General features: G+C 74.6%; 47 protein-coding genes (2 of these 47 only partly in view). 27 read left to right on the top strand and 20 right to left on the bottom strand.

Annotated features, from left to right (window positions below; translation table 11 throughout):
* From allB to AC07B0_RS13615, 12 genes are all read left to right on the top strand, one after another.
* Window positions 1–359, top strand: partial view of an allantoinase AllB gene (gene allB, locus AC07B0_RS13670; RefSeq protein WP_469379493.1) — the final stretch only. 979 nt of this gene lie to the left of the window's left edge; 359 of the gene's 1,338 nt are visible here — the last part of the coding sequence; its start codon lies off the left edge, out of view; it ends in the stop codon at window positions 357–359.
* A 66-nt stretch (window positions 360–425) separates the two neighbouring features.
* On the top strand, window positions 426–1,181 hold the full coding sequence (locus tag AC07B0_RS13665; protein ID WP_469379495.1) for an aspartate/glutamate racemase family protein: 756 nt from the start codon (window positions 426–428) through the stop codon (window positions 1,179–1,181).
* Between the two features lie 141 nt (window positions 1,182–1,322).
* Complete coding sequence (locus AC07B0_RS13660) at window positions 1,323–3,137, top strand: ABC transporter ATP-binding protein (protein WP_478898144.1); 1,815 nt, start codon at window positions 1,323–1,325, stop codon at window positions 3,135–3,137.
* Window positions 3,138–3,581: 444 nt separating this feature from the next.
* Complete coding sequence (locus AC07B0_RS13655) at window positions 3,582–4,835, top strand: ROK family protein (protein ID WP_469379497.1); 1,254 nt, start codon at window positions 3,582–3,584, stop codon at window positions 4,833–4,835.
* A gap of 437 nt (window positions 4,836–5,272) precedes the next feature.
* Complete coding sequence (locus tag AC07B0_RS13650; RefSeq protein ID WP_356881158.1) at window positions 5,273–5,782, top strand: flavin reductase family protein; 510 nt, start codon at window positions 5,273–5,275, stop codon at window positions 5,780–5,782.
* Window positions 5,783–5,826: 44 nt separating this feature from the next.
* Complete coding sequence (locus AC07B0_RS13645) at window positions 5,827–6,891, top strand: ABC transporter substrate-binding protein (protein WP_478898142.1); 1,065 nt, start codon at window positions 5,827–5,829, stop codon at window positions 6,889–6,891.
* Window positions 6,888–7,823 carry an ABC transporter permease gene (locus tag AC07B0_RS13640; protein WP_478898140.1) on the top strand — a complete coding sequence of 312 codons (936 nt, stop codon included), beginning with the start codon at window positions 6,888–6,890 and terminating at the stop codon, window positions 7,821–7,823. Before AC07B0_RS13645 ends, AC07B0_RS13640 begins: the two co-directional genes overlap by 4 nt.
* Window positions 7,799–8,611 (top strand): ABC transporter ATP-binding protein, encoded by an 813-nt coding sequence (locus tag AC07B0_RS13635; RefSeq protein WP_356881164.1) that lies wholly within the window; start codon window positions 7,799–7,801, stop codon window positions 8,609–8,611. Before AC07B0_RS13640 ends, AC07B0_RS13635 begins: the two co-directional genes overlap by 25 nt.
* The gene (locus AC07B0_RS13630) at window positions 8,595–9,965 is read left to right on the top strand and encodes an LLM class flavin-dependent oxidoreductase (protein WP_356881166.1); all 1,371 of its coding nucleotides are present in this window, start codon (window positions 8,595–8,597) and stop codon (window positions 9,963–9,965) included. Before AC07B0_RS13635 ends, AC07B0_RS13630 begins: the two co-directional genes overlap by 17 nt.
* Entirely contained in the window at window positions 9,962–13,837 is a 3,876-nt protein-coding gene (locus AC07B0_RS13625) for an ABC transporter ATP-binding protein (protein ID WP_478898137.1), read from the top strand. Before AC07B0_RS13630 ends, AC07B0_RS13625 begins: the two co-directional genes overlap by 4 nt.
* On the top strand, window positions 13,834–14,871 hold the full coding sequence (locus AC07B0_RS13620; protein ID WP_478898136.1) for an aldo/keto reductase: 1,038 nt from the start codon (window positions 13,834–13,836) through the stop codon (window positions 14,869–14,871). The genes AC07B0_RS13625 and AC07B0_RS13620 overlap by 4 nt, the downstream gene beginning before the upstream one ends.
* A 199-nt stretch (window positions 14,872–15,070) precedes the next feature.
* Window positions 15,071–16,417 (top strand): flavin-containing monooxygenase, encoded by a 1,347-nt coding sequence (locus AC07B0_RS13615; protein ID WP_478898134.1) that lies wholly within the window; start codon window positions 15,071–15,073, stop codon window positions 16,415–16,417.
* A gap of 75 nt (window positions 16,418–16,492) precedes the next feature.
* Here the strand turns inward: AC07B0_RS13615 and AC07B0_RS13610 are convergent, their stop codons facing one another.
* The 6 genes from AC07B0_RS13610 to AC07B0_RS13585 form a co-directional block, all read right to left on the bottom strand.
* A complete protein-coding gene (locus tag AC07B0_RS13610) occupies window positions 16,493–17,563 on the bottom strand; it encodes a tryptophan dimethylallyltransferase family protein (RefSeq protein WP_478898132.1) in 1,071 nt (356 codons plus the stop codon).
* Between the two features lie 290 nt (window positions 17,564–17,853).
* Window positions 17,854–19,215 (bottom strand): cytochrome P450, encoded by a 1,362-nt coding sequence (locus tag AC07B0_RS13605; protein WP_478898130.1) that lies wholly within the window; start codon window positions 19,213–19,215, stop codon window positions 17,854–17,856.
* Window positions 19,216–19,223: 8 nt separating this feature from the next.
* Window positions 19,224–19,817, bottom strand: a complete 594-nt coding sequence (locus tag AC07B0_RS13600; protein ID WP_356881178.1) for a GTP-binding protein — start codon at window positions 19,815–19,817, stop codon at window positions 19,224–19,226.
* On the bottom strand, window positions 19,792–20,166 hold the full coding sequence (locus AC07B0_RS13595) for a DUF742 domain-containing protein (protein WP_356881180.1): 375 nt from the start codon (window positions 20,164–20,166) through the stop codon (window positions 19,792–19,794). Before AC07B0_RS13595 ends, AC07B0_RS13600 begins: the two co-directional genes overlap by 26 nt.
* Window positions 20,163–20,564: a roadblock/LC7 domain-containing protein gene (locus tag AC07B0_RS13590; RefSeq protein WP_356881182.1), complete on the bottom strand. Its 402-nt coding sequence runs from the start codon at window positions 20,562–20,564 to the stop codon at window positions 20,163–20,165. The genes AC07B0_RS13595 and AC07B0_RS13590 overlap by 4 nt, the downstream gene beginning before the upstream one ends.
* A complete protein-coding gene (locus AC07B0_RS13585; RefSeq protein WP_356881184.1) occupies window positions 20,561–21,727 on the bottom strand; it encodes an ATP-binding protein in 1,167 nt (388 codons plus the stop codon). The genes AC07B0_RS13590 and AC07B0_RS13585 overlap by 4 nt, the downstream gene beginning before the upstream one ends.
* A gap of 570 nt (window positions 21,728–22,297) precedes the next feature.
* Here AC07B0_RS13585 and AC07B0_RS13580 point away from each other — a divergent pair.
* Together AC07B0_RS13580 and AC07B0_RS13575 are read left to right on the top strand one after the other, a co-directional pair.
* Window positions 22,298–24,133 (top strand): hypothetical protein, encoded by a 1,836-nt coding sequence (locus tag AC07B0_RS13580; protein WP_478898128.1) that lies wholly within the window; start codon window positions 22,298–22,300, stop codon window positions 24,131–24,133.
* Between the two features lie 12 nt (window positions 24,134–24,145).
* A complete protein-coding gene (locus tag AC07B0_RS13575; RefSeq protein ID WP_478898127.1) occupies window positions 24,146–24,655 on the top strand; it encodes a 2'-5' RNA ligase family protein in 510 nt (169 codons plus the stop codon).
* Window positions 24,656–24,736: 81 nt separating this feature from the next.
* Here AC07B0_RS13575 and AC07B0_RS13570 read toward each other — a convergent pair whose 3' ends face one another.
* The 5 genes from AC07B0_RS13570 to AC07B0_RS13550 form a co-directional block, all read right to left on the bottom strand.
* A complete protein-coding gene (locus tag AC07B0_RS13570; protein WP_478898125.1) occupies window positions 24,737–25,339 on the bottom strand; it encodes a TetR/AcrR family transcriptional regulator in 603 nt (200 codons plus the stop codon).
* On the bottom strand, window positions 25,336–26,457 hold the full coding sequence (locus AC07B0_RS13565; RefSeq protein WP_478898123.1) for a saccharopine dehydrogenase family protein: 1,122 nt from the start codon (window positions 26,455–26,457) through the stop codon (window positions 25,336–25,338). Before AC07B0_RS13565 ends, AC07B0_RS13570 begins: the two co-directional genes overlap by 4 nt.
* A 24-nt stretch (window positions 26,458–26,481) precedes the next feature.
* A complete protein-coding gene (locus AC07B0_RS13560; protein ID WP_478898121.1) occupies window positions 26,482–28,095 on the bottom strand; it encodes a carboxylesterase/lipase family protein in 1,614 nt (537 codons plus the stop codon).
* Window positions 28,096–28,162: 67 nt separating this feature from the next.
* Window positions 28,163–29,068 carry a 5'/3'-nucleotidase SurE gene (gene surE, locus AC07B0_RS13555; protein WP_478898119.1) on the bottom strand — a complete coding sequence of 302 codons (906 nt, stop codon included), beginning with the start codon at window positions 29,066–29,068 and terminating at the stop codon, window positions 28,163–28,165.
* Window positions 29,069–29,216: 148 nt separating this feature from the next.
* Complete coding sequence (locus AC07B0_RS13550; protein WP_478898117.1) at window positions 29,217–30,470, bottom strand: MFS transporter; 1,254 nt, start codon at window positions 30,468–30,470, stop codon at window positions 29,217–29,219.
* A gap of 675 nt (window positions 30,471–31,145) precedes the next feature.
* Here AC07B0_RS13550 and AC07B0_RS13545 point away from each other — a divergent pair.
* The 3 genes from AC07B0_RS13545 (at window position 31,146) to AC07B0_RS13535 (ending at window position 34,683) form a co-directional block, all read left to right on the top strand.
* Window positions 31,146–31,871, top strand: a complete 726-nt coding sequence (locus AC07B0_RS13545; RefSeq protein WP_478898115.1) for a phosphatase PAP2 family protein — start codon at window positions 31,146–31,148, stop codon at window positions 31,869–31,871.
* Between the two features lie 120 nt (window positions 31,872–31,991).
* A complete protein-coding gene (locus AC07B0_RS13540) occupies window positions 31,992–33,617 on the top strand; it encodes a carboxylesterase/lipase family protein (protein ID WP_478898113.1) in 1,626 nt (541 codons plus the stop codon).
* 58 nt (window positions 33,618–33,675) lie between these two features.
* Entirely contained in the window at window positions 33,676–34,683 is a 1,008-nt protein-coding gene (locus tag AC07B0_RS13535; RefSeq protein WP_356883294.1) for a LacI family DNA-binding transcriptional regulator, read from the top strand.
* 58 nt (window positions 34,684–34,741) lie between these two features.
* Here the strand turns inward: AC07B0_RS13535 and AC07B0_RS13530 are convergent, their stop codons facing one another.
* Both AC07B0_RS13530 and AC07B0_RS13525 read right to left on the bottom strand, forming a co-directional pair.
* On the bottom strand, window positions 34,742–35,476 hold the full coding sequence (locus AC07B0_RS13530) for a phosphatase PAP2 family protein (protein WP_478898111.1): 735 nt from the start codon (window positions 35,474–35,476) through the stop codon (window positions 34,742–34,744).
* A 137-nt stretch (window positions 35,477–35,613) separates the two neighbouring features.
* On the bottom strand, window positions 35,614–36,567 hold the full coding sequence (locus AC07B0_RS13525) for an alpha/beta hydrolase fold domain-containing protein (protein ID WP_478898109.1): 954 nt from the start codon (window positions 36,565–36,567) through the stop codon (window positions 35,614–35,616).
* Window positions 36,568–36,814: 247 nt separating this feature from the next.
* Between AC07B0_RS13525 and AC07B0_RS13520 the strand changes: the two genes are divergently transcribed.
* Complete coding sequence (locus tag AC07B0_RS13520; RefSeq protein ID WP_478898107.1) at window positions 36,815–37,300, top strand: ATP-binding protein; 486 nt, start codon at window positions 36,815–36,817, stop codon at window positions 37,298–37,300.
* Window positions 37,301–37,482: 182 nt separating this feature from the next.
* Here AC07B0_RS13520 and AC07B0_RS13515 read toward each other — a convergent pair whose 3' ends face one another.
* From AC07B0_RS13515 to AC07B0_RS13500, 4 genes are all read right to left on the bottom strand, one after another.
* Complete coding sequence (locus AC07B0_RS13515; protein WP_469379536.1) at window positions 37,483–38,589, bottom strand: hypothetical protein; 1,107 nt, start codon at window positions 38,587–38,589, stop codon at window positions 37,483–37,485.
* A 72-nt stretch (window positions 38,590–38,661) separates the two neighbouring features.
* On the bottom strand, window positions 38,662–39,333 hold the full coding sequence (locus tag AC07B0_RS13510; protein ID WP_356883284.1) for an RES family NAD+ phosphorylase: 672 nt from the start codon (window positions 39,331–39,333) through the stop codon (window positions 38,662–38,664).
* Window positions 39,333–40,058 carry a hypothetical protein gene (locus AC07B0_RS13505; RefSeq protein ID WP_469379538.1) on the bottom strand — a complete coding sequence of 242 codons (726 nt, stop codon included), beginning with the start codon at window positions 40,056–40,058 and terminating at the stop codon, window positions 39,333–39,335. Before AC07B0_RS13505 ends, AC07B0_RS13510 begins: the two co-directional genes overlap by 1 nt.
* Window positions 40,059–40,119: 61 nt before the next feature.
* A complete protein-coding gene (locus AC07B0_RS13500; RefSeq protein ID WP_469379540.1) occupies window positions 40,120–40,713 on the bottom strand; it encodes a hypothetical protein in 594 nt (197 codons plus the stop codon).
* Window positions 40,714–40,942: 229 nt separating this feature from the next.
* Between AC07B0_RS13500 and AC07B0_RS13495 the strand changes: the two genes are divergently transcribed.
* Entirely contained in the window at window positions 40,943–44,713 is a 3,771-nt protein-coding gene (locus AC07B0_RS13495; protein WP_478898105.1) for a CHAT domain-containing protein, read from the top strand.
* A 4-nt stretch (window positions 44,714–44,717) separates the two neighbouring features.
* Here AC07B0_RS13495 and AC07B0_RS13490 read toward each other — a convergent pair whose 3' ends face one another.
* On the bottom strand, window positions 44,718–46,097 hold the full coding sequence (locus AC07B0_RS13490) for a DUF2252 domain-containing protein (RefSeq protein ID WP_478898103.1): 1,380 nt from the start codon (window positions 46,095–46,097) through the stop codon (window positions 44,718–44,720).
* A gap of 153 nt (window positions 46,098–46,250) precedes the next feature.
* Between AC07B0_RS13490 and AC07B0_RS13485 the strand changes: the two genes are divergently transcribed.
* The gene (locus AC07B0_RS13485; RefSeq protein WP_356883274.1) at window positions 46,251–46,574 is read left to right on the top strand and encodes an SH3 domain-containing protein; all 324 of its coding nucleotides are present in this window, start codon (window positions 46,251–46,253) and stop codon (window positions 46,572–46,574) included.
* Between the two features lie 29 nt (window positions 46,575–46,603).
* Here the strand turns inward: AC07B0_RS13485 and AC07B0_RS13480 are convergent, their stop codons facing one another.
* Both AC07B0_RS13480 and AC07B0_RS13475 read right to left on the bottom strand, forming a co-directional pair.
* Window positions 46,604–47,347 carry an LmeA family phospholipid-binding protein gene (locus tag AC07B0_RS13480; RefSeq protein ID WP_478864213.1) on the bottom strand — a complete coding sequence of 248 codons (744 nt, stop codon included), beginning with the start codon at window positions 47,345–47,347 and terminating at the stop codon, window positions 46,604–46,606.
* Window positions 47,344–47,976: a TetR/AcrR family transcriptional regulator gene (locus AC07B0_RS13475; protein ID WP_478898101.1), complete on the bottom strand. Its 633-nt coding sequence runs from the start codon at window positions 47,974–47,976 to the stop codon at window positions 47,344–47,346. Before AC07B0_RS13475 ends, AC07B0_RS13480 begins: the two co-directional genes overlap by 4 nt.
* Before the next feature lie 96 nt (window positions 47,977–48,072).
* Between AC07B0_RS13475 and AC07B0_RS13470 the strand changes: the two genes are divergently transcribed.
* The 7 genes from AC07B0_RS13470 to AC07B0_RS13440 all read left to right on the top strand — a co-directional run.
* A complete protein-coding gene (locus AC07B0_RS13470; protein ID WP_478898099.1) occupies window positions 48,073–50,256 on the top strand; it encodes an MMPL family transporter in 2,184 nt (727 codons plus the stop codon).
* Window positions 50,257–50,608: 352 nt separating this feature from the next.
* The gene (locus AC07B0_RS13465; protein WP_356883266.1) at window positions 50,609–50,800 is read left to right on the top strand and encodes a thiazolylpeptide-type bacteriocin; all 192 of its coding nucleotides are present in this window, start codon (window positions 50,609–50,611) and stop codon (window positions 50,798–50,800) included.
* A gap of 67 nt (window positions 50,801–50,867) precedes the next feature.
* Window positions 50,868–51,053 (top strand): thiazolylpeptide-type bacteriocin, encoded by a 186-nt coding sequence (locus tag AC07B0_RS13460; protein ID WP_356883264.1) that lies wholly within the window; start codon window positions 50,868–50,870, stop codon window positions 51,051–51,053.
* Window positions 51,054–51,152: 99 nt separating this feature from the next.
* Entirely contained in the window at window positions 51,153–53,870 is a 2,718-nt protein-coding gene (locus AC07B0_RS13455) for a lantibiotic dehydratase (protein WP_478898098.1), read from the top strand.
* A gap of 29 nt (window positions 53,871–53,899) precedes the next feature.
* Window positions 53,900–55,048: a lantibiotic dehydratase C-terminal domain-containing protein gene (locus AC07B0_RS13450; RefSeq protein ID WP_469379554.1), complete on the top strand. Its 1,149-nt coding sequence runs from the start codon at window positions 53,900–53,902 to the stop codon at window positions 55,046–55,048.
* A complete protein-coding gene (locus tag AC07B0_RS13445) occupies window positions 55,045–56,850 on the top strand; it encodes a hypothetical protein (RefSeq protein WP_469379556.1) in 1,806 nt (601 codons plus the stop codon). The genes AC07B0_RS13450 and AC07B0_RS13445 overlap by 4 nt, the downstream gene beginning before the upstream one ends.
* On the top strand, window positions 56,847–57,671 hold the 5' portion of the coding sequence (locus AC07B0_RS13440; protein ID WP_469379558.1) for a TOMM precursor leader peptide-binding protein. 1,188 nt of this gene lie beyond the right edge of the window; 825 of the gene's 2,013 nt are visible here — the first part of the coding sequence; it begins with the start codon at window positions 56,847–56,849; the stop codon falls past the right edge of the window. The genes AC07B0_RS13445 and AC07B0_RS13440 overlap by 4 nt, the downstream gene beginning before the upstream one ends.

The following is a 57,671-nucleotide window of genomic DNA, read 5'->3' as shown; positions in this document are numbered from 1 at the left end:
GCGGCGACTTCGCCCGTGCTCCGGCGGGCATCGGCTCCCTCCAGGTCAGCCTGCCGGCCGTCTGGACGGAGGCACGCCGACGGCACGTCCCGCTGTCCGAGGTCGCGCTCTGGATGTCGACCCGGCCCGCGGAGCTCGCCGGCCTCACGGCCAAGGGGCTGATCGCGCCCGGCCGCGACGCCGACTTCTGCGTACTGGCCCCGGACGAGACGTTCACCGTCGATCCGGCCCGCCTCGCACACCTGCGGCCCCTGACGCCCTACGCGGGCAGGACCCTTCACGGGGTCGTCCGCCAGACCTGGCTGCGCGGCCGGCCCGTCGACCCCGCACGCCCCCGCGGCACCCTCCTGACCCGCTGAAACGCCCACCCCGGGGAACCCGGACCGGCTGCCGACCGGGCAGCGCACGACACAAGGAGAACGACGTTGAAGATCCTCGTGGTCAACCCCAACACGTCGAAGTCCATGACCGAGGCCATCGACCGGGCCGCCCGCCACCAGGCCTCACCCGGCACCGAGATCGTCACCCTCCACGCGAAGTACGGCGCCGAGGGCATCGACAGCACCTTCGCCGGCCTCCTGTCGGCCGTGGCCGTGATGGACCTCGTCTCGACGTACCCCGATCCCTACGACGCCGTCGTGACGGCCGGCTTCGGCGAACCGGGCCGGGAAGGCGTCCAGGAGATCGCCCACGCCCCCGTGTTCGACATCGCGGAATGCGCCGCCCACGTCGCCCAGCTCATCGGCCGCCGCTACTCGGTGGTGACCACCCTGAGCCGGTCGACCGCCGCGATCGAGGACCGCCTCGCGGTGGCCGGGCTGGCGGCGCGGTGCGCCTCCGTCCGCGCGGCGGGCCTCGACACCGTCGAGGTCGACCAGGACCCCGTACGGGCCCGCCGGGAGATCCTGGCCCAGGCGCGGGCCGCCGTCGCCCAGGACCGGGCCGAGGTCGTCTGCCTGGGCTGCTCCGGTATGACCGGCCTCGCCGACGAGATCGCCGCGGAGCTCGGCGTGCCCGTCGTGGACGGGATCGCGGCCGGCGTCGCCCTGGCCGAAGCCGTCGTCCGCATGGGCCTGAGCACCAGCAGGATCTGCACCTACGCGGCGCCCGGCGAAACGGCGGTCAAGGGCTGGCCCCTGTCGGACCTGGTGCAGTTCCTCGGGATCCGCCACCCCTGCTGACACCCCCGCCGACACCGGGCGAACACCCGGTTCGGGCGGGTGTGCGACGGGTTAGCCCACACGGAAAACGCTTGGACGGCGCGGGCGCGCACGCGGGACACTGCGGTTTCCCCGTTCGCCGCCGACCTCACAGGGTTGCCCATGGGATCGTCCGCATCACGAGGGGTTCCGCCAGGCAAGGGCGCGGTTCTCCTCGCAGTCCGCTACTACGGACGGGAGTTGGCGAAGCTGCGCCGGCTGACCGTGCCCGCCATGCTGCTGCCGGCCGTCGGCAACATCGGCATCAGCTACATCGCCCCGCTCGTCGTCGCGAAGCTCGTCGGCCGCATCGCCGAAGGCGCCGCTCCCGGCTTCGGCGAGATGCTCCCGTACGTCCTCGGCTTCGCCGGCGTCCTGCTGTTCTCGGAAGCGCTGTGGCGCGTCGGCCTGCACTGCCTGAACCGGCTCGACGCCCGCGGCATCGAGAACCTGTACGTGATCGGCATGGACGAACTGTTCGCGAAGGACGCCGCGTTCTTCCACGACAACTTCGCCGGCTCCCTGACCAAACGGGTCCTCAGCTTCGCGTCCCGCTTCGAGGAGCTCGTCGACACGCTCACCTTCTCCGTCGTGGGCCGGTTCGTGCCGCTGCTGTTCGGATCGGTGGTCCTCTGGCACTACGAACCGCTGCTCGTCGTGGCGCTCCTGGCGATGATCGTGGTGACGGCGGTGTGCGTGCTGCCCCTCATCCGCCGCCGCCAGGAACTCGTCGACCGGCGCGAGGCCGCCATCGCCCGGGTGTCGGGACACGTCTCCGACAGCCTCATGAACATGGACACGGTCCGCGCGTTCGCCGCCGAGGAACGCGAGGCCGCCGAGCACCGGTCCCGCGTCGCCGAGTCGCGCGGGCTCACCCTGCGGTCGTGGGACTACGGCAACCTGCGCATCGACACCGTCGTCGCGCCGATGTCCGTACTGACCAACGCGCTCGGCCTGCTGCTCGCCGTCGCGATCGCCGGCGGCGGCAACGGCGTCGAGGCGGTCGTGGTCGCCTTCACGTACTACTCCAACGCGACCCGGATCATGTTCGAGTTCAACCAGATCTACCGCCGCCTGGAAAGCTCCATGACGGAGGCCGCGCAGTTCACCGAACTGCTGCTGAAGCCACCCACCGTCGTCGACCCCGAGACGCCGGAGCCGCCGCCGACCCGGGCCGCCGACATCCGCTTCGAGCGGGTGACCTTCGCCCACGCCGGCGCCGAACCCCTCTTCGAAGGACTCGACCTGGACGTGGCCGGCGGGGCGAAGATCGGCCTCGTGGGCCGGTCCGGCGGCGGCAAGACCACCCTCACCCGGCTCCTGCTGCGGATGACCGACATCGACGACGGCCGGATCCTGATCGGCGGCCGGGACATCAGCAGGCTCCGCCAGCGCGACCTGCGCGCCCTGATGGCCTACGTGCCGCAGGACCCGGCGATGTTCCACCGCACGCTCCGGGAGAACATCGCGTTCGCCCGGCCGGACGCCACCGACGCCGAGATCCGCCGCGCCGCCGGGGCGGCCCACGTCACCGAGTTCGCGGACGCCCTGCCGGACGGCCTCGACACCATGGTCGGCGAGCGCGGTGTCAAACTCTCCGGCGGCCAGCGCCAGCGCGTCGCCCTCGCCCGGGCGATCCTGCGCGACGCTCCGATCCTGCTGCTCGACGAGGCCACCAGCGCCCTGGACTCCGAGAGCGAGATCCTCGTCCAGGAGGCGCTGTGGCGCCTGATGGAGGGCCGGACCGCACTCGTGGTGGCGCACCGGCTCAGCACGGTCGCGCACATGGACCGGCTCGTCGTCCTCGACCACGGCCGCATCGTCGAGCAGGGAACCCACCAGGAACTGCTCGCCACCGACGGCGCCTACGCGAAACTGTGGCAGCCCCAGTCGGGCGGCTTCCTCGACGACACCCCCGCCCCGTCCGACCTGCACTGAACTCGGGCCGTGCACCCCGTGGCGATCACGACGGGGCGCACGGCCCGGGCACGGGGGCGGACGGGACGAGGAGTCCCCTCCCGTAACCCGGTGTTGTCCACGGGGCGGGCGGCCGTTTGACCGGCTCGCGCCGCCCCGGCTATGTTGCGCGCCATGTACCGATCCGCGCTGCTGACGACACGAGGTCATGTCGACCTGAAGCGTGTCTGCTCCGCGGCGTGTCGGTGGTCCTGACCGTACGGCGACCGCGCGGAACCGCCGGCCCCCGTCCCGCCCGGTGGCGGACCCGGTGCCCCAACTCCCGCAGTGTCCCCGTGCCCTGGTGAACAGCGCTCCCTCCCGCGGAGCTCCCCGCGCACGCCCCCGCCCGGCCCGGCCGCCCCCGCGCCGGCCCCGGGAGGCCCGGGTGTGCCGCGCCACCGCCCAGGACCTGGAAGGCCCCCCGTGCACACACCGAAGACCGCCGCCGGCCACCGTGCCCCGCTGCGCCGCTCCGACATCCCGCCGGCCACCGCGAACCCGCTGCGCAGGGCGTCCGGTACCGGAGCGGTGCTGGGCGCCGTCCTCGACCACGGGCCCGTCGCGCGCAGCACCATCGCACGGCTCACCGGCCTCTCGCCCGCTTCGGTCAGCGGCCACTGCGCGGCCCTCCTGGAGCGGGGCCTGGTCAGGGAGGGCCCCGAGACGGCCGGCCCCCGCGGGCTGGGCCGCCCGCACATCCCCGTGGAGATCGACACCAGCCGCTTCCTCGTCGCCGGGGCCCACATCGCCGTCCCCCACACGACGCTGTCGCTGATGGACCTGAGCGGGCGGATCGTCGCCGAGGAACGCCGCCCGCACGACGGCACCGCACCCGGACGGATCCTCGCCCGGGTGGCCGACGGACTGCCCCGGCTGCTGGCCGCCCACGGGGCGGGGCGCACCGCCCTCGCCCTCGGCGTCGCCACCGGGCACTGGGTCGACCCCGAGGCCGGAGCCGTCGTCCACCACCCCCAACTCGGCTGGCGGGACGTCCCCGTACGGGACGAACTCGCCCGGGCCACCGGCGTCCCCGTACACCTCGACAGTCATGCGCGGGCCCTCGCGCGGGCCGAGCAGCTCTTCGGGGAGGCCGCCACGCGCGCCAGCGCCGTCGTGCTGTTCGTCGGCAACGTCGTCGACGCGGCGTTCGTCACCGGGGGCGCCGTGCACCAGGGGCCGCGCTTCGGCGCGGGCAACGTGGCGCACCTCCCGGTGGGCGCGGGCTCCGCCGGCGCCTCCTGCGCTTGCGGTACGGCCGGCTGCCTCCAGTCCGAGGTGTCGGAACCGGCGATGGTGCGCCGGGCCGCCGAACGGGGCCTGCCCGTCGCTGCGTTCGCCGAACTGCTGGACCTGGCCGTCGGGGGAGACCCGACGGCGGCCGGACTGTTCCGCCAGCGGGCCAGACTCACGGGCCGGGCCGCCGCCGTACTGCTGGACATGTTCGACCCCGAGGTGCTGGTCGTGGTCGAACCCGGCACGGGCCGACTGCCGTCGTGCATGGACGAGTTGCGGGCGGAGGTACGGGCGCGGTCCCAGGTGTGCGACGACGCCGACCGGTCCGTCGTACCGAGCAGCTTCACCGGGTCCGTACTCGCCACCGCGGGCGGGGCCGTCGCCCTGGGCGCCCTGTACGACGACCCGCTGGGCCCGTGGCCCGCGCTGCCCGCCGTTTCCTGACCCGCTCCCTCCGAAAACCGACTTAATTCAGAAAGTTGCATTGTTGACCGGTCCGGAGCCGGAAAGGGAGGATGGATCCATGAGCAGCCCGCGGAGGAATCGACGGTACGCGCACCGGATCGCGCGACACTGCCGTCCGTTCCGGCCGGCCGTCTCCGGTGCCGCCCGCTCCTGTTGTTGTTGACGGGCGAGCCGCAGCACTTCCGGTAGGGCACCTGCGTTTCCGGTAGGGCTCCTGCGTTTCCGGTGCGGACCCGCACGTCCGGTGCGGGCCTGACGCGCCACCCTTTTCTTCGCCCGTGTTTCCACATGGCCCTTTCGAGCGCGAGCGGCGCCCCGGCGCGCCGTTCCGTGTTCTGCCATGCCCATTCGGCCGTGATCCGCCTTTCCGCCGCCGCATTTCCGCGGCGCACGGCACCATTCACCCTGGGGGAACCGTGTCCATTTCCTTGTCCGCGCATCCGGCGGCGGCGAGCCTCGTCGAACCGGACCGTTTCAAGCAGATCTTCCGCGCCTACCCGGGCGGCGTCGTGGTCGTCACGGCCGACTCCGGCGCGGGTCCGGTCGGTTTCACCGCCACCTCGCTGTCCTCGGTGTCGCTCGACCCGCCCCTCGTCTCCTTCGGCATCGCGAACGGCTCCTCCTCGTGGCCCCACCTGGAGCGGGCCGGGACGGTGGTCGTCAACTTCCTCGGCTCCGCGCAGGAGGACCTGGCCAGGCGGTTCGCCACCAGCGGCATCGACCGGTTCGCCGCCCCGACCCGATGGCACCGGCTGCCGCAGGGCGAGCCCGCGCTCGACGGGGTCACGGGCCGGCTGCGGCTCGCCGTCGAACAGCTCGTCCCCGCGGGCGACGCGCACATCGTCGTGGCCCGCGTCCTCGAGGCCTGGCAGTCCGACGACGGCCGGCCCCTGCTCTTCCACAACGGTTCCTACCGCTCCCTCTGAACCGCGGCGACCGGCGAAACCCCGTCATGAGAACAGGAACGTCCATGCCCTCCCGCTCCCCCTCTCCCCGCATGGGTCGCAGAGGATTCCTCTCCCTCACCGGCGGCGCCCTCCTGGCCGCCGCCGGATGCGCCCCCCAGACCACCGGCGCCGCCCGTTCCGGTCCGGTGGGCGCACTGCCCACCGGACCACCGCCCGCCGGAACCTCGCTGGCCGTGGCGGTACGGACCTCGCAGATCCAGCTGGCCACGTCGGGACTCGACAAGAACCTCCCCTTCAAGGTCTCCTCCTGGATCAACCTCAACGCGGGACCCGACATCATCCAGGGATTCCGCGCACGCTCCATCGACATCGCGAGCAATGCGGGAATTCCGCCGATCCAGGCCGAAGCCATCGGCGTGAAGGCCCGGATCGTGGCCGTACAGGAACGCCACCATCCCACCTACGTGTTCGCCACGGCGCCCGGCTCGGCCATCAGGACCGCCGAGGACTTCAAGGGAAAGCGGATCGCGTTCTCCCAGGGCCAGGCCCAGGGCGTGGTCGTCCTGCGCGCCCTGAAGAAGGCCGGCCTCGCCAACTCCGACGTCGAACTCGTGGCACTGCCGAGCACGCAGTTCCTCACCGCGCTCCAGTCGAAGCAGGTCGACGTCGCCCCGCTCGGCGAGCCGACCCTGACCAAGTACCTGACGCAGTACGGCAAGGACGGCGCCCGCGGCGTCCCCACCGAGGTCGTGGACCTCCTCACCGTCCTGTGGGCGCCCGTGGAGGTCCTGAACGACCCGGCGAAGGCGGCCGCCGTACGGAGCTACGTCACGCTCTGGGCGCAGGGCGTGGTCTGGGCGTGGGAGAACGCCGACCAGTGGATCGACGCCTACTACGTCAAGGACCAGGGCGTCAGCGCCGCCGACGGCCGCCGCATCGTCGACTCCCTCGCGAAGCCGCGGTTCCCGGCGAGCTGGGACAAGGCCATCGCCTGGGAGCAGGAGACCGCGGACCTGATGGCCGAAGGCGGCTTCGTACCGAAACTCGACGTCGCGGCGCTGTTCGACCGGCGCTTCGAGGGCCTCACGGCCGCCGCCGTGCCGGCCGGATACCGGGAGGGCGCATGACCGAGGCACTGACGGGCCCGCGCGTACGGGCGCCGGAGGCGGACACCGTGACGGCGGACCGTCCCGCCGGAACACTTCCCGGCGGCCCCGCGAAACCCGCCGGCTCGGCGCGGCCACCCGGCCCCGCCGCCGGACGGCGACCGACGGCCCGCAAGGCCCGCCGTCTGGGACCCGGCCGCGGCGTCCCCTTCGGCCGGCTCCTGGGGCCCGCCCTGCTCGTCGCCGTCTGGTGGGCGGCGTCCGCCGGGGGCTTCCTCGACCCGCGCATCCTGTCCGGACCCGACGCCGTGATCGCCACCGCCGGTGAACTCGTGGCGGACGGCAGGCTCCAGGGCAACGTACTCGTCTCCCTCCAACGGGCAGGCCTCGGACTGCTGTTCGGCGTCGTCACCGGGGTCGCCGCCGCCGTCCTCGCCGGACTCAGCCGCACCGGCGAGTACCTCGTCGACGGGCCGCTCCAGATCAAACGCGCCATCCCGTCGCTCGCCATGCTGCCCCTGCTCATCCTCTGGCTCGGCATCGGCGAGCAGATGAAGGTCACGGTCATCGCCCTCGGCGTCGCGGTGAACATGTACATCAACACGTACGCGTCGCTGACCAGCATCGACAGCCGCCACGTCGAACTCGCCGAGGTGCTCGGCCTGAGCCGGTGGCGCTTCCTGCGCAAGGTGGTCCTGCCCGGCTCCCTGCCCGGATTCTTCGTCGGGCTGCGACTCGGCGTGACCTCGGCCTGGCTGGGGCTGATCGTCGTCGAACAGATCAACGCCACCAGCGGAATCGGCTACATGATGTTCCAGGCCCAGCAGTACGCCCAGTCCGACGTGATCATCGTAGGCCTGGTCGCCTACGGGATCTTCGGCTTCTCCTCCGACGCACTGGTCCGCGCGATCGAAAGGAGGGCCCTGTCATGGCGACGTACCCTGGCGGGCTGACCGACACCCCGACCGCACCGGCGGGGACGCGCACCCCGGCCGCCGTGCGCACCAGCCGCCTGGTCCGCCGCTTCGGCGACCGGACCATCCTCAAGGAACTCGACCTCACCCTCGGGGCCGGCGAGTTCACCGCCCTCCTGGGCCGCAGCGGCTCCGGCAAATCCACCCTGCTGCGCGCCGTCGCCGGCCTCGACCACGACGTCGAGGGCTCGGGCGAGCTGACCGTACCCGAGCGGGTCTCCCTCTCCTTCCAGGACTCCCGCCTGCTGCCCTGGCTGCGCGTCCTCGACAACGTCACCCTCGGACTGCGCGGACCCGGCGTCCGCGAACGCGGCGTACGCGCCCTCTCCGAAGTCGGGCTGGAAGGCCGCGAGCGCGCCTGGTCCCACGAACTGTCCGGCGGCGAGCAGCAGCGCGCGGCCCTGGCCCGCGCCCTGGTCAGCGATCCCGAACTGCTCCTCGCCGACGAGCCGTTCGGCGCCCTCGACGCCCTCACCCGCATCCGCATGCACGGACTCCTGCGCGAACTCTACGAACGCCACCGCCCCGCGGTCCTCCTCGTCACCCACGACGTGGACGAGGCCGTCGAACTGGCCGACCGCGTGCTCGTCCTCGACCAGGGCCGCATTTCGGTCGACCTCGCCGTCGACCTGCCCACCCCCCGGAGCCGCCGCCACCCGCGCTTCCAGGAGTACCGGGACACCCTGCTCGCCGCCCTCGGCGTGTCCGAGCACCCCGCCCCCGCCGACCACCACCAGAAGGACGACCCCGATGTCACGAACGCCTGAGCGCAAGCGCCTCCACCTCAACGCCTTCCTGATGTCGGTCGGCCACCACGAGGCTTCCTGGCGGCTCCCCGAAAGCCCCGCCGACGGCGGCACCGGCATCGCGCACTACCAGAACCTCGCCCGCATCGCCGAACGGGGCCTGCTCGACTCGGTGTTCCTCGCCGACAGCCCCGTACTCCAGGGCGACCCCGGCCGACGGCCCTCCAGCAAACTGGAGCCGACCGTCCTGCTGACCGCGCTCGCCGCGGTCACCAGCCGCATCGGACTCATCGCCACCGCCTCCACCAGCTACAACGAACCCTTCAACCTCGCCCGCCGGTTCGCGTCCCTCGACCACGTCTCGAACGGCCGCGCCGGATGGAACATCGTCACCACCGCCGGCGCCGAGGCCGCACGCAACTTCGGCCTCGACGACACCCCCCTGCACCACGACCGCTACCGGCGCGCCGCCGAGTTCGTCGACGTCGCGACGAAGCTGTGGGACAGCTGGGCCGACGACGCCGTAGTGGCGGACAAGGAGGCCGGCGTCCACACCCTCGCCGACCGGGTCCGGCCCGTCGGCCACCACGGCGAGTTCTTCCGCGTCGACGGCCCCCTCAACGTGGAACGCTCCCCGCAGGGGCACCCGCTCCTCGTCCAGGCGGGCTCCAGCGAGGACGGCAAGGACTTCGCGGCCCGCTACGCCGAAGCGGTGTTCACGGCGCAGCAGACCCTCGACGAGGGGACCGCCTTCTACAAGGACGTCAAACGGCGCGCCCTCGCCCTCGGCCGCGACCCGGACGGCATCAAGATCCTGCCCGGGATCGTCCCCGTCATCGGCGATACCGAGGCCGAGGCCCGGGAACTCGACGCCGAACTGGACCGTCTCATCGTCCCCGAGTACGCGAAGCGGCAGCTCGCCCAGCGGCTAGGCATCGCCCCCGACGCCCTGGACCTCGACTCCGAACTCCCCGACGACATCCCCACCGAGGACGAGATCGAAGGCGCCAAGAGCCGCTACACCCTCGTCGTCGAACTGGCCCGCCGCGAACGGCTGACGGTACGGCAGCTGATCGGCCGGCTCGGCGGAGGCCGCGGCCACCGCACCTTCGCCGGCACCGCCTCCCAGGTCGCCGACACCATCGAGCACTGGTACGACAGCGGGGCCGCCGACGGCTTCAACATCATGCCCGCGGTACTGCCCTCGGGACTGGAGCGCTTCGTGGACCAGGTGGTCCCGATCCTCCAGGAACGCGGCCTGTTCCGCACCGAGTACACCGGCACCACCCTGCGCGAGCACTACGGCCTCCCGCGCCCCGCCGGCCGCCCCTTCGACGGCCCCGCCCCCCGCGCCGGCCTGGTGGAGGCACGGTGACGGGCTGTCCCACCGCCACGAAGGAGCCGGCCCCCGCGCACGACGCGGGGGCCGGCCCCGCCGCCCGGCCACCGGCCGACGGCTGGGCACGCCGGCTCGCCGGCTACTGCCTGCGCCACCGCACCGATCTCGTCCTCGCCTTCGGCGCCGCCGCCGTGGCCGCGGTCGCCACCGCCACCCTGCCCCTGGTCCTGCGCCACGTCGTCGACGACGTCGCCGCCGCGGACGGCGCCGCCCTCACCCCGTGGATCCTGCTCCTGGCCGCCGTCGGAGCGGTCCGCTTCGGAGCCTCCTTCGTCCGCCGCCACCGCTCGGGCCGGCTTTCCCTCGGCGTTCAGTACGACCTGCGCAACGACGCCTTCGCCGCTCTCCTGCGCTACGGCGGACCCCAGCAGGACAGCCTGCGCACCGGAGAGGTCGTCAGCAGGTCCATCTCCGACATCACCCTCATCCAGACCCTGCTCCAGTTCCTGCCCAACCTGACGGGCAACGCGCTGATGTTCTGCGTGTCCCTCGTCTTCATGGCATGGCTCTCCCCGCTCCTCACGGTCATCGCCCTCGTCGTCGGACCCGCCCTGTGGATGATCGCCCTGCACAGCCGGCGCACCCTCTTCCCCGCCAACTGGCACGCCCAGCAGGAAGCGGCCGAGGTGGCCTCCGCCGTCGAGGCCACCGTCACCGGCGTCCGCGTGGTGAAGGGCTTCGGCCAGGAGCGCCGCGAACTGCGCGGGCTGGAGGAACGCGTCCGCGCGCTCTTCGCCTCCCGGCTCCGCGTGGTCGCCTTCACCAGCCGCTACAACCCCGCCCTGCAAGCCGTACCGGCCCTCGGGCAGGTGGCCGTACTCGCCCTCGGCGGCTGGCTCGCCATGGGCGGCCGCCTGTCCCTGGGCACGTTCCTCGCCTTCACCGCCTACCTCGGCGCCCTCGTCACCCCGGTACGCCAGGTCGCGACCCTCCTCACCGTCTGGCAGCAGGCCCGGGCGGGCGCCGAACGCGTCCTGGAGGTCATCGACGAGACACCCGTGATCGCCGACGCGCCCGGCGCCCGCCGCCTCGGCCCGGCCGCCCCGGCCCTGTCCTGGCACGAGGTGACCTTCGGCTACGGCGAGGCCGCGCCCCTGCTCGCCGGGTTCACCCTGGACGTGCGGCCGGGGGAGACGCTCGCCCTCGTCGGCCCCGCCGGCTGCGGCAAGTCGACCGTCGCCGCGCTCCTGCCCCGGTTCTACGACACCCGGTCGGGCACCGTGTCCGTCGGCGGCCACGACGTCCGGACCCTGACCCTGGACTCCCTGCGGTCCCGCATCGGCTTCGTCTTCGAGGAGAGCCTGCTCCTGGCGGACACCGTCCGCGCCAACATCGCGTACGGGATCCCCGACGCGACCGACGCCCAGGTCCGCGAGGCGGCCCGGCTCGCCCGGGCGGACGAGTTCATCGACCGGCTCCCCGACGGATACGACACGGTCGTCGGCGAACAGGGCCTTACCCTCTCCGGCGGCCAGCGCCAGCGGGTGGCGCTCGCCCGGGCCCTGCTCACCGACCCCGCCGTACTCGTCCTGGACGACGCCACCTCCGCCCTCGACGCCCGCGTCGAAGCGGAGATCCACGCCGGCCTGGGGGAGGCCGGCCACCGCCGCACCACCCTCATCGTCGCCCACCGGGAGTCGACCCTGGAGCTCGCCGACCGCGTCGCCCTGATGGACGGCGGCCGGATCGCCGACATCGGCACCCCCGGCGAACTGCGCGCCCGCTCCGCCCTGTTCCGGTCCCTGCTGTCCACCCTGGGCGACCCCGAAGCAGCCGCGGGCCCCGCCGCCGCACGCACCCCCGGCGTTCCGGCCGGCGGCGTCACCGAGGAACTGTGGCGACGGCCCGACGGGGAAGGCCCCGGCCGCCACGAGGCCACCGCCGCCCGCGCCGCCAACGCCCTCGCCCAAGCGGCCGCCTCCGGCCCCGGCCGGGGCGGACCCGGCAGCGGGGTGCTCGGCTCCGCCCCGCCCGCCCCCGACCTGCTGGCCGCCCTCGCCCGGATCCCGCTGCCCGCCGCCGAGCCCGCCGTCCCGCTCGCCCAGGCCGTCGCCGGAGACCCCGCCTTCCGCCTCGGCTCCCTGCTGCGGCCCTTCCGGATCCCGCTGCTCGGCGGACTCCTGCTGGTGGCCGCCGACGCGCTCGCGCAGATCGCCGTACCCGTACTCGTCCGGCACGGAGTCGACAGCGGGGTCACCGGCCAGGCGCGGGGGGTCCTGTTCGCGGCCGCCGCCGCGGCGGCCGCGGTCGTCGCCGTGAACTGGCTCCTCGGCATCGCCCAGGTCCGCACCACCGGGCGCACCGGCGAGCGGCTCCTCTACACCCTCCGGGTCAAGACGTACGCCCAGCTACAGCGGCTCGGCCTCGACTTCTACGAACGGGAACTCGCGGGCCGGATCATGACCCGGATGACCACCGACGTGGACGCCGTGTCGAACTTCCTCCAGACCGGCCTCATCACGGCCGTCGTCAGCCTGCTGACGGTCCTCGGAGTCCTGGTGTCCCTGCTGGTCATCGACGCACAGCTGGCGCTGGTCCTGCTGGCCGCCCTGCCCCCGCTGATCGCGGCGACCGCCCTGTTCCGGCACTACTCGGTCCCCGCCTACCTGGAGGCCCGCGAGCTGATCAGCGCGGTCAACGCCTGCCTCCAGGAGAACGTCGGAGCCCTCCGGGTCACCCAGGCGTTCCGCCGCGAGGAGCGCAACGCCGAGGACTTCGCGGCCCTCGCCCGGGCGTTCGGCGAGTCCCGGCTGCGCGCGCAGCGGTACATGGGCACCTTCTTCCCCTTCGTCGAGTTCCTCGGCACCCTCTCCACGGCCGCCGTCCTCGCCGTCGGAGCCGGTCAGGTGGCCTCCGGCGGACTGACGGCGGGCACCCTGATCGCGTTCCTGATCTGCGTCGAACTGTTCTTCGCACCGATCCAGCAGCTCTCCCCGGTCTTCGACGGGTACCAACAGGCGGTCGTCGGCATGAACCGCCTGCGCACCCTGATGCGCACCCCCGCCGGCACCCCGCCGGCCGGCGAGCCGAGACCCGTGGGGGCCCTGCGCGGGGAGATCGAGTTCGACGACGTGTCGTTCCACTACGCGGGCGGGGCCGGCCGGGACGTGCTGCACGGCATCCGGCTGCGCATCGCCGCCGGCGAGACCGTCGCCCTCGTCGGCACCACCGGCGCGGGCAAGTCCACCGTGGTCAAACTCCTCGCCCGGTTCTACGACCCGGCCACCGGAGCCGTCCGCGTCGACGGCCACGACCTGCGCGACCTCGACCTGACCGGCTACCGGCGCCGGCTGGGCATCGTCCCGCAGGAGCCGCACCTGTTCGGCCACACCGTCCGCGACGCCATCGCCTACGGACGCCCGGACGCCACCGACGCGGAGGTGGAAGCGGCCGCCCGGGCCGTCGGCGCCCACGAGACGGTGGCCGGACTCGCCCACGGCTACCTCACCCGGATCGGGGAACGCGGCCGGGGCCTGTCCGCCGGCCAACGCCAGCTGCTGGCCCTCGCCCGGGCCGAACTCGTCGACCCCGACGTCCTGTTGCTCGACGAGGCGACCGCCTCGCTCGACCTCGCCACGGAACGGCGGGTCACCGCCGCCGTCGAGGCCCTCACCCGGCGGCGCACCACCGTCGTCGTCGCCCACCGCCTCACCACGGCCGCCCGCGCCGACCGGGTCGTGGTCCTCGACGCCGGGACCGTCGTCGAAACGGGCACCCACACCGAACTGCTCGCCGCACAGGGGCCGTACCGGCGCCTGTGGGACGCCTACCGGCAGGGCGGAACCGACACCGGTTCCCTCCGGGCCGGCACCCTCACCGATCAACTCGTCAACGGGAGTGCACGATGACCGACCACCGCCTGCTCGGACGCACCGGCGTCAAGGTGAGCCCGCTCTGTCTGGGCACCATGATGTTCGGGGCCCGCGGCAACACCGACCACGCCGACAGCGTCCGCATCATCCACCGGGCCCTCGACTCCGGCATCAACTTCGTCGACACCGCCGACGTGTACTCGGCGGGGGAGTCGGAGACCATCGTCGGAAAGGCGCTCGCCGGAGGCCGCCGCGACCGGGTGGTGCTGGCCACCAAGTTCCACGGCAGCCTCGGCGAGGACCCCAACGAACGCGGCAACAGCCGCCGTTGGATCATCCGCGAGGTCGAGAACAGCCTCCGCCGCCTCGGCACCGACTGGATCGACCTCTACCAGGTGCACCGGCCCGAGCCGGAGACCGACTTCGACGAGACGCTCGGCGCCCTCAGCGACCTCGTCCACCAGGGCAAGATCCGCTACATCGGCACCTCCACCTTCGAACCGTCCGCGATCGTCGAGGGCCAGTGGATCTCCGAACGCCGCGGCCGCGAACGCGTGGTGACCGAGCAGCCCCCGTACTCGCTGCTCGCGCGCGGCATCGAACGCGAGGTCCTTCCCGTCGCCCAGCGGTACGGGCTCGGCGTGCTCAGCTGGAGCCCCCTCGCCGGCGGCTGGCTGTCCGGCCGCTACCGCAAGGGCGCCGCACAGCCCGCGTCCAGCAGGACCGACCGGCAGGCCGAGCGCTTCGACATCGCGGACCCCGGGAACGCCGCCAAACTCGACGCCGCCGAAGCCCTGGCCCAGCTCGCGGAAGAAGCCGGACTGACCCTGGTCCAACTCGCCCTGGCCTTCGTGCTGGAACACCCCGCCGTCACCTCGGCCATCATCGGGCCGCGCACCTTCGAGCAGCTGGAGAGCCAACTGGGCGCCGACCGGGTGCGGCTGAGCGACGACGTGCTCGACCGCATCGACAAGATCGTCCCGCCGGGCACCAACCTGTCCGCCCGGGACGGCGGTTACCTGCCGCCGGCGCTGTCCGACCCGCGGGCGCGCCGCCGCCCCCGCGGCTGACCGTACTGCCACACCTCGGAATACCGACCTCCGGACCGCTCGCTATCGTGATCCGTCCGGGCTCCCGCGCGGGGACCGCCACGACGACCCGTCGCGGCGGTCCCCGCGCCGCCGTGTCCCCGTGTGCCCGAGTCCGGCGAGGACCGGCAGGGAAGCCGACGCCCGGTACGAAGACGGATGGTGTTCTGTGGAGGGGTCCTTGAACAGGTCAGGTACGGGCGGTGCTCCCACCGCCGCGACCGTGTGCGTCATCGGTGCGGGTCTGTCGGGTCTGGCGGCCGCACACGCGCTCTCGGCCGCGGGAATCGACTTCGTCTGCCTGGAGAAGGCACCCGACGTCGGGGGGATATGGCGCCGGCCGGGAGCCGGCGAGCCGGGCCCCGGATACGAGTCGCTGCACCTGAACACCGCCAAACAGCTCACCGGGTACTCCGGCTTCCCGATGCCGCCCGAACTGCCCCTGTACCCCCGGCACAGCGATGTCGCCGCCTACCTGCGGTCCTTCGCCGAATGGGCCGGGCTGCCGCCCCGCATCGAGCTGCGCACCGAGGTGCTCTCCGTACGCCAAGGAGACGACAAAGACGACAACGTCTGGACCGTCACCAGCCGGGACGCCGGGGGAGGGGTCACGGAGCGGCGCTTCGGGCACGTGGTCGTGGCCTCGGGCCACAACACCGAGCCGTCGCTGCCGGACCCCCTGCCGCCGGGCGCCGGATCCTTCACCGGCAGGATCCTCCATTCCATGGACTACCGGGACGGCGGCGACTTCGCGGGGCAGCGGGTCGTCGTCGTCGGACTGGGGGCGTCGGCCGTCGACATCGCCGCGGACCTGTCCCGGCACGCCGCACGGACCCTGCTGTCCGTCCGCCGGGGACTGCACATCGTGCCCAAGCAGCTCTTCGGCACCTCCGTGGACCTCATCGCCGACGCCCCGTGGTGGAGCGAGATGTCCTTCCCGGAGCAGCGCCGCTTCGTCGAGCAGTCACTGCTCGTGGCGCGCGGGAAGCTGTCGGACTACGGACTGCCGGAGCCCGACCACCCGGTCTTCTCCTCGGCGGTGACCATCTCCGACGAGATCCTCAGCCGGATACGGCACGGAGGGGTGGTCCCGAGGCCCGCGATCGCCTCCCTCGACGGCGGCAAGGTGTCCTTCACCGACGGAACCACCGAGGAGGCGGACGCGATCGTCTACTGCACGGGCTTCCGCATGGCCTTCCCGTTCCTGCCCGCCGGATGTCCCGCGGGCCCGCGGCAGGGTCCCGTCGAGCTGTACGAGCGGGTCGTCGCACCCGACCGGGCCGGCCTGTACTTCGTCGGCCTGATCCGCCCCCACGGCTCCGTCACGCGGCTCGTCGAGGCCCAGTCGCGGTGGGTGGCCCGGATCGTCGCCGGGGAGGTGACCCTGCCCACCCCGGAGGCCATGCGGGAGGAGGTGGACGCGTACCTGAGCGGGATCGAGGCGCGCTACGGGATGACCGAGGGGGCCTGCATCCAGGTCGACGTCGGCCCGTACCTGCGTGAACTGCGCGAGCTGGAAGGGGCGTAGGCCGCACGGCGGCGGACGGCAGTGGAGCGGCCCGGCGGGTTGGCCACCGGGCGGCTCCACCGCCGCCGAGAAGCGTCAGTGGCCGGCTCGCGCCCGCCGCAAGGACGGGCCGGCCGGCGGCCTGACCGCGTACGCCTCCGAGGAGATGTACGCGTTCACCCGCGGCGGCCGGCCCTGCTGGTGCGCCAGCCCCAGGTAGGCGATCAGCCCGACACCGTCCGTCAGCCGCCGGGAGGTCACCGCCGCCAGCGAGCGGACGAGGGGGGCCGCGTCGATGCCGTGGTGGCCGAGCACGGCCACCGCACGGTCGAGGGCCTCCCCGTCGTGCCGGGCGTAGTCGCGGACCGGTACGTGCAGGGTGAACCCGCCGGGCAGGGCGGTCTCCGTGTCGGTGAAGGCGTGGCAGGTCAGGCCCGGCCGCCGGTCGAGCGGTTCGTCCGCTCCGCCGGGGCCGCCGGTTCCGCGTCCGGAAGCGGTGCGGAAGAAGCGCTCGATCTCCAGGCGTTCGGGGGCGGCGCCCGTGCGGGACAGGCCGGGGGCCTCCGCGGCCGAGAGGCCGTCGTGCGCGAGGTAGACCTTCACCCGCGGCTCGTCCCAGTCACCCAGGTCCAGGGCGAAGAAGAGGTGGCGGTCGCCCGGGGGGAGGGCCTCGAACGCCTCCCGGTGGCCGAGCCGGCGCAGCGCCTCGCGCACCGTCGCGGCGGAACGTTCCTGCCCCGATGCCGCGGGGTTCAGGTACACCTTGACCTTGGGCACGCCGCCGGGGAGCAACTCCAGCGCGCACCACAGCGCCAGCGGGCCCTGGGGGTCCGCGGGGAAGAAGAGGTCCTCCAGGACGTCCAGCCGCATGGTGTCGAATCCCCAGCGCCGCGCCGCCCCGCGCACGGCCCGCAGGCCGGCGCGGCCGTTCTCCGCCAGGCTGCCGGCCCCGTACCCCGGCTCCAGCAGCACGCGCAGGACCGGCTCCGCGCCGGGTGCGAAGGAGAGCGAGTACTCCACCGGCGTGTGGTCGTCCGAGAGGAAGGTGTCGGCGGGCGGCAGGCCGAGGGGCCGTCCGGCGGCGGAGCCCAGCAGGGCGAGCAGGGTCCGTGCGTACTCCGCGGAGTCGGCCCCGCCCAGCCCCACGGCCTCGCACAACCGCAGCACCTGTCTCGCCGCATGACCGCCGAGTGATTCTCCATCAGACGTATGCGGAACCGAGAGCGGAGATGTGGACTCCGCCGCTCCCGTCATGGACGGGAGCGGCCGCGCCGGAGACCGCCGGGCGGGGCGTGCGCTGAACGGGCCCACCCCGGTGCGCTGTTGCATGACAGTGGCGGCGGCGGACATGTGATCCACGGCACTCCTTCACCTCGCGTAGCAGAAACAAAGCTGCTGACTACCCGCGAAGCGGAACCATCATGCGGTGGTGATCGGTCACTCGGAGTTTGGCTGGATCACTTGGTCAGCCAGTTCAGGAACTGGCTCCACATGCCGCCGCGTTCCCGTCCGCGGCCCGAGCCCGCCGTCCCGCCCGACTCGGCCGAGGGGGTACCCGGGTGCTCGTGCGGAGCCGCCCGGCCCGCCGTCCTGACGGGGGTGAACCGGGTGGGCAGCGTGACGAGACCCCGGTTGAAGGGGCCGGGCCGCCAGACGAGACTGTCCTCGGGCACGGCGAGTTCGATGTCGGGGAGCTGGTTGAGGAGGTTCTCCACGGCGGTCACGGTGATCTGCCGGGCGGGCTCCTTCGACGGGCAGGCGTGCGGTCCCGCGCTCCACGACAGGTGGGCCCGGTTGCTGCCGGCCTGACGTGCGGCCGTCAGCGCCGGCCCGGTGTTGGCGGCCGCGAAACTCACCAGCACCAGATCGCCCGCGCGCAGCTTCTCCCCGGCGAACTCCATGTCGGACGCCGGGTAGTGCGGCGCGTAGTTCGACATCGGCGGGTTGTCCCACAGCGTGTCGTCGAGGGCCTCGTCGATCAGCCCGCCCCCGTCGGCGTACCGGTCGTCGGTGAGCAGCCGGTGCAGGAGGTTGCCGATGAGATTGCGCAGCGGCTCCGCGCCCGCGCCCAGCAACAGGGCGAGCTGATGGACCATCTCCTCATCGGTGAGGGCGGCCTGATGTTCCATCAGCCACGACGTGACGTCGTCGCCGGGACGGGTCCGCTTGAGCGCGACCAGTTCGCCGACGGCCTGGAACAGCACCTCGGTGGCCCGCTCGGCGTTGACCCCGTCGAACATCCCGGATATGCCGAACAGGACCCGGTCGCCGATCTCCGCGGGGCAGCCGAAGAGTTCGTTGAACACGAACAGCGGCAGCTGCTTGGCGTAGTCGCCGAGCAGGTCGGCCGAACCGCGGTCACCGAACTGGGAGATGAGGTACTCCGAGATCTTCCCGGTGCTCCGGCTCAGTGTGCGCGGGTCGACCCGCGCCATGCTGTCGGTGACGGCCTGGCGCAGCCGCAAGTGCTCGGCGCCGTCCGTGAACATGCAGTTGGGGCGGTACGCGAGCAGCGGGGTGACCGGGCTGTCCGCCGGCACCCGGCCCTCGCCGAGGTCCCGCCAGCGCCGCGCGTCCTTGCGGAAGGACCCGGAGTCCTGAAGGAGTTGCAGCGCCGCCGAGTAGTCGGTGACGAGGGTGGCCTCCACCCCCGGAGCGAGCTCCACGGGCGCGGCCGGGCCGTAGTGCCGCAGGTAGGCGTAGTACGCCTGCGGGTCGGCCGCGAACCCCGGTCCGTGCAACGGCACCCGGCCGCCGGTCATGTGGGCGGGGCACCCGGGCGGGGGCACGGGTGCGGTGGGGGTGGGTCGAGCGTTCATTCCTGCTCCTAGTGAGCGCGGTCCAGCAAGTAGCGGACGAGTGTGATCAGTGCGGCGGCGGACGATTTCTCGTCGCGCGCGTCACAGGTGACGACCGGAGTGTCGGGGAGCAGGTCCAGCGCCTCGCGCAGCGCCCGCTCCTCGTGGCCCGGCGTGCCGTCGAAGCGGTTGATGGCGATCGCGTAGTCGAGCCCGTAGTGCTCGATCAGGTCGATGACGGCGAAGGAGTCCGCGAGCCGTTCGGGATCCACGAGGACCAGGGCCCCGAGGGCGCCGCGCGCCATGTCCTCCCACATCTGCACGAAGCGCTGCTGGCCGGGTGTCCCGAACAGGTACAGCACCACGCGTTCGCTGATGGTCAGGCGGCCGAAGTCCATGGCCACCGTCGTGGTGGTCTTGCTCCGGACCCCCTTGAGGTCGTCGAACGACTCGCCGGCGCGCGTCATCGTCTCCTCGGTGGACAGCGGGGGGATCTCCGATATCGCACCGATGAAGGTGGTCTTGCCCACGGCGAAGTGACCGACCACGAGGATCTTCACGGCGGTCTGCGTCGCTCCGGCGCGAACGTACGCCTGCTCAGCCAAACTTGGTGCGGAGCCCATTCAGCACCTCCTCCAGGATGTGCCGGTCCGTGAGCGGGGCGCGCTGCACGGGAGGTCGGGTGATGAGGTAGCCGCCCTCGGTGAGGGCGGAGAGGAGGATCTTCACCACGCCCATGGGCAGCCGTGTGTGCCCCGCGATCTCGGCGACCGAGAGGTAGCCGGCGGTGCACAGGTCCAGCAGGCCCTGCTCCTCGGGGGACAGCTGGGTCGGACGCTGCTGCTGGTCGCCCGCCGCGGTGACCAGGGTGATCAGGGACAGCTTCGCCTCGTCGGGCAGGCCGCGTCCCTTGGTGATGACATAGGGACGTACTAAATCCGCCTCGGGCTCCAGTCCGTCGAACCCGGTCATGACCGGGCGCCGAGGTTCTCGCGCGGCGGTGTCGTCAGCGCCTTGCCGAGCTGGCCGACGAGCTGCTGCATCCGGAAGGTGATGTCCTGCATGTCCACGTCCGGCGAGGCCGAGACGCCGAGGTACGCGCCCTCCCCGGCGGAGATCAGGAAGACCCAGCCGCCGTCGAACTCGACCAGCGTCTGCCGCCACCGCATGTGGCCCGCCTCGATGAAGAACCCGAGCGAGCGGCTGAGCGACTGCACGCCGCTCATCGCGGCGGCGACCGTGTCCGCGCCGTCCTTGTCGAAGTCCCTGGTCCTGGCCATCAGCAGCCCGTCGGCGGAGACCAGGACCGCGTGCAGCGCCCCGGGTATCTCCAAGGCGCTGTCAAGCATCCATGACAGATCGTTGTTCACGAGAACTCATGCCCTTCGCTGCTCGCATCACGTGTGCTGCTCGATTGACCCGCCGCGTCCGCGGGCGTCGTCCTGCCGGACAGCGTGCCCCGCTGGAAGGCCCCCATGATCGCCGCGGCCTCCGCGTCGGAACGGCCCGCCGACGGCGTGCCCGACGCGGTTCCGGGCACGATCGCCATCGGCCGCTTGCGGCTGCGCCGCGGCAGGCCGTCGACCGTCGAGGACGTGCTCACCGCCGCTTCGGGACCGCCGGAGAGCGTGGCGGAGCCGGAGACCGGCGGGGCCGGCGACCTGCGCTCCGGCATGCCGGTGAGCAGCTCGTGCGGCAGGAGGAGGACCGCGCGGACGCCTCCGTACGGTGAGCTGGAGTCCACGGACACTTCGAAGCCGAAGCGCTCGGAGAGCACGCCGATCACCGCGAAGCCGAACTGCGGGGGGCTGCCCAGTCCGGAGACCCCGGAGACCCGCTCGGTCGACAGGAGCTTCGTGGCCCGGGACCTCTCCTCGTCGTTCATGCCGACACCGGCGTCGTCGACGACGATGCAGATTCCCTTGGGGACGGTCCGGATGTTGATTTCGACCACGGTGTCCGGGCTGGAATAGCTGGTGGCGTTGTCGAGCAGCTCGGCGAGAGCCAGTGCCACGGGTTCGACGGCCCGGTTCGTGATGCCGAAGTCGACCTGCGAAAGGATTTCGACCCGCCGGAAGTGCCGGATCCTGCCCTGCGCACTGCGGACCACGTCATAAACCGAGGCGACCTCGCGCTGCCGGCCCAGCCAGCCGTCGCACAGCACGGCGATGGACTGCGCGCGCCGACCGAACTGAGAGTTCGTGTGGTCGATCTCCAGGAGGTCCTGGAGAATGAGGGACTCGCCGTACTTGTTCTGCAGCCCGGAGAGGACCGACTGCTGTTCGGCGGCCAGGCCCTGGAGTGTCCGCATCGCGGACTTCAGGACCGATTTGGTCGCGTCCTGGGCCTGTTCCTTCTCGGCCTGGACGGATGCCGAGAAGCTGTTCTCCAATGCTGCGTAGTGCGTTCTCATCTCGGCGATCTCGTGCCGCAGGTCCCGGGCCGCCCGGCGTTGGCGAACAATGACGGCGACCGCGCCGACGACGGCGGCGAGAAGGGCCCAGAGCACTGGGTTCTGTATGTAATACGTCATAAGACTCTCTTCAGGCGACTGACGGCCAGTTGCTGAATTCCGTCAATGCGGGTGGACCGGCGGACCGTCCGTACCGGGGGCACCGACCGGAAGGTCGCCGTGGTCGGAGATGTCGTTTTGCGCCCATCCGCCGCTCCGCAAGCGCGATGATCGTATCACTGGGTGTCAGTAGGTGACCGACCGTCACCATGGGGCTTGCTGAGGCCCATTGGCCCGATCCGGCAGGCTCCGCCGGATGTCAATGCAGTACGGGACGAACTTCTCTCAACCGAAGTTCCGCCCGGCCCGGCGCGGTGTCCGATAAAGGTCATCTACGGCTTTCGGTGCTCGGTGGCGGCCCGGCGATCCGCACGGTGCGAGTTCGTCGGCATTCGTGGATGGCCGGGAATTGCCGTCGTGTATCCCTGCGTACCGACCGGATGGTGGGACGAACGCGGTGCGACTTCGCGCAGCGTCGAGCGAAAGGCGGGCCGTCGTCACCGGATCGCCGCCGCGCCCCGATGGGCGGCGCCCCCGGAAGGCGAGAGCCCGCCGGGAAATTCCGAGCCCGCCGTCCCCCGCGGTGACAGGATGCCGCGCAGGCGGGAGGTGCCCGCCGAGGGGCGGGCGGTGGGCATGCTGGACGGGCTGGACGCAGTGGACTGGAAGGCACTGGAGACGGTGCAGCCCGACCGGCCGGCGACCGAGGTACCGAAGGCGCTCCGCCGCCTCGGCCGGGAGGACGCCGCCACCCGGCCGAAGGCGGTGGAGCGGGCCTGCGTCGATCTGCAGGACCTCCTCCTGGGCTGGAAGCAGATCACCAGCGCGGCCACGGCGGCGCTGCCCTTCCTCGTGGACCTCGTCCTCGCCCCGGACGGGGCCGCCCGCCCGGACCTGGTCGACCTCCTCGTGTACCTGGCCGAGAACGCCGGGAGCGCCGAGAACGCCGAGAACGCCGAGGACGCCGAGAACGCCGGGGCCGCCGACACCGGGGCCGGTGACCCGGCGTCGGTGGACCCGGGCTGGGGCGCCGCCTGGCGCACGCAGGGGCCCCGCCTGCACGGGCTGCTCCGGGACGCGGATCCCGCGATCCGGCGGTCCGCGCTCCAGCTGTTCGCCGGCCGGACCGGTCTCCTCCTCGACCGGTGGCGCGAGGAGACGGACCCCGCCGTCCGCGTGGCCGTACTGCTGAGCCTGGGCGAGGCCGCGGCCGCCGAGGACCCCGCGCACGCCGTCGTCACCGAGGTGCGGGCCCTGCTGGACCGCGTCTTCCGGGCCGAGGACCGGGTGATGCGGGTCGCGGCCGTCGTCGCGACGGCGCACCTGGACGCCCGGTCGCCACAGCGCGCCTACCCCGTCCTCCTCGACGCCCTCACCGACCCCGCGCTCGCCCCGGCCTTCGAGGCGGTCTGGTACCTCCGGGACTGCGAGTACCCGTACCACCGGGACGACGTCGCAGCCCGGGTGGACCACCTGCTGGAGCCCGACACGCCCGCACGGGCCCGGTTCGTGACCGACCTCGCGGCGGCCGGGAACCGGACGGGCGACGCGGGGCTGCGCCGGTGCGCGCTGGACCTCGGGTGGCGGCTGCTGGTGGACCGGCCGTCAGCCGCCGACGCCCTGCTGCCGGTGGCGGCCGCGCTGCTGGACGACCCGGACGACGGCGTGCGCTACAGGGCGGCGCACCTGATGGCGGTGCTCGGCCGCCGCGCGGCCCCGCACGCCGACCGGCTCGCCGGCCTCCTCGACGACCCCGGGGAGGCGGAGTACTTCGACGGCACCGTCGGCGGCCACGCCCGGTGGGCGCTGACCAGGATCGGGGACCCGCGCGCCCTGCCGGACCTCGTCGAGCGGCTCGTCGCCCCGTACCGCGACCTGCCGGGCAGGGGCTACGCCCCGGCCGACCCGCGGCAGCCGGACGTCGCCGACGTGCTCCGGCCCCTGCGCGAACACGCCGCGCTGCTGCTGCCCGCGGTGCGCGAGGCCCTGCGCGACGAGATCGCGCGCGGCGGATGGCTGGTCACGGACCTGCGGGAGGTGCTCCTGGCGTGGGGGGAGGACCCGCTGCTCCCCGGGGAGACGATCCCGTACCCGCAGTGGGCCCCGCCGCCGATGGAGCGGGAGCGGGCGGAGGCGACGGTACTGGCGTTCGCCGTGGGCGGGGAACCGCTCGACTGGACGTTCGCCCACGCCCTGGCCGCGCTCGACCGGCACGACCCCCTCGCCCCGCCGGTCCGCGCGGCGCTGGAGGCGCTGACCGCCGGGGACCGCAGGGTGTCGCGGTACGGCGACTACCGGGCCATCCTGGAGGACGAGGAACTGCGCGCCCGTATCGGGGCGACGCTCACGGGCGGCACCGCGGCCATGCGGCCAGGCGCTACCGCGGACCGGCGGCACCGCGGACCGGGCCCCGCGGACCGCGGATGAAATGATGGCGCCGTGCCAGCCATCGGAACGACCGCCATCGTGATCGAACTCCCCACCGCGAACGTGCTGTTGGAAGCGGCCCGGCAGGTGAACCCGGCCCTGGTCCGGCCGGGCCTGCCCGCTCACGTGACCCTCCTCTACCCGTTCGTGCCCGCCGCGGAACTCGGCGACGACACGGACGGGGCGGTCCACCGGCTGGCCGGCCCGCTCCCGCCGACGGACGTCGTGCTGCGCCGGACGGTGACGGCTCCGGGTTTCGTCGCGGTCGACGCCGCCGAACTCGGCCCGGCCGTCCGGACGTTCCACGACGCCTGGCCGCACCTGCGCCCCTACGGCGGCCGGTTCGGGGAATCCCCGTTGGCCCACGTCACCGTGGCACTGGGCGGGGACGACGTGGAAGCCCGGCAGGTGAGCGACCGGCTCGGCCGCCTCCTTCCCCTCCGGGCCCGGGCGGAGGCGGCCCACGTCGTCGTCCTGACCGACCGGGGCTGGCGGCGCAGGCTCTCCGCGCCGTTCTCCTGACCGCCCCGGCCGGTCCGCCGGACGCGTCGACCGCCTGCCGGGGCGCGGTACCGCGGGGGCGGGCGCGCGGCCCGCTCCCGATCAGGGGCGGGTGGCACCCAGGAGCAGGGCGAGCGCGGTCTCCCGCAGACGGGCGTCGGCCCCGGCCGTACGGCGGCCGGTGATCCCGGAGCGGAACAGGGACGACCCCTCCATCAGCATGACGAACACCTCCGCCCGGTCGTGGGCCTCGGCCGCGCTCAGGTCCGGCGCGTGCTCCCGGACGAACGCCGCCACGTGCGCGGCGTACTGGCCGTAGAACGCACGGACCGCCGCGGCCGCCTCCTCGTCGTGCGCGGCCAGCGCCCACACCTCGGTGAACAGCCGTACCAGGCGCGGATCGTCGTGGTCGGACAGGACGCCGTCGAGGAGGGCCCCGTGGCCGGCGCCGTCCGCGCTCGCGAGGGCGAGGCCCGTGACCCGCTCAAGGGAGGAGGCGAGGACCCGGTCGAGGAGCGCCGACAGGAGGGCGGAACGGGCCGGGAAGTAGTACTGGAGGTGACCCAGCCGGACACCGGCCTCCTCGGCGACGGCCCGCAGGGTGAGTTCGGCCCCTCCGGAAGAGGTGAGGACGCGCTCGGCCGCGTCGAGGAGGGCCGTACGCCGCTCCCGGCCCTTGGGCGTCGGCCCCGCCGCGGCGCTCATGCGGCGGCCCCGGCCCGGCCGCGGTCCGGACCGAAGGCGTCGCCCTCCGCGTCGAAGGCGAGGCCGACACCGTGCGCGGCGAGCAGCTCGACCGCGCGGGCCGGATCCGGATGCTGCTCCGGGAAGACCACGCCCCGGGGAGCGGGGGAACCGTCGGTGCCCAGGACGCGGCGCAGGCCCAGCACGGCCCCGACGGCCGTCAGGTGGTGCTGCCCGAGCGGGTCGGTGACGGTCGCGGTGCGCGTGCGCCCGCGGTGGGTGACGTCGACGCGCAGCCGGGCCGTTCCGCCGTCGCCCGGCGAGTGCAGCAAGGCCCGGCGCGCCGGCGCCCAGCGCTCCCCGCCGGCCCAGCGGAAGAATCCCGTACCCCGCAGCGCGAGGAGCGCCCTGGTCGCGGCCGGGGAGCTGAACCCGATGCGGGTGGCCGCGGTGGTGGTGCCGAGGGTCAGCGGCAGGGTGAACTGCTCCGGGGTGTCGATGCGCGCGACCCGTACGGGCGCTCCGCCGATGCGGACCGTACGGGCCTCCGTCATCGGGGAGGCGAGCCGGCGCCTCCCGCCGTCCACCACCTCGAACGCCACGCCCAGCCGGTCCATGAACTCGACGGAATCCGCCCCGGCCCGGTCGGCCATGTCCCAGCGCACCGCGATCTCGACCCGTTCGGCGCCGCCCAGGTCCCCGGCCAGCGCGGCGGCCACCAGGCTGCTGACCCCGCCCATCCAGGCGGAGGACAGCAGCACCGGCGCGGCCGGCCGCAGCAGCGCGGCGACGGTGACGGCCCGCTGCATCCGGCCCGTCCACCGGGTGATGTCGACGTAGGGCACGCCACCGGCCGCGGCGGCGTGCAGCACCCGGTCGTCGGGGTCGTTGACCGAGCCGACGACGGCCCGGACGGCCGCCCGGAAGGGAGCGGGGTCCGCCAGGTCCCAGGCGCGCACCTCGCCCCCGACCTCGGCGGCCAGTGCCCTGCCGCGGTCGGGGTTGCGGCCGGTGAGCAGGGTCGGGGTGTCCACGGCCAGGATGCGGGCGATCTCGGCGCCCACGGTGCCGTAGCCGCCGGTGATCAGGACGGGGCCGGAGGGGTCCGGGCGCAGCTCGTCGATCGGTTCGGTGATCATGAGCCACACTCTAGGTCAGATGACCTAAAAATGCGATTCCGGCTGGGCCCGCCAGAAGGCGCACTGGTGGTCCGTCTCGAACGACGTACCCGTACGCGTCGCCCCCGGGGCGAGGGTCAGGACGCTCACGGCACCCGCCCCCGCCGCCGGCGGCCACGCCGCCTGACCCGGTACGACCGGGCTGCCGAAGCGGGCGAAGGCCCCCCAGTAGCGCTTCATCGCGGTCGCGAGGGCGACCTGAACCGGCGTCAGCGGCCGTTCCCCCATGGTGAAGTCGTGCAGGTAGGCGAGCTCCGCGCTGTGCGCGTTCGACTGGTCCAGCCCCGGTACCCGCGCCCCCGCGAGCGTGGGCGAGTCCGGGTCGTCGAACTCGTACGCGTACGTCGGCACCTGACCCGCGAACAGCCGAGCCGTCCACGCCGTGTGGCAGGCGAACGTGGAGTCGGTCATCACCGCCGACAGCGCCAGGTAGGGCGAGCCGTGCTCCGACACCGGATAGCGGGCCAGGACCTCCGGCCCCGCCGCCCCGTACCGGGCGAGCACCTGCGCCGCGTACTGCTCCGCCGTCAGGTACGGCTGCGTCAGCGCGACGAAGAACCGGGCCTCCGAACGGGTGCTCCCGATCAGCACCGGCACCTTGTTCCAGGCCCCGCTCCCGATGGCCCGGGCCGGCGCGACCGGCAGCAGCCCGTCACCGGAGGCCGGGCCCGACGTGGGCACCGTACGCGCCGCCTCGACCAGAGCCGGACCCGCGGCGGAGCGCAGGCACGCGGGGACCCCGGCCGGACCGGCGCAGCCCGCCCGCGCGGCGAAGGTCCGCGCCTCCGCCTCCGCCCGCGCGGTGTCCGGCGTACCCAGCAGCGTGCACGGCCCGCTCTGCAACACGGCCCGGTGGAACAGTCCCGCGGCCGACGGCGCCGCCAGCAGGGCGCAGACGGAACCGCTGCCCGCCGACTGCCCGGAGACGGTGACGCTCCCAGGATTCCCGCCGAACGCGCCGATGTTCTCCCGCGTCCAGCGCAGCGCCGCGATCTGGTCCATCAGCCCGAAGGAACCGGAACGGCGCCCGTTCTCGGCGGCCAGCTCGGGCAGGCCCAGATAACCGAGCTGTCCCAGCCGGTAGTTGACGCTGACCACGACGCTCTGCGTGAGCTCGGCCATCGTCCGGCCGCCGAACTGGGTCCCCGTGCCCTGGCTGTACGCACCCCCGTGCATCCAGACCACCACCGGAAGCCGCGCTCCGGGACGGGCGCCACGGGGCCGGTACACGTCCAGGTACAGGCAGTCCTCGCTGACGGCCGCGGGGTCCCGCAGCCCGAACGGTGAGAACTGCAGGCAGGCGGGGGCCTGCCGGACCGCCTCCCGCACCCCCTTCCACCGGGCCGGCGGCTGCGGCGCCCGCAGCCGCGCCGCCCCGACCGGGGGAGCGGCGTACGGGACGCCGAGGAACTCCTGCGCCCCTTCCCGCTCCTGCCCGCGCAGGCCGCCCTGCGCGACGGCCACCACCGGGCGGGAGGATCCGCCCGGCAAGGCGGTGGCCGGGGCCGCCGGGACGAGCAGCGCCGCCAGCGCGAGGGCCGTACCGAACAGGGGTCGTACCGCAGCCGGCCGGAGCAGCCGCTGCCAGGTCCACTTCATGCGTCCGTCCTCCAGGAAGGGCGAAGCGGCCGGGGCGGGGCGCGCCCCGCCCCGGCCGGCGGGTGGGTTACGGGCGGAGCCCGGCGAGCAGGACGGAGGCCACGGCCCGGTCGGCCGGTCCGGCGTTCCAGTCGGGGTTCACGGGACTCACGGCGATCTTGCCCGCGCTCAGGGCCTCCAGGTCACCGCCCTTGGCGGCGGGCCGCAGGGCCACCTTGACCGACACCTTCCACGTGCCGTCGCCGGCATCGGTGTAGTCCGGCTCCAGCACGGTCTGCGGGTCCTGGAAGGTGGTGGCGACCCCGGCGGCCGTGCCCTTGCCCTCCGCTCCGACGACGGGATGGTTGACGTTCAGGCCCACGCCCTCGGGCAGCAGCGGACCGGACCGCGCGCGGGCGCGCAGCCGGTCGATCAGCTTCACGGCGAACTCCATCGTGGGACCCATCGCGTTGACGGTCGTGACCGGGTCGGGCACGGACAGGCCGCCGGTGCTCAGCGCGATGGCCGGAACCCCGGACTCCAGCGCGGTGACGGCGCCGCCGACGGTGCCGGAGTGCGTGGCGAGCCCGGCGACGTTCGGACCGAAGTTCGTACCGGAGACCACCAGGTCCGGGGCGCGGTCCGCGAAGACCTCCGCCAGCCCGAAGGCCACCGAGTCGCCGGGGGAGCCGTCCACGGCCCACACCTTCGGCTCCGGGTGCTTCACCGTGACGGTGGGTGCGTTCGCCATCTTGGTGCCGGCGCCGCTCTGGTTGGTCAGCGGGGCGACGATCGTGACGTCGTGTCCGGCCGCGGTCAGGCGCTCGTACGCCTTGCGGATGCCCGGGGCGTTGTAGCCGTCGTCGTTCGTCAGCAGGATCCGCAGCGGCCCGGCGGGCGCGGCCTGCGGTGAGGCGTTGGCGGGAGCCGTGCCCGCCAGGGCGGGCGCGCACAGCACCAGGGCGGCCAGCGGCAGAACTCGCTTGCGTCTCACGGAGTGCTCCTCAGGAGAAGGGATTGGAGATGCGGGAGGGAACGGCGAGGGCGGGGTGGAGCCGGGCGGTGACCGGCGGGCGGGCGACCCTCGGCGCCCGCCCGCCGGAGCGCGGACCGGCCCGGTCACGTGACCGGGCCGGGGGAGGTCAGCGCACGCTGCGGATCGGGAGGATCGCCAGGGCGCCGATCAGGGACAGGGCCCCGCCGACGAGGAACAGCGGGGTGTAGCCGCCCAGGGCCGTGACCACGGCCGAGGCGACGAAGGGGGCGATGATCTGCGGCCCCGCGTTCGCGATGTTGAGGACGCCCATGTCGCGGGCGGCGTCCTCGGCGCGCGGCAGGACCAGGGTCACGAGGGCGGTGTCGACGGCCATGAAGCAGCCGAACGCGAGCCCGTTGAGGGCGCTGAAGACGAGCATGCCCGTCCACGTCGGGCTGACGACCGGGATCGCCATCACGACGCCCGCCAGCGCCGCGGACACCCCGACGAACACCTTGCGGCGGTTCCACCGGTCGGACAGCAGACCGCCGACGACGGTGGACACGGCCATCGCGACCATCGACACCGGGGTGAGGACGGCCATCGCGGCGGGCGGCGTCAGCCCGGCGGGCAGCGCGATGTGGTCGTCGAGGATGTACAGCTGGTAGCCGACGACGGAGAAGTACCCGAGGACCATCAGGGCCCGGCCGATGAAGGCCCACCGGAAGTCGTGGTGGGCGAGGGCGGAGAGGAAGGCGGCCCACTGGGCCCCCTTCGGCGCGGCCGGCGCGGGGTCCTGCGGCCCGGTGCGCGGGACGTCCCGGCAGAACGTCGTGAGCAGCACGGCGGCCAGGGCGACGATCGCGCCGAAGACGAGGTATCCGGTGCGCAGGTGCTCGGCGGTCCCGGACGCGACGAGGACGCCGACCGTGCCGCCGATCGGCAGCCCGAGCCCCACCAGCGCGGACGCGGTGCCGCGTCGGACCGCGGGGACCCGGTCGGGCACGATGGCGGTGACGGCGGCCTGGTAGACGTTCATGGTGGCCTGGACCAGGCACCAGCCGATGCCCACGAGCAGGGCCGTCGTCACGCTCCCCAGGAAGGCGAGGCCTGCGAGGGAGCCGAGGGCGCCGCCCAGCACCCACGGACCGCGGCGCCCGCTGCGGTCGGAGAGCGCGCCCGCGATCGGGTTGAAGGCGGTCGCGAAGATGGCGCTGATCCCGCCGATCAGGCCCAGGACGGCGACCTTGTCGTCGGGGGCGATCGCGGCGATCTGGGTGGGCAGGAGTACGGAACCCACTCCCATGTAGACCGCCATCATCGCGGAGTTGGCGACCAGCAGCAGGGGCAGCAGCGCGCGCTGGCGAGGTGGTTCCGCGGCTGCGGGGGCGAGCGGGCCGGCGACTTCGTTCGTGGCCATGACGACTCCTCGGGGGACGGTGCGGGGAGGTGACGAGCAGCGGTCGAGCGTGGGGGAGGGGCGCCGCGGGGCGGCAGCGGGGCGGCGGGCGGCGGGGCAGGGGTGTTGCCGGGAGCCGCGGGCCGATGAACCCGTTCACATGATGTTGTTACACGTGTCACCAACGGCGCTGGACACTGTGTAGCACCCATTTGGAGGCTCCGCCAGGCCCTGTGGACCGACGTTGTGCAGATCGTGACCGGGCGGAGACCCGTCATGCCGTACCGGATGCCATGACGTGTAACCGGTCGGTCCAGGCCGCCTGGCGCGCCGGACGGGCCGGAAACCCTCTTGCCCTTGTGGTGGCGTTGGCGCATCGGCCATACTCCGTGCCGCGCAGCAATCGGTCCGTGGCCGTCCGTGGCCGTCCTCGTCCGTGGCCGTCCCGTCTGTGGCCGTCCCCGTCCGTGGCCGCCGTGGCTGTTCCGTTCGCGCCCACCCATCCCCAGTGGTGTGCTCCCGGCCGTCTCCCCCTGCGTGCCCGCTCCGTCGGGATCGCTGCCCCGCGCACCGCATCCCCGCGGTGGCCGTGCGTCACCCCCTCGCGCCCCGCCCCCGCCCCCGCTCCTGCCTCGCCGCTCCCGCGACTGCCCCGCGTTCCTTCCCGCCCGGGCAGCTGACCGTGAAAGGCCCGCCATGCAGCACTCGCCGTCGCACCCCGTCATGCCCCCGCCCCACCCGGCGCGGCCACCCCGGCACCGGTTGCCGGCGCCCCCGCCCCGGCACGCGCTCGTCAGCGGGGTGGCCCTGCTGCTCGCGTCGGTGGCTACCGCGCTGTGGCTGCGCGTCGACCCGCGCCCCTTCTTCCAGGGGATGGACGACCGCTGGGCCGCCTCCGTCGGTGCGGCCTCGGGCGAAAGGTCGGCCGAGGGGTTGCTCCTCGTCCTCGACCGGCTCGGCGGCCCCCTCGGGCTGGTGCTCCCCCTGGCCCTGATCGGCTGCCTCTGCGTCTACGGGCGCTGGCGGTCGGGGCTGTTCGTCTTCTGCGTCTCCGTCGTCGCCAACGTGCTCGTGGTGCTGCCGCTCAAGCAGCTGGCCGACCGGCCGCGCCCGCCGCACCCGTGGGTCCTGGTCAACGACGGCTCGTACCCCTCCGGCCAGGTGTTCAGCGCCGTGACCTTGGTGTTCGTCGTGGCCGTGGTGGTGTTCCCGGGCCGCGCGCGGCGCTGGTGGTGGCCGGTCGCGGGGGCGTACGTGCTCTCGATGATGGGGAGCCGGACCTGGCTGCACGCCCAGTGGCTCAGCGACACGTTCGCCGGGGTGCTGCTCGGCGCGGGGGCCTGTCTGGTGCTGTGGCGCGCCTTCGCGCCGATGCTGGAGACGGAGGCGGAGCGCATGGCCTCGGACAGCCTCTGGCTGTGACCGGACGGCCGGAGGGCTCGCGGCCCGGCATGTAGCGAATCATTGACGTTCGCAAAAGATGCGACATAGTCTCGGTGGTGTCGGCGCGCATCCGGGCGCGCGGGCAGGAAGGATCGGCTCATGGCTCACTCCCCAGGCCGGGACCACGTGGTGGTGGACCTCCCCGCGGGGCGCCTCCGCGGCGCGACCGAAGACGGGCTCACCGTCTTCCGGGCCGTCCCCTATGCCGCACCGCCCGTCGGTGACCTGCGCTGGAGGCCCGCGCGGCCGCACCCCGGCTGGGCGGGGACGCGGGACGCCACCGCCGACGGCCCCAGCGCGCCGCAGCCGTACCGGGAGGGCGGGGACCCGGTGCTCGGCGGCCACGGCTCGCCGCCCTTCGACGAGGACTGCCTGACCCTCAACGTCTGGACGCCCGCCGCCGACGGCGCCCGCCGGCCGGTGCTCGTCTGGATCCACGGCGGCGGCTTCGTCTCCGGTTCCGGGTCGCTGCCCGGGTACTCCGGGGCCACCTTCGCCCGGGACGGGGACCTCGTCGTCGTGAGCGTCAACTACCGGATCGGGCCGCTCGGTTACCTCTCCTTCGCGGACGAGGGCGAGGGCGGGGGCGACGGTGAGGAGGAAGGCGGGGGCGCCGCGCCCGCCGACGGCGCCCCGGCGGTGGGCCGGGCCGGCAACCCCTGGCTCACCGACCAGCTCCGCGCCCTGTACTGGGTGCGGGAGAACATCGCCTCCTTCGGCGGCGACCCCGACCTCGTCACGGTCGCGGGCCAGTCGGGCGGCGCGGTGTCCACCGCCGCCCTCGCCGGCCACCCCGAGACCCGGGGCCTGATCAAGCGGGTGATCCTGCAGAGCCCGCCCCTCGGGCTGGACTTCCCCATGCCCGACACCTACCAGGAGCGCGTCACCGCCTACCTGGAGCTCGCCGGAGCCAAGACCGTGGCCGAACTCCGCGCGCTGGACTGGCCGGAGCTGATCGGCGCGGGCCTCGGACTCTTCGCCCGGACGACGCGGTGGGGGTACTGGCCGACCCCGTTCCTCCCCGTGATCGACGGAGTCACCCTGAGCCGCCATCCGGCCGGGACCCTGACGCACGGCGCGGCGACCGGCATCGACGTCATGATCGGTTGGACCCGCGAGGAGGCCAACTTCGGCTTCGCCCTCGACGACGGCTACGCCACCGCGACCCGCGAGCGGGTGACCGAGCGGATCGCGGAGACGTTCGGCGCCGCCCGCGCCCCCGAGGTGTACGCCGCGTACGAGCGCGCCCGGCCCGGTGCCCGCCCGGCCGACGTCCTCATGGACCTCGTCACGGACGAGCTCTTCCGTGTTCCCGCCCTGCGGCTGGCCGAAGCGAGGGCCGAGGCCGGCCACCCGGTGTGGGCCTACCAGTTCGACCTGCCCACGCCCGCCCACGACGGCCGGCTCGGCGCCGCCCACTGCCTGGAACTCCCCTTCGTCTTCGCCAACTTCGACCAGTGGGCACACGCCCCCTTCCTGGCCGGACTGGCCCCCGCCGTCCGCGACGGACTCGCCACCGCCATGCACCGGGCCTGGATCGCCTTCGTCCGCACGGGCGACCCGAACCACGCCGGACTGCCGCGGTGGGACCCGTACGAGCGGGGGGAGCGCACCACGATGCGCTTCGACTCGGTCGTGACGGCCCTCGGTGACCTCGCCGGCGCCTCCAGGGTCCTGTACGGGCCCGGGCCCGCGCCCGAGGGGCCCTCCGGCGCCGTGATCTAACTCGTGTAACCTCGGAAGGGCAGGTGCGAACCGACCAGAAGGAACATCGAGGGACGCCATGGCCGAAGACACTCACGTCCCCGCGACCACCACCAGTGCGGACGTCGCGCGCCTGGCCGGAGTCTCGCGCGCCACCGTCTCCTTCGTGCTCAACGACACCCAGGGCCACCGTGTCAGCGCCGCCACCCGTGCGCGCGTGCTCGACGCGGCCCGCCGCCTCGGCTACGTACCGCACGCCGCGGCCCGGTCCCTGCGGGCCGGCCGGAGCAACCTCGTCCTGATGCCCTCCTCGGTCTCGGCGATAGGCCGCCTCGTCAGCGACTGGGTCGACGACCTCCACGGCGAACTCCACCGGCACGGCTACACGTCCGTGCTCCACGCGGGCCGCTTCGCCGACCCCGTCGACGCCGCCCGGGCCTGGGCCGAGCTGCGCCCGGCCGCCGTCGTCGCCCTGGACGGCGACCGGTTCACCCCGCAGGCGGCCGACCTGCTGCGCCGCGCCGGAGTGCGCGGGCTGCTGGCCTTCGCCGCGCGTCCCGTCGAGGGCGTGCACACCGTCGGCTTCGACCACGCCGACATCGGCGCCACCGCGGCCGGGCACCTCATCGCGGGCGGCCGCACCAGGATCGGCGTGGTCATGCCGCAGGAGCGCGGGCTCGCCACGCTGGCGCGGCCGCGCCTGGCGGGCGCCGAATCGGTCGCCGCCCGCAACATGGCCACCGTCACCCCGCTCGAACTGTCCTACACGCGCGAATCCGCGACCGCCCTCGCCCGGCGGTGGCCGGACCTCGGCCTCGACGCCGTGTTCGCCTACAACGACGAGTACGCCGCCCTGCTGCTGCACGCCTTCCGGGCCGAGGGCATCGCCGTACCGGAGCAGGTGGCCGTCGTCGGCTCCGACGACCTGGTCCTCTCCGCGTTCCAGCAGCCCGCGCTCACGACGGTCCGCCTGGAGCTGCCGTCGCCCGCGCGGATCGCGGACTCCCTGCACGAACTGATCACCACGGGGGCGGCGCAGCCGCTGCCGTCCGTCGAGTCCGTACTCGTCCACCGCGAGAGCTCCTGACGGACGGGCACGATCCCCGGAGGACGGGCGGGACCCCCACCGGGTCCCGCCCGTCCCGTCAGTGCTGCGGGGCGGGCTCGGGGGTGCCCACGGCCGCCCCCCGGCGGTCGTGGACCCGTACGCGCTCCCGGTGGAGCGCGGGTCCGCACAGCCACCACGCCAGCAGTCCGGCGCCCGCGCCGGCGGCCGCACCGGCCACGGTGTCGCTCAGCCAGTGCGCGTGCAGCCAGGTGCGGCTCCACATCATGGTCAGCGTGAAGACCGCTCCGGCCACCCACCACCCCCGCCGCCGGGCGGCCGGCACCAGCAGTACGCCGACCAGCACCACCAGCAGCGCCGCCGAGGCGGCGTGGCCGGACGGGAAGGAGCCGTGGTCGACGCGGACCATCGGGTTCGCCGGCCGCGGCCGGTCCACCAGGTGCTTGAGCCCCTGGACGACGAGCGTGCTGGCGCCGAGGTAGGTGCCGAGGAAGAACCCCGCGGACACCCAGCGCCGGCGCACGAGCAACAGGAGGAGCAGGCCGAGCGGGACGACGGCGCCGGGCGGCCCGCCGAACCAGTTCAGGGCGGCCGCGACGGCGGCGTACGGCCCCTCGTGCGGGCCGCCCATCCAGCGCAGCCAGCGCTCGTCCAGGCCCTGGAAGGGCGGGTTCACGACGTCCGGGCGGACGGCGAGGGCCAGGAGGGCGGCGCCTCCGAGGAACAGGAGACCCGGCGCGAGCGCGCCGCGGCCGCGGGTCGCCCCGGAGTCGCCGGGTCTGCCGGAAGGGGTGGTTGCGGGGTGCGTGGACATGACTGCCTCTCACGGCCGCGGGCGTGCCCGCGGCCGTCTACGGGTGCGAACGGGTGCGGGTGGCGGTGCCGGGGCACGGTTCCGCCGGGCGTGTTGGGGCGCGGCCGCGCCACGCCCCACCACCGGAAGGCGGGGGGTCAGGCGCCCGCGCCGAGGTGGCCGGCCAGGAAGGCGGCGCTCTCGGCGACGATCGCCTCGATGTCCGGCGAGCCGAGGAAGATGTGGTCCGCGCCCTCCACCGGCCGCAGCGTGACCTCGCCCCCGGCGTCCGAGAGCGCACGCGCGAGGGATTCGCTCTGGCTGTAGGGGACCAGCCCGTCCCGGGTGCCGTGGACCAGCAGGAACGGCGGGGGATTCGAGCCCTGGGCGTACGTCACCGGGCTCGCGGCGCGGGCGAGCGCCGGGCGCTCGGCCTCGGTGCCGCCCAGCAGGGCCTCGTACGGGTCCGGGAAGTCCGCTCCGCCCGGCATCGCCGGCATCGGGTGGTCGGCGAGGGCGGGCAGGTCGGAGACCCCGTACCAGTCGACGACGGCCGACACCCCGGTGGCCCCGGAGCCGACCCCGTGCGCGCCCTCCAGGGCGGCGCCGTCGGGGCTGCCCGGGCCGACGAGCCCGGCCAGGGCGGCGAGGTGACCGCCGGCCGACTCACCCCAGACGCCGATCCGGTCCGGGTCGATGCCCAGTGTCCCGGCGTGGGCGCGGACGTAGCGGATCGCCGCCTTCACGTCGTGCAGCTGGGCGGGGAACGGGGCTTCGAGGCTGTGCCGGTAGTCGATGGAGACGAGCGCGAGTCCGGCGCCCAGGACCGCCCCGTGCAGGAGTGCGGCGGGCACGGTCGGCGGCGGGTAGCGGCGGTCGCCCTCCAGCCAGCCGCCGCCGTGGATCCAGACCACCGCGGGGAAGGGGCCCTCGCCCGCGGGCACCCGGACGTCGAGCAGGCGGGGGCGGAAACCCGGCGTGGTGGCGTACGTGACCCCGTCGAAGAACCGCACGCCGTCGGCGCCCGTCATGGGCGGTACGGGGGGCTGGTAGGGCGGGGGCGGCCAGGTCATGTCGGCGATGTCGAACCCGGCGGCGGGAGATTGCGTCATTGAGGCCCTTCCGATGCGGCGCGGCGCGGCCGTGGTGGCCGGCCGGGTCCCGGCGCGGCGCAGGCTTCGGGACGTTTGTCCGAAATGCTTGCGCGGATCGCCGGGGGAGGCATAACGTGTTACACGTGTAATCACAACAGTAGCGACGCATTTCCGCTGACCACAAGCCCATGGGCAGTCCGACTTCCCCGTCGGTTACACGAGCCGCCGCAGTGGGTGCGCCGCCTTCCCCCTCCGGGAGCACGCCATGCTCACCCCCCTCGGCAGGTCCACGTCCCTCGCGGAGCCCCCGCGTCCCGCCGCGCCCGCGCCCCGGCACCCCTCCTCGGCCGGCCGTTTCGTCCACTGGGTCACCGACCCCGTCGCGGCGACCGTCCCGCAGGTCCGGGCCCGGGTCCGGGACGCCCTCGACGACTGGCGGGTGCCGGGGGAGCTGGCCGATGTGCTGCTGCTGGCCGTCAGCGAGCTCGTCGGCAACGTCGTGCGGCACGCGGCCGCCGGACGGATGCGGGTGGGTGTGACCCGGGACGGGGGCTGGATCCGTCTGGAGGTCGCCGACCAGGGCGCGGGCCTGCCCCGGCTGCCCCTTCCGCGGGCGGAGGCCGACCTGGAATCCGAGTACGGCCGCGGACTGCTGATCGTCCAGCTGCTGGCCGCCGAATCCGGCGGCGAACTCTCCGTCGTCGCGGGGGAGTCGGGGAAGTCGGTACGGCTGCGGGTTCCGGCGCCCTGACCGCGGGCGCGGGAGTGCGGGGGACGCGCCGCTGCCTGATCCGATCCGGTCCGGCCCGGCTTCGGCGACCGCCGGGTCCGGGCCGGTGGAGGCCGCCGGCCGCTACGCGCCCCCGCTTCCCCCGTGAGCCGCCCGGAGGGGCAGGCCCCCCGTCGCCCCGTCCGGGCGGCTCGTGATCCGATTCAACCGGAGTGCCGGGTCGGGGACGGGTCGCGGGCGGGGCGGTTCCCGGCGGGGATCCGCTCCACGAGCGCCGCGGCCTCCGCGTCGCGCACCACGAAGTGGACGTCCCACCGGGCGCCGCGCGCCAGCTCGGCCTCCACGGCCGCCCACACCGCCGTCAGGCTCACGCCGGGCGGCAGTCCGCCCCTCCCCGATCCGAGCAGGGGGAAGCACACCGAGCGCAGGGGCGGCGTGTGGCGGTCGTGTTCCTCGGCCAGCAGCGCCAGGGCGCGGGCCGAGGCGCGGGTGACGTCGGCGGGCAGCACGTCGTAGTCGTTGGTCCCGGCGCGGGGCACGGCCAGCGCCGCGTGGTAGATCCGCCGGATCCCCTGGCCTGCCAGGGCTCCGGCGCCGGTCGCGGCCACCGTTCCGGGCAGTACCGGACGTCCCGCGGTGCCGTGCCGGGCCGCCCAGGTGCGCAGTTCTTCCTGGACGGGATCGGCCCGCACGTCCCCGGTGACCCCGCGCACGGCGGCCGCCCGGCGCAGCGAGGCGGAGACCGAGGACTTGTACGGCTCGGGCAGGGCGAAGTAGGTGTTGGTCGGGGAGACGACCACGTCCACGTCACGCAGCAGGTCGACGGGGTGCACGTGCACGGTGAGCAGGGCGGTTCCCGCGCCCGCCCGTACCTCGACGGTCCGGTGGGTGCCCGCGTCCCGGTCCCGGGCCTCCGGGGTGTCGGGGACCGGCTCCTCCGTCGCCAGCTGGACGATGCGCTCGGCGATCTGCCCGAGCACCATCACCTCGTGGTCCTTGCGGAACCGCTCGACGCTGACCCCGTACACCGCGCAGGCGCGGGCCCGGCGCGAGGACGCGGGCCAGTCCCTGGTGCCCTGGGCCAGGCCCAGGGTGTACTCGGCGGCCGTGCGCAGGGTGCCCGCGTCGAGCCGCGCCACGGCCAGGCGCAGGAGCGCCTCGACGGCTCCGTCCGCGGTCCTGGCGGGGACCGAGGCCGCCGCGGACTCCAGCGCGGGCAGCGCGCGCCCGCGCAGGCGGACGAGACCCGCCCGCCGCACCTCCTTCAACTCGGCAAGGACCGCTGCGTGTTCCACGGGTAACGGGGTCATGGGGACACCATGACACCGCGTGTCACACGGCGACAAGGATCGGACCGGCCGGGGCGCGCGGGGGTGCGGTCCTCAGTCCGTCCCCCCGAACGAGATCGCCGAACGCAGCGGAGCCAGCAGGGCGTTGACCGCCTCGACCCCCGCCCGTGAACCGAGGTCCGCGATCCCCTCGGCCGGCAGCGTTTCGAGCGGCTTCCCGCCCTGGCCGTCGAAGCGGTCTCCGAAGAGCACCAGTGCGTGCCGGGGCCGGTTGCGCCGGGACTGCCAGATCAGCCCCATGGAGCCGGGCGCCTGGACCCGGATCTCGCTGGCCCAGCGCCGCGCCTTCGGATAGTTCTGCTCGTCCTCCAGCAGGGTCGAGTCCTGGCAGACGGCGGCCAGGTCGTCCTCCTTGATCAGCGAGACCAGGCTCACCTCGCACCGGGTCCGCATCACGCTGAGCGACTTGCCCCGGACCGCGCGGTAGGGCACGAGGCGCAGCCCCCGCTCCGGGTCGAAGGGCATCGAGCGGAGCAGGGTTTCGGCGAGGGCCGTGGTCGGGCCGTCCCCCGCGTAGAGGTAGGGGTACGGGTCCAGCATCGTGCCGTCGAAGCGGCTGCCGCCGAAGTTGAGGTCGGCGGGCAGGGGGTTGAACTCCTCGGCCGGCCGGGTGGAGGAGTGGACCCGCCACAGCGGTGTGCCGGCCGGCAGGACGTGCTGGTGGGGCCGCAGTTCGTACGCGGACGGAGGCAGGACGCGCGTCATCAGTACCCCTCCACCAGTGCCGCGGCCGCACCCACGAGCCGTTCGTCGGGCAGTTCCCCGAGGAGCGAGGCGGGTGTGCCGCCCAGCCAGACGTTGCCGCTCAGCCACCAGTCGGCGGCGCCCCACGGGTCGACGTCGGCCAGCAGCAGCCGGTTCACCTCCAGGACGACCTCGTGCGCGCTCGCGTCGCCGGCCGTGAACTGGAACTCCGGATAGCGGTCCCCGCGTTCGGGATCGCGGAGCCGGATCACCTCGGGGGGCGGCGCGGCGCCGCCGAACCTGGCCCGTACCTCCTCCGGCGCCAGCGAAGGGGCCCGGAGCAGCCTGCGGTGGACGGCGTCGACGATCGCCGCGGTGTCGGGGGCCGTGTCGCCGGGGGGCGTGTCGTCGGGGCCGGGGCCGGGGGCGGGCCGTGGTGTCGCGAGCCCGGCCAGCAGCTCCCGTACGAGCGTCACGGTCTCCACCGCCGACGCGCCGGATACCGCCAGGCGCGAGGACTCCAGGGCGGCGCGCGCCGGATGCCCGAACGGCAGCGGCAGCAGGGCGAGCCGTACCCCCTGGCGCGCCTTGCGGACGGCCTTCTCGTCGCCGTGCGCCGTGTCGCCGAGCGCCCGCAGCCGGGCGAGCAGCGTCGCCTTCTGCTCGTCGGTGAGGGCCGCGTTCACGCTCTCCCAGTGCTCGGCGATGAGGCCGATCAGCTGGTCCTCCGGTTCTCTCGCGTTCATGCGGTCCCCTCTCCGCGTCCGGGCGCCAACCCTCTTGCGTCCGACGTCCGTTGACGCCCCATCATGACCATGCCCCGGGCGTCGCGGCACCCGGGTCACCGGATCCGTCGTGCCGACGGCCGGAACCGGGCCCGGAAACGCCCGGTTCGGCCCGCATCCCGCGCCGCATCTCCCGCAACAGGTCCCACAGGGCGTCGATGTCCGCCTGCGCCGCCGCGACCGAATCACCCGGCCGTGGCACCCCGTCGTCCAGCCGTCTCAGACTTCCGTACACGCCGCCGAGCGCGTGCGCGACCTCGCCCGCGATGCCCAGGACCCGTTCCGGGAGCCGCATCTGGGCCTCCGCGTACACGTCGCGGTGGAGGTCGCGGGCCTCGATGAGCCGCTGCCGCACCGCCCGCAGCTCCTCCTCGCGGCCCAGCGCGTGCAACTGGTCGGTCAGCGCGGCCACGTACTGCCGGGACGCCGTGTTGAGGGCCACGCAGCACGCGCGCCGCAACCCGGCCTCGCCGCGCCGCTCGCGCAGTTCCTCGGCGCGTTCCTCCTGGCGCATCCGGCTGAGCTCCGCCGCACGCTGGGTCAGCAGCGCCGACAGCAGGGTTCCGACGACCCCCACCACCGCGACCGCGAGGGCGGTCGTACTTCCGGCGTCCACGCGGCCTCCGTCCCCGTACCGTCACACCGTCAGCGAAGCACCGGATCCCGCCACGGGTGAAGGCCCCGTCCGGAGAACGCCCCGTGTCCGACCGGCCGGCGACCGGCCGGGGGTCCGGATCCGGTCGTGTCCGGGGTGAAGTCAGGTCGCTCCCGGGAAGGGGGCGACACCGGGCCGGGCGGGGACCCATCATGAACGCCCGGGTGGGAACAGCGGCGGAGGGGGACGGATGAACGAGGGTGACGGCGGGGGCGTCGAGGCACTGCGCGTCTGGGCGGGGGACGCGGGACGGCGGGCCGCGCTCCTGTTGCCGGCGGAGGGCGGCTCCCGCCGGCCGGCGTCCGACTACGACGCGTCGATCGACGAGCTGGACCGGCTCGTGACCCTGCTGGACCACGATCCGGCCCTGCGCAACCGCATCACCGTCCTGCTCGGTTCCCTGCTCGCCCTGCGGTACGCGGCCGGTGCCCGGACCGGGGACAAGGAGCGGGCGGAACGGCTGCTGCGGGCGGCGCGCGAGCCGCAGCCGGGCGTGACGCTCGCTCCGCAGGAGGAGCAGATGACCGCGATGATGCTCGCGATGCTGGCCTTCCCCGTCGCCGACCTCGGTCCGGTGATGGCGGGCAAGGCGCCGAGCCTCGCGGAGATCAGCAGGTGGGCGCTGGAGAACCCCGGAGGGGTCGACACCTGGATGACGGCGCTCCGGGGGCTCGTGGACGCACCGGAGGCCCTGGTGTCGCTCGACCCGGAGATCCTGCGGGTGGCCGAGCTCTTCGGGCGCGTCGAACGCGAGGGGTTGCCGGACGACCCGGAGGAACTCATGCGGATGGTGCCGGACGGCCATCCCATGGCGGGCCAGATGCGGGAGCTGGTCGACATGATGACCCTGCTACAGGGCGACGCGCCGCCCGCCGACGGGCGCCCGGCCCCGGCCGGAGCGTCCGTCGTACCTCCCGTCGTACCCCCAGTGGTGCCCCCCGCCGAAGTGCCCGCCGACGCGCTCGCCGGAGTGCCCGCCGACGCGCCCGCGGGGCGGGAGCCGGCCGCCGGCCCGGTCGCGGCCGCGGCGGGCCCGGGCGTCGAGGGCCCGTCGGACATCGCGCTGCGCGCCCTCATGCCGACGCTCGCCTCCATGACGGACGCCATGCGCAGCCGCGACCCGCACGCCATGGACGAGGCGCTCGGGCTCCTGCGCGCCGCCTACGAGCGGATGCCCCCCGGAGACCCCCTGACGCAGATGCTGGCCGGCGCCATGGGCGGCGTCCTCCAGCTGGGCCAGGCCGTCGGCGGTAACGAGCAGGACCGCGAGCGCGCCCGAGGCCTCATCCCGGAGGTACTGCGCGGCCTCGACGGAAACCTGCCGCCCTGGGCGGCGCCCGGCCTGGTGGCGCTGCGGATCGCCCAGCAGACCGCCGCGGTCCAGGACGTGCAGGGGCCGCAGGACGTGCCCCTGCTCGACGCGGCCATCGAGGAGCTGACCGGCATCGAGGCGGGCCTCGCGCCGGGCGACACGAACCTCCCGGCGGCCCGGGTCGTCCTCGGACAGGCCCGCATGCTGCGGGGGCTCCTGACCGGAGACGACGCACAGGCGCTGGCCGGCCTCGACGACATCGGCGCGCTCGCGGCGGCGCCCGAGCTCCTCCCCCCTCCCATGCGGCAGCTCGCCGCCCACCTGGCCCGGGCGGAGCGGACCGTGCGGGCCAAGGTCACCGGCGATCCCGCGTCGATCCGGGAGCTCTCCGACCCCGGCCCGGACGCGGGGCCCGCCGAATGGAGCAGCCACGCCTCGGACCTCGCCCTGCGCCACGAACTCACCAGTGACCCCGTCGACCTCGACGGGGCGATCGACGCCTACACCCGGGTCCGGACCGCGCTCAAGGAGGGCCGGGCCGCCTCGCTCGCCGCCGACTCCCTGTGGGAGCTGACGCGGCTCCACCAGAAGCGCTGGCACGGCACGCGGCGCGCCGAGGACGCGGCCGCCGCCACGGAGACCGGCATCGAGGCCCTGCGGGCGCTCGCCGCGGACGTCGTCCTCCAGCTCGGCCCCGAACACGGGCTGCTCACCGCCCGGTCGGGTGCCCGGCGCGGCGTGGAGACGGCCAAGTGGGCGGCCTCCCAGGGGCAGTTGCCCCAGGCGGTGACCGCGCTGGAACTGGGCCGGGCCACGGTCCTGCACGCGGCCGCCGCCTCCGCGGGGGTGCCGGAGCTGCTGGAGGAGCGCGGGCGGCCCGATCTGGCCGCCGCGTGGCGGGAGCCCGTACGGGCGGGCGTCCCCGACGGTCTGCCGGGCGAGCTCCCGAGCAGCCTGCGCCGGCAGGCGCTGGAGGTGCTCGGCTACCGGGACCAGGGGCTGATCCCGACCCCGACGGTGAGCGAACTGACGGCCGGGGTCACGGCGAGCGACGCGGACGCCCTCGTCTACCTCATGACCGGCACCGGGATCTCGCCCGGCCTCGCCCTGATGGTCGGGCCGGACTGCGGAACCTGCGCCATCGGACTGCCCCTGCTGACGGAGCACCGCAGCGGACCGCTCGTGCGCTACATGGACGCCGCCGCGGAGCGCGCCGCCCGGCCCGGCGACCAGGAGGCCGAGCAGGCCTGGGAGGCCGCCCTGTCGACCCTGTGCGAGTGGTCCTTCCCGGCCGCGCTGGGGCCCGTACTCAGCGGGATGACGGAGCGCATCGCGGCGAACGCGAACCGCAGGCCCCACAGCCGCACCCCGCGGATCGTCCTCGTGCCCTGCGGCAACCTCGGGGTGGTTCCCTGGCACGCGGCCCGGCTGCCCGACGTGGCGCCCGCCGACTACGCCTGCCAGTTCATGGCGATCAGCTACGCGGCGTCCGGCGCCCACTTCCTGCGCTCGGTGGCACGCGACCGGCGGCCCCCGGCGTCCGCGGCCGTCCTGCTGGCGGACCCGCGGATCGACCTGACCCTGGCCGAGCAGGAGGCCGTCGCCCTCAACACCGCGTTCTACCCCGACGCCCGCCTGTTCGGCGAGTACTACGACCCGGACCTCGAACCCGTGGCCGACGGTACCCCCGACGAACTGATGGCCCTCCTCGACGAGCCCCTGTCCGTCCTCCACCTCGCCTGCCACGGATCGGCCGGAACCAGCCCCACCGTCTCCGCCCTGCACCTGGCGTTCCCCGACGGTACGCAGGACCTGCCGCCCGAACGGGGCGGGGAGGGGGCCTCACCGGACCTCGGCATGCTGACGGTGAGCCGCCTGCTGGAACGCGCGAGCACCGCCCCGCCGGGCGAACGGGCCGAGGAGAGCGGCCCGTTGGTGGTGCTCAGTGCCTGCGAGACGGACTTCAGCACACGCGACCACGACGAGGCCCTGACCCTGGCCACCGCCTTCGTCGCGGGCGGCGCCCGGGACGTGGTCGGTTCCCGCTGGACCACCCAGGACGGTGCCTCGGCCCTGATGATGGCCGTGTTCCACCACTACGTCGCCGTCGAGGGCCGCAGCCCGGTGGACGCCCTGCGCGGCGCCCAGATGTGGATGCTGGACCCCGACCGCCGCGACCCCGGCACCCTCGGCGGCGAGCTGCTGCGCGAGATGGACCGGCCCGGTCTGGACCGGCTCCCGCTCTGGGCCGCCTTCACCCACCAGGGCAACCCCGGCCCCGCCGCGTCGACGCGCGGCGGCGCGTCCGCGGCGCGGGCACGGCCGGCGGGGGAACCGGCGCAGCCCGAGGAACAGCTGCTGCGCCTGGTCGCCGAGCACCTGGACGGCATCCGGGCCGCGCTCGACGACGCCCAGTACGGGCAACTGCGCGACCGGCTGCGGAGCCTGGCCGCCGACCCGGGAGACCCCCGGGCCCGGCGCAAGGCCCTGCACGGGGTCCGGCTCGCGCTGCTCCCGCTGCCGCTCGGCCATCCGGTACGGCTCGCCCTGGACCTGCCCCGCCGGACCGGCGCGCCCACCGGCCCCTCCGGGGTCGCCGCTGCCCGCGAGGTGCTGGCCCGGATGGACGGCGAGCCGCGGCCGGAGTGAGGGGTCAGGCGCCGGTACGGCCGTGGTGCGTCGGCTGGGCCGTGTGCGACGGGGTGTCGGTGTCGGTCAGGGCCGAGGTCAGCGCGGCGTGGTCGGCGATCGTCAGGTCGGCGTAGTCCAGGGCGAAGCGGGCGACGGCCTCGTCGAAGGCGTCGCCTGCGCCCAGGTAGCCGGCGATCGCGAACCGGTCGCCGGTCCGGGCGTGGGCGCGGGCCAGGGTGCGCCCGCACAGGCGCGCGTACCCCTCCAGCAGGAGCGGGTCCATGGAGGCGATCTCGGCCGAGCCCTTCATGTCGCGCAGCTGGCGCCAGTAGAAGTGCCGGCCGCCGGGACCGGTGGCCCAGCCGAGGAAGATGTCGCCGGCCGCCTGGAGGAGCCGCTGCCCGGCCACCACGCGGTGGCCGGCGTGCCGGTGAGCGGACGGCCCGGCGTGCGCCTCCAGCACGGACGGGACGGCCTCCTTGATCTGGAGGAAGAGCGGGTCTCCCGCGTCCCGGCCCGTCAGCAGCATCACGAAGCAGCGGGTCCCGACGCTGCCGACGCCCACCACCTTCCGGGCCACGTCGACCCGGCGGAAACGGTCTAGAAGCAGCCGCCGTTCCTCCGGCAGCGAGGCCCGGTAGTCCGTGAACACCTGCGCCACCGTGGCCTCGTCGAAGGAGTCGACCGGCGCCAGCAGCGGCGGATCGCAGCGGATCCGGAGCCGGCCGTCCACCGTCTCCGCCAGTTTGTCCAGCGCCTGGAGGCTGGTCCGGCGCCGGGCCCGTTCGAGCGCGATCGCCACCCGCTCCCGGTGCCGCCCCCGCACCAGCGGCAGCACCTCCGCGCTGTCCACCCGCTCGTACCAGACGGCGAGTTCACCGAGACCGGCCAGCCGGCGCATGTTCCGCCGGTAGGCCGCCGCGGCCGCTCCGGCGGCCCGCCGGGCGGCCTTGTCGTCGTGCCCGTTGTCCCGGGCCGCCACGGCCACGCTCGCCGCGAGCCGTTTGACGTCCCATTCGAAGGGGCCGGGCAGCGTCTCGTCGAAGTCGTTCAGATCGAACAGCAGGGTCCGTTCGGGAGAGGCGTACAGGCCGAAGTTCAGCAGGTGCGCGTCCCCGCACAGCTGCACCAGCAGTCCCGTGTGCGGCGCGGCCCCCAGGTCGGCGGCCATCACGGCCGCGGCCCCGCGCAGGAAGGGGAACGGCCCGGCCGCCATCCGCGCGTAGCGCAGCGGCAGCAGTTCCGGCACCCGGCCGACGCCCTGCGCGGCCAGGACCGCCACCGGGTCCGGGCGGCCGTCCTGCGGGGGCGTCGCCGCGTGCTCCGACCGGGGCAGCCGCTTGCGCCGCGCCCGGCCGGACCGGGCCCGGTCGTCAGGGGACGACGGCGGGTCCTTCGCCATCCTCCAGTCATATCACCGGGTCCGGGCGTGCGCCGTCCGGGGGAACGCGCGGTGTGCCGGACCCGCCGGACGGCCGGCCGCGGCGCAAGGTCCATTCCGGTGCCGCGTTCTCCGCGGCGCTCCGGTCGTGGTGATGGAGATGGGGAGGCGCGGATGCGCACGTTCAGGAAGATCGCCCTGGTGGCACCGGTGGCCGCCGTCTCGGCCGTGCTCTTCGCCGGGAGCGCGCTGGCGGACCCGTCGTACGCGGACGGGCTGGTCGTCAGCCCGTCCGGGGTGAAGGTCCGTTCCAGCCCGACCACCGGAGCCCGGATCGTCGGCTCCCTCGACCCGTGGCAGCGGATCGGGCTGTCCTGCCAGGCCGAGGCCAAATGGGTGGAGGGCAACGACATCTGGTACCGGCTGCACGGCCGGTCCGGCTGGGTCTCGGCCCGGTACGTGCACAACTACACCAACGTGCGCTGGTGCGAGAAGTGACCCGGACGGGTGCCCGGTCCCGCTGAGGGTCAGGCCGTCGTTCCGACGCAGTGCCCGGTGCCCGCCGTCCGGTCCAGTGCGCCCTTCAGGGCGAAGGAGAGGACGAGTCCGGAGCCGGTGGCGCGGGCGCCGGTGAGCTCGACCCCGTCCGGGAGGTCCCCGAGACCGATCGTGCGGGGCTTCAGCTTGTCCGCGATGCCGGAGCCGAACGGCAGGGACGCCAGCCGGTCCACGGGTACGTCGCGGCCGAAGATCCGGAGGGCGGCGGGCGTGACGGTGACGCTGTCGGCCGTGGTGGACAGGGTGGTCCGGACGGTGACGGGCAGCCCGGTGTCCCCGGCGTTCCCCGTCAGGGTGAGGTCCTTGCCGTCCGTGCCCAGGACCAGGCCGGAGGCCGCGCCGTCCGCGGCCTCGTCCGCGCGCCGGTTCAGCGCCGGGTAGCCGACGGTGGCCGTGCCGGTGCCGGCCTTGACGCCGTCGCGGGAGACGTCCTTCAGGACGGCGTCGACGTCCATGTCGGTGCCCTGGCGCCGCACCCCCTCCGCGCGGAGGCGGACGGTCGCGACGTCGCCGGTGAGGGCGCGCAGTCCGGCGAGGGGGCCGTCGAGGTCGGCGCTGACCGCTCCGGCCGGTCCGAGCCGGCACGTCGCGGCGTCGACCACCCGCTCCTCGGCCTTCCGCAGTGCCACGAAGTTCACGGTCCCGGCGGCGGCGGTCGTGACGAGGCAGACGGCGGCGGTGACGATCAGGGTCTTGCGGCGGGGGCTTTTCACGGTGCGGAGGTTCCGTTCCGGGCGAGGGCGAGGATGGCGAAGGCCTTGGGCAGGAGCGGCGCGGCGTCGCCCGCCGTACCGGCCTCACGGCGGGCGCGCTGGGTGCGCAGCACGGCGCGGGCCGCCGAGAGCGCCGAGCAGGCGATCACGTTCGCGTGCAGGTCGGTGTCGGGCATGCCGGCCGGGAGGCGTTCGAGGACGAGGTGGGCGAGGCGGTCCTCGAACTCGGTGAAGGCCTGCATCAGCCGGGACCGGACGAGTGCCTGCCCCTCGGTGCCCGCCAGCGAGTGGGTCAGGCCCGCCAGGGTGCTGCGCGCGAACGGGACGGCGGCCTCCGTCAGGGCGTGGCACACCGCGTCGAGGGGGTCCTCGTCGCGGGGGCGCGCGGTCAGGGCGGTCTCGATGAAGGCGAACAGTTCCGCGCTGTCCGGCAGCAGCAGGGACTCCTTGTTCTCGAAGTACCGGAAGAACGTGCGCTCCGACACGTCCGCGGCGGCCGCGATGTCCGTCACGGTCGTCGCGGCGAACCCGCGCTCGGCGAAGAGCCGGGCCGCGCACGCGCGCAACGTACGACGGGTCTGCTCCTTCTTGCGTTCGCGCAGGCCGGGCGGGCTGTTCTCGGGTGCCATGGGGCAACCCTACCGATCACGGCAGACATGTCAATTGTCAGCCCTGCCATGTGTGACCTAGTGTCTCTTGGCAGTCCTGACACTTTTGGAGTCGCCGTGTCTTCAGCCCTGCCCGAGGTCCCCTCCGCCGCGCCGCCCGTCCCGGACCGGGCGACGCCCTCCCGTCTGGCCCGGACGGGGGCGTTCTGCGCCCGCCACCCCGTGTGGGTCATAGCGGCGTGGCTGCTCGTCCTGTGCGCCGCGCTCGCCGGCCGGCACCTCGCCGACGCCGTCTACAGCGACCAGGTCACCCTGCCCGGCACCGCGACCCAGGCCGGAGCGAGCCTGCTCAAGGCCTCCGAACCCGCCGCCGACGCGCCGAACGGCAAGGTCGTCCTCCACGTGGACTCCGGCACCGTGGCCGGGCACGGGAAGGCGGTCGCCGACACGCTGGGCCGGCTCGCCGCCCTGCCCCACGTCACGGCCGCTTCGCCCCCGGTGACCAGCGCGGACGGCCGCACCGCGTACAGCGTCGTGTCCTTCGACGCCCCGCTGAAGTCCCTCGGGCACGCCTACACGGACCGGCTGGACGAGGCCACGGAACCGGCCCGCGCGGCCGGCGTCCAGGTCGGCTACGGCGGCGACCTCGACCAGATCGTCCGCCCGCCCGCCGACGACGCGGCCGCGGAACTCACCGGTCTCGCCGCCGCCCTGGTGATCCTGCTCCTCGCGTTCGGCAGCGTCGCCGCCGCCCTCCTGCCCCTCGCCACCGCGCTCATCGGCGTGGGCGTCGGCATGGGGGTGGTCGGCATCGTCGCGGGCGCCGTCTCCTTCGCCACCGCGGCGCCCACCCTCGCGGCCATGCTCGGCCTCGGCGTCGGCATCGACTACGCCCTGTTCCTCACCACCCGCTACCGCCAGGACCTCGTCGAGGGCGGTGATCCCGTCGAGGCCGCGGGCCGCGCCACCGCCACCAGCGGTCACGCCGTCCTCGTCGCCGCCATGACCGTCGGCGTCGCCCTCCTCGGCCTCTACGCCTGCGGCATCGGCTTCATCGGCAAACTCGGACTGGCCGCGACCACCGCCGTGGTCATGACCGCCGCGGCCGCCGTCACCCTGGTGCCCGCCGCGCTCGGACTGGTCGGCCGCCGCATCGACCGCCTCCGGGTACGCCGCCCGGTCGCCGAGAGCTCCGGGGGCCGGGACGGCTGGCACCGCTACGCCGCCCTCGTCGCCCGCCGCCCGTGGACGTTCCTCCTCGCCGGCACGGCGCTCCTGGCCCTGTGCGCGGTCCCGATGTTCTCCATGCGCCTCGGTCACGTCGACAGCGGCGCCGACCCGGCCGGCAGCGCCACCCGCAACGCCCACACCTGGATCTCCGAAGCCGGGGGACCGGGATTCGGGCCCGGCGCCAACGGCCCCTTCCTCGTCGTCGTGGACCTCGCCGACAGCTCGCGGAGCGCCGACGCGATCGGGCGGGAACTCGGGGAGGCCCTGGAACGCACGCCCGGGGTGGCGCGCGTGACCCCGCCCCGGCCGAGCGCCGACGGCAGGATCCTGACCTCCACCGTCACCCCCGCCTCCGGCCCGCAGGAGGCCGCCACCGGCGCCCTCTTCGACCGGCTCACCGACCGCACGCTCCCCGGGGCCCTGCACGGCACCGGGGCGACCGCCCACCTCACCGGGACCACCGCGGGGCAGCTGGACTTCCGCGACACCGTCACCCGGCGCCTGCCCCTCATCATCGGCCTGGTCCTCGTCGCCTCGTTCCTGCTGCTGATGACGGTCTTCCGGAGCCTGGTCATCCCGTTGAAGGCCGTCTTCCTCAACCTCGTGACCACCGCGGCCTCGTACGGCATCCTCGTCGCGGTCTTCCAGTGGGGCTGGGGCGCGGCACCGCTGGGCCTGCCCGGACCGGTGCCGATCGAGTCGTACGTACCGATGATGATGTTCGCCATCACCTTCGGGCTGTCCATGGACTACGAGATCTTCCTGCTGTCCCGCATCGCCGAGGACTGGCGCGCCGGCCACGACAACCGGCACGCCGTCGCCACCGGTCTCGCCGTGACCGGCCGGGTCATCTCCAGCGCCGCGCTGATCATGACCGTCGTGTTCCTGTCGTTCGCCGCCTCGCCCGTCGTCGTCATCAAGATGCTCGCGCTGGGGCTGGCCGTCAGCGTCGTCATCGACGCGACCGTCGTACGGCTCGTCATGGTGCCCTCCGTCATGTTCCTGACGGGCAGGGCGAACTGGTGGCTGCCGCGGCGTCTCGACAGGATCCTGCCGCACGTCAGGGCGTGAGGGCCCGGCCGTGGTCTTCCCCGCGCGTTCCGCCCCGGGCGGGGCCGGGCGCGTCCACGGGATTTCGAGGGGACTTCCAGAACCCTTATAGCGCTCCGGGCCATTCTGGGCCCTGACCGAAAAAGGCCGGATCCTTTCGGCGGCACCCGATGTTCCAGCCGCCGAAATCGTCATCCGGACAGGGCTCTTCGGGGGCGTCCGGCGCATTCCGTTATTGCTTGCCGCCGCTCGACCGGCCTTGTAATACTTTTTTCGGAACAGCCGTCTCCGGATATCGGACAAACCGAGCCGCAGACCGCGGAGTTCTGTTCAGTGCACATTCGGCTATCGCCTCCACTTCTGGGAGACACCTGTGCCCGACTACGCACGCACCATCGACCTCGACCTCCGGGAACTCGACGTCGACCTCGGCGACCTCATCGTGACGTCCATGCGCGACAAGGCCGCCCTCTACGAGGGAGCACCCGTCTGGAACGCCTGCTCCTGCGTGGCCTCGTCCAGCTGCGTCGACCCGCAGCTGGACACCGGTGTGACCACGGGCTGACACGACCGCCCGTCAGCACCACCCGGCCCACCCCCTCTCAGCCAACCGTCCAACGAGGGAGACACCCATGCCCGATGCCCTTCCCGAACCCGGCTTCGACTTCGATTTCGACGACCTCGACCTCGGCGAGCTCACGGTGACGTCCATGCGTGACACCGCCGCCCTGCCCGAAGGCGGAGCCTCCCACGGCTCCTGTTCCTGTCAGGGCTCCTCCTCCTGCGCCCAGCCGCAGACCGACGTTCCGCTGGGCTGATCCCCGGCCCACCCCGCACCACCCGAATGCCGGACGCCTCCCGCCGCACCCCGCGTGCGGCGGGAGGCCCGCGCCACCACCCACAGGACGGGGAGAGGCATGCCGCAGCCACAGCACACCGCCGCCGGCGAGGCCGCGTACCGGGTCCGGTCCGCGCCCCACGCGCTGGTCCGCTTCACCGTCCTCGCGCACCCGGCCGAGCCCCCGGCCGCGGCGGAGTTCCGCGCCCTGGCCGCCCGCCTCCACCGGCTCGACGCCGAGCTGCTGCACCTCACCGGGCCCCTCTGCGACGCCCTGCACGACAGCCGCGACGGCCACCCGGCGGACTTCCACCGCGACGTCGTCCTGCCGCTGCGCCGCGCCCTGCACAACGGGCGCGAACCCCGGCCCGCCCTGCTGGAACGCCTCGGCGACCTGCCCGCCCGGCTGCCGCCGCTCACCGCCTGGACGGCGCTCCGCGCCCGCCGGACAGCCCTCCTCGCCGAGCTCGACGGCGCCGCCGACCGGGCCCTGGCCGCCGAACGCGCGCAGCTCGCCGCCCTGTGCCGCGAGCCGGCCCTCGCCCGGGCCGTCGCCCTCACCAGCGCCGACCTGCTGCGGGCCGTGGAGCGCGCCGCCACGGGCACGACCGACCGCCGGGCGCGCAAGGAGGAACCCGCCGTACTGCGGTACGCCCTGCGGGCCAGTACCAAGACCAGCCCCCTGTCCTGGTTCACCGCCGTCGGCTGGGGCACCCTGACCGGGGCGTCCACCCGCCAGGCCGTCCCCTCCTGGGGCGCCGCACCCCTGCTCGGCGGCCCCCTGCGCTCCGTGGTGCGGGCCAACCGCACCCTGACGGCCGCCCTCACCATGGCCCTCCTCGACGCTCCCCACCGCCGCTCGGCCCTGCCCCACCGGATCACCAGCACGGCCCGGGTCACCGGGGGACGGGCCGCGTACTCCCGCGACCAGCCCGGCTTCGCCGGCGGACGCTACCTCGTGGCGGCCGAGGACGAGGCGGAGCTCGCCTTCGGCGGCCCGCTGCGCCTGCTCACCGACCACGCCGCGGACCCCGCCCCCCTGGACGAACTCACGGACCTGCTGGCCGCCGCCCTGACCCGGCCCGAAAACGGAGACGGCAGCGGCGACAGGAACGGCGACAGGAACGGCGACGGCACCGGCACCGGCGTGGCGGCGGCCGCCGGGTACCTGCACCGCCTCGCGGAAGCGGGCCTGCTCGTGCCCGCCGACCCGGTCCCGCCGCAGGACGACGATCCGCTGGAGCACCTCGCCGACTGGCTGCGCACCTTCGCCGCCGCACACCCCGGGGACCGCGCCCGCGCCGACCGCCTCGACGAACTAGGCCGCCGCACCGCCGAGTTCGCCGGAACACCCGCCAGTGCGCGCCCCGCCCTGCTCGCCGATCTGTCCCGGCGCTGGCGGGACGAACTGGCCGACGCCGGACGCCCCGTACCCGCGGTCGCCGCCCCCCTCGTCCCCCTCTCCGAGGACGTGGTCGCCCCCGACCCGCTCGTCCTCGACGGATTCCTCGGCGCCGCCGACCACGAGGCGCTCGGCGAGGTCACGGCACTCGCGGAACTCTTCGACCTCGGCCACCTCGTCCGCCGCCTCGTCCGCGACCGCTTCGTCGCCCGGTACGGGCCCGGCGGCACCTGCCGCCACCCGTGGGAGTTCGGCGCCGACGTCACCGAGGCCTGGGAAGCCGCGGCACGGCTCCCCGTACTCGACCCGCGGGACGGAACCCCCCTGCCCACCGGGGCGGGCGCACTCCTCGCCCTGCGCTCCGCCGTCACCGACGCCGTCCGCGAAGCCGCGGCCCTCGCACCGGCCGGTGCCCACGAGCTCGTCCTGCCCCCGGACCTCCTCAAGACGCTCGGCGGGCACCTGCCCCGCTGGACCCTCGAACGACCCCTGGGCTACGCGTACTTCCTCCAGCGGGACCCGGACCGGGACCTCCTCTGCGTCAACCACGTCTACGGCGGATGGGGCCGGTTCAGCAGCCGCTTCCTGGACGCCCTGGACCCCGGCGCGCGCGACGCCGTCTCCCGGCAGATCAGCCGCGCCCTGGATCCCGGGTCCAGGGCCGCGCAGATCCGGCCCGTCGGCGGGTTCAACGCCAACCTCCACCCCCTGCTGGTACCCGACGAGATCGGCACCGACCACCGCGCGGCCTCCCTCGCCGAATCCGACCTGGAACTCGTCCACGACGAACCCACCGACCAGGTGCGCTTCCGGCTGCGGGACACCGGCGAACACGTCGACGTCCTCTACCCGGGCTTCCTCGCCCCCGTCCTCCTGTCACGCCGCATCGGCGCCCACCTGAGCGACCACCCCCACGGATCCGTCGACCTCAGGGCCCTCGTCCCCCGGACCGCCCTCCCCGCGCCGGGCGGCACGGTGACCCGCAGCCCCCGGCTGCGCCACCGGCACGTCGTACTCCGGCGCGCCCGCTGGATCCTGCCCGCCGAGGTGGTGCGGGCCCTGCGCGCGGACCTGGCGGCCACCCCGCAGCCCGCCACGGCGGCGGCCCGCTGGCGAGCCCGGCTGGACCTGCCCGAACAGCTCTTCCTCCACCCGGCGGCCACCGTCGCCACCGGACGCGGGGCCGAGGACTTCCTGAGCCGGCTGAGCCTGCCCAAACCGCAGTTCGTGGACCTCGGCAACGCGCTCCACCTGCGCTGCCTGGCCAAATGGCTGGCCCGGCACGACGGCGGCGCGGTACTGGAAGAGGCGCTCCCCGCACCCGGCGGCCTGGCCGCCCCGGCCCGCGCGGCCGAACTCGTCCTGGAGGTCGACCGGGCCGGACGGCCCCGATGACCCGCCCACCGGCCACGGAGGAAGGCACCGTGCGAGAAACACGTCCCCCCGCGACAGGCACCCGCGACGTGGTCGCCTCCTACCACCACCCGGTCAAGGCCCCGCTCCTGCGCGAGGCACTGCTGCCCCTCGCCCGGTCCGCGACGGCCCAGGGCCTGGCCGCACACGTCGAACGCCACTGGCTGCACGGCCCCCACCTGCGGCTGCGCCTCCAGGGAGAACCCGAACAGGTCGCTGCCGCCGCCGAGTCCGCCGCCGCGCGGATCCGCGCCTGGATGGCCGTGCACCCCTCGCGCGGCGACCGCTCCGAGACCGAGCTGCTCGCACGGGCCGCCGAAGCCGGACGCGCCGAACTCATCGCCCCGCCCTACGGCCCGATCACCCCGGACAACACCGTCCGGACCGAACCCGCCGACCGCACCTCCGTACGCGCCCTCCTCGGCGACGACGGCGCCGGCCTGCGCGACGACCTGCTGCGGGCCGGACTCGGCGCACTGGAGGCCGGCGCCCGGTACCTCGGCGAACAGGGCGACACCGCCGGGGCCCGGCTGCGGCTCGCGGTGACCGCCCTCGCCGCCCACGCCCGCGCCCACCCCGGCGGACTGGCCGGCGGACACTACTCGTACGTCTCCCACCTGGAGGACTTCCTCCTCCACGACGACCCGGACGGCCGCCTGCGCGAGCGCTTCGACAGCCACTGGGAACGCGCGGGCGACGCCGCGACCACCCTCGTCGCACGCATCGCCGACGGCAACGCGCAGGGCTGGGAACGCGGCTGGGCCGACTTCTCGGCGGGAGCCTGGCGGCTGGCGCGCAGCCGGTACGAGGCCGGCGCGGACCTGCACGGCGCCCCGCAGGAGTACCGGGCCCGGGCCGCCGCCACCGGTGACCCGGCGGCCGCACGGCGCTGGGACCACGAAACCCGCACCCGCTACAGCGAGTTCCACCGCCTGCTCAGCCGCTCCGACCCGGACGGCGGGATGTGGAGCCGCCCCGACTACCTGGTGTACCGGGCCTGCACCAACGCCCTGTACCGGCTCCTCGCCATCTGTGACGTCCGCCCCCTGGAGCGGTACCTAGCGGCCCACCTCGTCGTCCGTACGGTGCCCGGCCTGACCGGCTGCGACTGGCGCGCCGAACTCGGCGCGGCCGTCGCCGCCGTGGAGCGCGGCGCATGACCCCCGGGACCGCACCGGCCCCGGCCGTGGAGAGGACCGTACGGAGGCTGCGCCCGGGAACCGCCGTGACGCCGCTGCGCGGCGGGCTGCACCTGAGGGGCCGGCGCGGGAACCTCACCCTGGAGGGCAGCGCCGCACTGCCCGCCCTGTGGCGGCGGCTGGAGCCGGCGCTCCTGGACGGGGACGTCGACGCCCTCCTCGACGGCATGCAACCCGGCTCCGCGCCCCGGCGCGCCGTGGAAACGCTCCTCGTACAACTGGACGCCCACGACCTGCTCGTCACGGAACCCGCCCCGGCCGGGCGGAGGACCCGCCCCGGCGGGCTGCCGCCGTCCGGCCCGGACGAGCGCACGCCCTCCGCGCCGGCCGCCCCCGCCCCGGGGCCGCTCGCGCAGTGGCTCGCAGCGACGGCCGCACGCCCCGACGCCGCGTCGGCCGCGCTCGCCACGGCCCGCGCCGAAGTGGTGGCCGCGGCCCCCGACGGGCCGCTCGCCCGGGCCGCGGCGCAGGCACTGGCACGGTGCGGACTGCCCGTCGCGCACACCGCCGACCCGGAACTCCCCGAAGGGCGGATCCTGCTCCGCGTCCTCGGCGCCGGCCCGGACCGGGCCGTCGCCGTCGGCCGGTCCGGCGCGACCGGATACGTCACCGCCCCCGGCAGCCCCGTCCAGGCCCGCTCCGACGCGGCGGCCCTCGAAGCCCGGCTCGGCCCCGGCGCACCCGTACGGTCCGCCGCGCTCGACCCGCTGCTCGCGGGCTCCGCCGCGCACCGGCTGCTGTGCGCGGCCGCCGGGCTCCCGGACCCGGCGGGCGAGGGGGACGACGGCCGGCAGCTGCCCGGCCTGCCCGCCGTGCTCCTCGCCGACGCCCGCCCGCTGCGGGCCGAGTACCGCACCTGGCTCGGGCCGGCCCGGCTCGACCCCGACCGCCGCGCGGGCCTCGGCCCCGCCGACACCCTCGGCGAGGCACTGCGCCGGGTGGCGGCCCTCGGCGACGAGCGGTGCGGAGCCCTGCCCGACCCCCTCCCGGGGGAGCTGCGCCAACTGCCCGTCCCGCTCGCCGCCTGCCTCCTGCCCGGCACCCCGCCGCACGGCGGACGCCTGGCCGGGGGTGCGCCACGGCTGGACCTGGCCCGCCTGGAGGTGTTCTGTCGGGTCGCCGAACTCCTCCTGGGCGACACCGGGTTCACCGTCGGCGCCAACCCCGGGCACGCCCGGGGCCGGGCCCTGCGCGAGGCGGCCCGCCGCATCGGGCTCCCCGACGGGCAGGAGCCGGTGGCGCCGTCCCGCTGGTCCGGGCACCCCCAGGTCCGCCACTGGTGGACGACCCTGACGGCCCGCCTCGCCGTGCCCGCCCGGCTGGAGGTGTACCGGACCACCCCCGGCGAGGAGGTGTACCGAGCCCTCGTCCACGGCCCCGCCGAGCCCGGCGGCCCGCCCGCGCGGGTGCTGGGCGAAGCCGTCGAGGCGACCCCGGGTGACGCGGCGGCGTTCGCCGCGCTCGCCGCCGTCGCGGCCCGCGCCGCCGGGCCGGACGCCGCACGGGCCCGCCCCTCGGGCGGCGCCGTCGCCCCCCTGGCCACCGCCGGAGCGCGCCCGGCCGTCTGGGAGGACGCCGGATGGACCGGAGGCTGGCTCGCGGAGACGGCCGCCCGGGAGGACTCCTTCCAGGACGCGCTGCACCGGCTGACGCGAGCCGCCGCGCCCGGGCGGGCCCCCGCCCCCGGGGCGGATCCCGAACCCGCCGGCCTGCTGCGGGCCTTCGGGTTCACCGTCCTGCACACCCCGGAGGACCCGCGATGACCACCCGCACCCCCGCCCCGGACACGGCCGTCCCCGACATGGCCGCCCCGGACACGGCCGTCCCGGACACGGCCGTCCCGGACACGGCCGCCCCGCTCGGAGCCCTGCCGGTGCCCGTGCTCGACGCCGCGTCGGCGAGGACGCACCCGGCCGGCCCGGCCGTGGTCCTCCTGACGCGGTGGACGCTGCGCGATGCCGAGGAACTCAGCCGGCACGCGCTCGGACGGCCCGTCGCCCTGGTCCCCGTACGCCTCGACGGGGCACTGGCCGTGATCGGCCCGGTGCTGCGGCCGGGCGCCGCGGCCTGCCTGTCCTGCGCCGAGTACCAACGGCTGGCCACCGACGGCGGCCGGGTGCCCTGGCGCAGCCCGGACATGGCGCTGGCAGGCGTACCGTCACCCGCGCTCGCCGGCTCGCTCGGAGCCCTCGTACGGGACCTCCTGGACGACGACGGGGAGGCGGGGGAGGGAGAAGCGGGGGAGGAGAGGGGCGCGGATCCCGCCACCGCCGTCGTCCACGTCGTCCACCAGGGCCGCGGCACCTGGTCCACCCACCGGATCCGCCCGGTCGGCGGCTGCGCGGTATGCCGCCCCCTGCCCGCCGACACCGCGTCCGGCGTCCGCCCGCTGCCCGCACCCCGTCCGCTGCCCGACCCGTACGTCCTGCGCGCCCCCAACCCCCGCACCACCCCGGAGGGGCTGCGCGCCGCACTGTACGACGGACGGTTCGGCCCGGTGCGCCGACTGCTCCGCGCCGAGGACTCCGCCTTCAGCCTGACCAGCGCCTCCGTCACGGACGGCCGGCTCGCCGACGGCGCCGGA

Source organism: Streptomyces sp. NPDC044704, from assembly GCF_056433525.1.
Note: the sequence above shows the minus strand (reverse complement) of the source record. Positions and strands in the feature narration are given on the sequence as shown.

Bases quoted from the DNA above. Each gene is read 5' to 3' on its own strand.
- AC07B0_RS13605 (WP_478898130.1), bottom strand. From the start codon at position 19,215: ATGAACGCTCGACCCACCCCCACCGCACCCGTGCCCCCGCCCGGGTGC.
- AC07B0_RS13525 (WP_478898109.1), bottom strand. From the start codon at position 36,567: ATGACGCAATCTCCCGCCGCCGGGTTCGACATCGCCGACATGACCTGG.
- AC07B0_RS13485 (WP_356883274.1), top strand. From the start codon at position 46,251: ATGCGCACGTTCAGGAAGATCGCCCTGGTGGCACCGGTGGCCGCCGTC.
- AC07B0_RS13620 (WP_478898136.1), top strand. From the start codon at position 13,834: ATGACCGACCACCGCCTGCTCGGACGCACCGGCGTCAAGGTGAGCCCG.
- AC07B0_RS13635 (WP_356881164.1), top strand. From the start codon at position 7,799: ATGGCGACGTACCCTGGCGGGCTGACCGACACCCCGACCGCACCGGCG.
- AC07B0_RS13660 (WP_478898144.1), top strand. From the start codon at position 1,323: ATGGGATCGTCCGCATCACGAGGGGTTCCGCCAGGCAAGGGCGCGGTT.
- AC07B0_RS13495 (WP_478898105.1), top strand. From the start codon at position 40,943: ATGAACGAGGGTGACGGCGGGGGCGTCGAGGCACTGCGCGTCTGGGCG.
- AC07B0_RS13460 (WP_356883264.1), top strand. From the start codon at position 50,868: ATGCCCGATGCCCTTCCCGAACCCGGCTTCGACTTCGATTTCGACGAC.
- AC07B0_RS13475 (WP_478898101.1), bottom strand. From the start codon at position 47,976: ATGGCACCCGAGAACAGCCCGCCCGGCCTGCGCGAACGCAAGAAGGAG.
- AC07B0_RS13550 (WP_478898117.1), bottom strand. From the start codon at position 30,470: ATGGCCACGAACGAAGTCGCCGGCCCGCTCGCCCCCGCAGCCGCGGAA.
- AC07B0_RS13565 (WP_478898123.1), bottom strand. From the start codon at position 26,457: ATGATCACCGAACCGATCGACGAGCTGCGCCCGGACCCCTCCGGCCCC.
- AC07B0_RS13545 (WP_478898115.1), top strand. From the start codon at position 31,146: ATGCAGCACTCGCCGTCGCACCCCGTCATGCCCCCGCCCCACCCGGCG.
- AC07B0_RS13585 (WP_356881184.1), bottom strand. From the start codon at position 21,727: ATGACGTATTACATACAGAACCCAGTGCTCTGGGCCCTTCTCGCCGCC.
- AC07B0_RS13595 (WP_356881180.1), bottom strand. From the start codon at position 20,166: ATGACCGGGTTCGACGGACTGGAGCCCGAGGCGGATTTAGTACGTCCC.
- AC07B0_RS13600 (WP_356881178.1), bottom strand. From the start codon at position 19,817: ATGGGCTCCGCACCAAGTTTGGCTGAGCAGGCGTACGTTCGCGCCGGA.
- AC07B0_RS13540 (WP_478898113.1), top strand. From the start codon at position 31,992: ATGGCTCACTCCCCAGGCCGGGACCACGTGGTGGTGGACCTCCCCGCG.
- AC07B0_RS13630 (WP_356881166.1), top strand. From the start codon at position 8,595: ATGTCACGAACGCCTGAGCGCAAGCGCCTCCACCTCAACGCCTTCCTG.
- AC07B0_RS13515 (WP_469379536.1), bottom strand. From the start codon at position 38,589: ATGACCCCGTTACCCGTGGAACACGCAGCGGTCCTTGCCGAGTTGAAG.
- AC07B0_RS13505 (WP_469379538.1), bottom strand. From the start codon at position 40,058: ATGAACGCGAGAGAACCGGAGGACCAGCTGATCGGCCTCATCGCCGAG.
- AC07B0_RS13455 (WP_478898098.1), top strand. From the start codon at position 51,153: ATGCCGCAGCCACAGCACACCGCCGCCGGCGAGGCCGCGTACCGGGTC.
- AC07B0_RS13445 (WP_469379556.1), top strand. From the start codon at position 55,045: ATGACCCCCGGGACCGCACCGGCCCCGGCCGTGGAGAGGACCGTACGG.
- AC07B0_RS13580 (WP_478898128.1), top strand. From the start codon at position 22,298: ATGCCGCGCAGGCGGGAGGTGCCCGCCGAGGGGCGGGCGGTGGGCATG.
- AC07B0_RS13530 (WP_478898111.1), bottom strand. From the start codon at position 35,476: ATGTCCACGCACCCCGCAACCACCCCTTCCGGCAGACCCGGCGACTCC.
- AC07B0_RS13645 (WP_478898142.1), top strand. From the start codon at position 5,827: ATGCCCTCCCGCTCCCCCTCTCCCCGCATGGGTCGCAGAGGATTCCTC.
- AC07B0_RS13510 (WP_356883284.1), bottom strand. From the start codon at position 39,333: ATGACGCGCGTCCTGCCTCCGTCCGCGTACGAACTGCGGCCCCACCAG.
- AC07B0_RS13570 (WP_478898125.1), bottom strand. From the start codon at position 25,339: ATGAGCGCCGCGGCGGGGCCGACGCCCAAGGGCCGGGAGCGGCGTACG.
- AC07B0_RS13520 (WP_478898107.1), top strand. From the start codon at position 36,815: ATGCTCACCCCCCTCGGCAGGTCCACGTCCCTCGCGGAGCCCCCGCGT.
- AC07B0_RS13535 (WP_356883294.1), top strand. From the start codon at position 33,676: ATGGCCGAAGACACTCACGTCCCCGCGACCACCACCAGTGCGGACGTC.
- AC07B0_RS13560 (WP_478898121.1), bottom strand. From the start codon at position 28,095: ATGAAGTGGACCTGGCAGCGGCTGCTCCGGCCGGCTGCGGTACGACCC.
- AC07B0_RS13640 (WP_478898140.1), top strand. From the start codon at position 6,888: ATGACCGAGGCACTGACGGGCCCGCGCGTACGGGCGCCGGAGGCGGAC.
- AC07B0_RS13490 (WP_478898103.1), bottom strand. From the start codon at position 46,097: ATGGCGAAGGACCCGCCGTCGTCCCCTGACGACCGGGCCCGGTCCGGC.